Genomic DNA, 53,874 nt, shown 5'->3' with positions numbered 1-53,874 from the left:
CGCTCGTGTCCGCCGGCGCCTGCGTCGTCGTATGCCGCTCGACTACGTGCCAGTCGTCGTCATCGGCGCGAATCGAATTCGCGCCGATGACGACGACGCCCGCGAGCATCGCGAATGCCGCCAGCGCCATCGTCCGATGCCGGCGCGCGAGCGCCGCCGCTGTCGTTTCGATTGACTCCCTCAATTCGTTACAGCACCGCGCGACGACGACGATACCGACTGCGCGTACTTGGCCATCACGCCGCTCTTATAATGAGGCTCCGGCGCTTTCCAATCCTTCAGCCGCGCCTTGATCTCCGCATCGGTAAGATCGACGTCGAGTCTGCGCTTGGCGATGTCGAAGGTGATTACGTCGCCGTCGCGAATCGCCGCGATCGGTCCGCCGACCGCCGCTTCCGGCGCGACGTGTCCCGCCATCAGGCCGTGCGTCGCGCCTGAAAAACGCCCGTCCGTCAGCAGTCCGACCGATTCTCCCAGGCCCTGCCCCGACAGCGCCGCCGTGACGCCCAGCATCTCGGGCATCCCGGGCGCGCCGCGGGGTCCCTCGTAGCGGATCACGACGACGTCGCCGGCTTTGATCTGCTGCTTCGACACCGCCTTGAACGCATCGTCTTCGCAGTCGAAGACGCGCGCGGGCCCGCGATGCGTCATGCGTTCATGGCCCGCGACTTTCACCACGCATCCTTCCGGCGCGAGGTTGCCCTTGAGGATCACGAGCCCGCCGGTTTGCTTGATTGGCTTCGAGATTGAATGCACGACTTCCTGCCCCGGCGTCTCGCGCGCCGCGTCGGCTTCGACCCCGATCGTTTTGCCCGTCACGGTGAGTTCGCCTTCGTGGAGCAGCCCGGCTTCCTTCAGGCGTTTGGCGATCAGCGGAATCCCGCCCGCCTTGTACATGTCGGTGGCTAGGAAACGGCCGCCCGGCTTCAAGTCGGCGAGGATAGGAGTGCGCGAGCTGATCCGGTCGAAGTCGTCGATGTCGAGCGCGATTCCCGCTTCGTGCGCGATCGCGAGCAAGTGCAGCACCGCGTTGGTCGATCCGCCCGTCATCGCGACCGCCGCGATCGCATTCTCGAGCGCCTTCCTGGTGATTATCCGGCTCGGCCGAAGGTTGCGCTTGAGCAAATCGACGACGAGCCGCCCAGCCTGGAAAGCGCTCTCGGGCTTTTTCGGATCGGTCGCAGGAATGCTGTTCGAGCCCATCGGCGAGATGCCCAAAAGCTCGGTCGCCGTGGCCATCGTGTTGGCGGTGAACTGGCCGCCGCATGCGCCGACCCCGGGACACGCGACATCCTCGAGCCGCTTGAGGTCTTCGAGCTTCATCTTGCCCGCCGAATGCGCCCCGACCGCCTCGAACACGTCTTGAATCGAAACCTGCTGATCGCCGAAGCGCCCGGGCTGGATCGATCCGCCGTAAATCATCAGCGAGGGCAGGTCGAGCCGCTGCAACGCCATCACCGTCGCCGGGATCGTCTTGTCGCATCCCGACATCGCCACCACGGCGTCGAACAGATGCCCGCGCACGGTGAGCTCGATCGAGTCGGCTATCACTTCGCGGCTTATGAGCGACGCGCGCATCCCAGCCGTGCCCATCGAGATTCCGTCGCACACGGCGATCGTGTTGAATTCGATCGGCGTCGCGCCGGCGGCGCGAATACCCCGCTTCACGTGCTCGGCGAGATCCCGCAGATGAGCGTTGCACGGCATGATTTCGATCCAGGTATGCGCGACCGCGATCAGCGGCTTGCTCAGGTCTTCGTCGGTAAAGCCGACCGCCTTGAGCATCGCGCGCGCCGGCGCGCGCGAGGGACCATCGACCAGGACGCTGCTGTTGGATCGTAGAGAATTTTTGTTGTCGTTGTCTGCCATGTGTCCTTTGTTTTCCTGCCGCGACCGGATCGGCGGCGCTGAACTAATCAAAAGCCGATTAATGATTTGTATAACAGCGCGCGCCCCCGCGAAATCCCAAGTCAGGGCGCCGCGGCGCGTGCGGGCTGCATAGCGGGCGGGGCGCTCGACGCGGAAGCGAAGCAGGAGTACGAGGCGGTCGGCTGGCGTCAAAGCTGCGCATTTGACTTTGGACTGCGCCTTATACGATGAACTCAGTGAGGGCACTACTTTCATGCCGTGTTGCGCATTCGCAGCGTTCATCGTCAGCCAGGTCGTGCTCGGCTTCGGCGTCATCAAACGATTTATGCTGAGGTCGGGCGATACGCTCGATGATGCGCCGAGTAATCCCGCGACTGAGTGGCGATTGATCAGCGCCGCGCCCGCGTTCACGGCGCCGCAGTCGAGTCGCCGCCTGGGACTGCGCACACTCGCGATTGCCGCATCGATAGAGATTCTGCTCGCGATCGGCGCCGCATACGGCTACCAGCTGCACACTCATCATCACCACGATCTCGCCAGGGTCGCGAGCGTGCCGGTTCCCGTTTGCATCAGATAAGGAATCGAGGAGAACAGCCGTGGTCGTTATACCAGGCGATATCGCTCAGGCATTCATTCGAAGAGAAGCGGCCGTCGGGCCGGTGACCTCGGCGCGTCATCGCCGGACTGCGATGATCTACGCCGCGATGTGCGTGCTCGGCCTGCTGCCGACGATCCTCGGCATGTCGCCGTCGCTGCAGGCCGCGGGGCTGGGCCTGTGGATTCCCGGCGGCGGATTCCTCGCGGTCGGGGGATGGGCGGTCGTGCTGTTTGTGCTGACCCTGGCGCTGTTCGCGCTTGCGGTGTTCGCATGGTTCGGCGCCGGGATGGTGATTGCGCCCGTCATCGTATGGCTCGGGTCGGCGCTGCTGGCCGGTAAGATGGCAGGCGAGCAAAGCTGGTTTCTCGCGCCATATTTCGTCGCCGCGATCGTCGCGGGGATCGGCATCTATTCATATCGGCGGCAGCAGGCGCGCAAGACCGCCGAGCTTGCGAAGCTCGAGGCGCGCAAGCGCAGCATCGGGACGGCGATCGCCGAGGCGATCGAAGTTGCGGCGCCAGTGCCGGCAATGGCCGAGCGCGAACTCACGCCCGACGACCTCGCGTCGTCGCGCTACGGGCTCGATCGCGCGCTCCAGCCGGTCGGTCAGATGAACGGCTACGACAAGGTCGATCAGTTCCAGACGGCGGCGCTGCGCTATCAGATCAATCACCTGGGTTACGGCCTGGGCATGCTGCAATGCATGTACACGCCGAGCTTTCATGGCTATCTCTCGCAGGCGCAGCGCAACCTGATCGAGCTGTATCTCGATCGCCGAATCTGGGGCTACTGGCTATGGGAGTCGGCGTGGGGAAATTTGAATCTAAGCGATCCGGATCCCGCGGCCAGGGACAACATCATGCTCACCGGATGGTTCGGCATCCAGCTCTGCATGTACATCTCGAACACCGGAGACCGCCGCTACGCCGAGCCCGGCAGCCTGCTGTTTCGGCGCAACCTGCATCGCGTGTTCCATCACGACGCGCACACCATCGCGCAATCGGTGGCCAAGAATTTCCTCGATTCGGAATTCTGCCTCTATCCGTGCGAGCCGAACTGGGTCTATCCGATTTGCAATCACTACGGGATGACGTCGCTCAAGATTTACGATCGCGTGTTCGGCACAAAATACGTTCCGAGCGTGCTCGATCGATGGCTCAAGAATCTCGACACCGAATTCACCGACTACAGCGGCAGCATCATCGGGCTGCGCTCCTCGCTGACGGGAATTCGTTTTCCATTTCCGGCGGCAGATGCGGGCTTCGCGGGATTCGAGAATTGCTTCGCGCCCGATCGCGCGCAGCGGATGTGGGCCACGGCGCGACAGGATTTGAAATACATCATCAAGTCCGATGAGACCGGCGCGAAACGGCTTTCGATCCCGGGAAAGGGATTCGATTTTGGCAATTACAAATCGGGCTATGCCGGCGTGTACGCGATGCTGATGGACACCGCGCGCGAGTTCGGCGATTACGAAATTGCCGATGCAGCCCTGCGCGCGCTCGATCGGGATTGTGGCCGCGCCGATGACGGCGGCGTACTGCGATATTCGAAGGGCTCGAATCTCTCGAACGCGATGGCGATGCGCGCGCGCATCCATCGCCGCGACGACTTTCGCAGGACCATCGCGGAGGGCCCGCCCGAGCCATCCTTGCGCGGACCGATTCTCACCGATGCGAAGTATCCCGACGTGTTGGTGGCGCGCGCATTCAGCAACAGCGACGATCTCGACCTTGTGCTCTATCCGGGCGCGAAGCCTGGTCCGCACGAGATTCGCATCGAGCGGCTGCGGCCGGGCGCCAAATACGCGATGCGCCACGGCTCGGAGCACGCCTTTACGGCTGACCACAACGGCACGGCATCGCTATCCGTCGAGCTGCACGGCCGCACGCCGATCCATATCGTTCCGGCAAACTGATTGGAGGAACGAAGAGCTACGGCAGCGGCGGGGCAGTCACCGACCCCGAGGCGCTCCGCTGCCAAGGGATTTGCGGGCGGCGCGCTTCCGTAGCCGCGGCAAATCGGACTCTTCGATTTGGAGTCTGCGTCAGTTGCCTTTTCGAGGTGGGTAAGCCGAGACGTTCAGACCCGGACCGTCTGGAAGAACCTGCGAGACTGACGGGAACTCGACTCCGCAAAACGATCCAGCCGGGAAAAATCGCGCGCCGCCTGCACCGACTGCGGTTCCATGGCGCGAGAGCGCCGATGCGAGATGCACCGCGGTGCTCATGCCAACCGCGCTCTCGATAGAATCTGTGACCACGACTTTGATTCCGGCGGTCGCCGCCAGTCTCGCAATCTCGACGCATCGCGTCGGGCCTCCGAGCCGCGCTGCCTTCAAGACGAGGTAGTCGGCGCCGTCGTGTTCGATAAACGCGCTCAGCGCGGCCGCGCCGCTGAGTGATTCATCGAGAGCAAGCGCAACGCCGGTGGCATCGCGGAGCCGGCGCATGTCGCCCGGTTGCGGCGAGCGCAAAGGCTCTTCGAGGAACTCTATGCCGTATGGCTGGAACGCATGCAGCGCAACCTCAGCCTGATCCAGCGTCCACGCGCGGTTCGCATCGAGACGGATTGAAAAATCGCTTCCGATCGCCATTCGTAACGATGCAACTTTGTTCGCGTCTACCGCGATCGGGCTCGCCCCAACCTTGAGCTTGAAGGACGTGTGCCCCTGGCCGACAGCAATGCGCGCTTGGCGAGTCACCTCCTCGGGCGTCTGGCCTGCCAGCAGCGCGCAGACCGGCACGGGGCCGATCGATTCGCATTCGATCCCGAGCAGGGAAGCCATCGGAACTCCGCGCAAACGCGCGCTGAGATCGAGCAGCGCGGTGTCGAGCGCGCATGTTGCGGCGGGTGTAAGCGGAGAGCCGCCGCAACTATTCTCCTCAATCAGGCGGCGCAGCTGGTCGGGACCGCGATGGCGATCGACACTTTGAACGATCGATTCGAGCGCGCGGCGCGTTTCTCCTATTTGCTCACCGCCGAGCCAATACGCGGGGCTGGCCTCACCCATTCCCCGCTCACCGGAGTCGGATTCTACCGTCAACACGAATCCGTCGCGCGATCCGATTCGTCCGCGCGCAGTCGAGAGCGGCCGCACGAGGCGCACGCGAAACGGAGTGATAGATGCGGCCGCGATCTTCAAAGGATGAGCGCCAGGGTCAGCAGCAGGCCGTAGGTCAGATGAAGCGCGGCGGTTCGCGCGAGGCTCTGATTCAACTCCGTCCCGGTGCGCCGGCAAATCGCGCGTATTTCCCCAAACGCGAGCGGCGCGGCTGCGATTGGCAACAACAACATCGCGCCGCCGAGCCAGGCGAGCACCGGCGTCATCAGGAACGCAATCGCAACCAGCCCGGCGTACTCGGCCCGTGCGAAACCTTGCCCGAACTGCACCGCAAGCGTGCGCTTCCCGGCGCGGGCGTCGGTGTCGACGTCGCGTAAATTGTTCACGACCAGAATTGCGGTGACCAGGCATGCAATCGGAATCGAGGCTGCGATCGAAAGCGAGGTCGCGGCGCCGGTCTGAAGAAACACCGTCCCGTTCACCGCCGCGAGACCAAAAAATACAAACACGAACGCATCGCCCAAGCCGTTGTACGCGAGCGGCCAGGGTCCGGCGGTGTATGCGATCGCCGCCGCCAGTGACACGATCCCGATGCTCAGAATCGGCCATCCACCGACCGATACGAGGTAGCATCCGACGAGCGCCGCAAGACCGAGCACGCCGAGCGCCGCGTTCCTGACCGTCGAAGGCTCGACCAGGCCTGCCTGCGTGACGCGAAGCGGTCCGAGCCGCGCGGCGGTGTCGGCTCCCGCGACGAAGTCGAAATAATCATTGGCGAGGTTGGTGCCGATCTGAATCAGCAATGCCGCGAGCAGGGTCATCAGGCCGAGCATCGCTCTTAGGTGGCCGGTGCGCTGGGCCAAAGCCAAACCCACCATCACGGGCGCCGCGGCAGCGGTTAAAGTCCGCGGTCGAGCAGCGGCAAGCCAAACCGAAAAGCCCGGCGGATCCAAATTTTCGATCGCTTGACCGCTCACGGCACGCGCTTGAACCTCGAGAAGTCGGGCTTGCGCTTCTGGTTGTAGGCGTTGCGGCCCTCCTGCGCCTCTTCGGTCATGTAGTAGAGCAAGGTGGTATTTCCAGCCAGTTCCTGGATTCCCGCCAAGCCATCCATCTCGGCATTGAATGCCGACTTGAGGCATCGCAGCGCCATCGGGCTTTGAGCGAGAATCTCGCGGCACCACTGGAGGGTCGTCTCTTCTAATTGCGCCAGTGGCACAACCACGTTGACCAGTCCCATATCGAGCGCTTCGGCCGCGCTATAGCGCCGGCACAGGTACCAAATCTCGCGAGCTTTTTTCTGACCGACGAGCCGCGCGAGTTGCGACGCGCCGAGGCCGCCGTCGAAACTTCCGACCCTGGGACCGGTCTGGCCGAAGACCGCGTTGTCGGCTGCAATAGTCAGATCGCATACTACGTGCAGCACATGACCGCCGCCGATCGCGAAGCCGGCCACCATCGCGATGACAGGTTTCGGGATGCTGCGAATCAGCTTCTGCAGGTCGAGCACGTTGAGGCGCGGAACGCCGTCGGCGCCGACGTAACCCTGCTCGCCGCGGATGCGCTGATCGCCACCGCTGCAAAAGGCCTCAGTGCCCTCACCGGTCAGGATGATCACGCCAATCTCGCCGTCTTCGCGCGCGCGCCCGAAGGCGTCGAGCAACTCCGTGACCGTGAGCGGACGAAATGCGTTGCGAACCTCGGGGCGGTTGATCGAAATTCGCGCTATTCCTTCGGCCTTTTGAAATTTGATGTCTTTGTAATTGTGCACGTCATGCCATTCGATTTGCACTGCGGTTCTCCTTAAAGTGTTGGATTAAGTTTTTATTTTTTACGGTTTGCGGCCAAGAAAATCAGCGACGACGCGGTTGAATTCGTGGGGACGTTCGAGATGCGGTGCGTGACCCGCGCCGCCGATCGCTTCAAAGCGCGCATCACTGGCCAGAGCGGCGATTTGCTCGCCGATGGCGGTGAACTTGAAGTCCAGCGCGCCCGCGATCGCGAGGATCGGCATGCGCAGTGCCGGTAATTCGCCGCCGAGCCATGGCTGCGCACCAGTTCCCATGCCGCGGAGACTTCGCGCAAGCTCTTCGATGCGGCAGCCAAGCCGCTCACGTCGCAAACGATCGATCCTTTCGGCCGGCATCCGCGCCATCGACTCAAACAGCGGTATCGACTCCCATCGTTTGACGAACGCTTCGATTCCGGCGCTCTCGGCGAACGCCGCCAGCTCCGCGTCGGCGTGTCTCCGAGCTGCCCGATCGCCGCAGTCCGCGATACCGGGAGAAGCGCTTTCCAGCACCAGCCGGTTGATATGAGCGCCGTAATTGAGCGCGATAAACAGCGCGAGCCTGCCGCCCATCGAGTAACCGAGGATCGAGAAGCGCGGGACTGCGAGAACCTCCGTGAGCAAGCGAATCACCATCGCCGCCGCGTGCTCGATCGAATAATTTTCAACGTCGATTCCGACTCGAGTGCCTCCGTGTCCGGGCAAATCGATGCTGACGACGCGCCGGTCCGGCCGGAGTTGCTCGCGCAGTTCGCGCCAACTTTCCTTGCTGCCGGTAAAACCGTGCAGCAGGACGACGGGATCGCGCGCCGCCATCTCCGGCGACAAGGCGGATGGACCTTCGTCGCTGAATTCGACGGTCGCAGTGCCGATCGCAACTCGACGATTCATCGGATTGTTCCCTGACCGGGCGCGGCGCGAACCCGGCTGAGCGCCGTCACGATCAGCCGGCGATGCATCGCGAGGTTGCGGGCTCGATCGCCTCGAACCTCGAGCAAGTGCAAGCCGCGATGATCGAGAGCGTGTCCGACCGCGGCGTTGAATTCGCTCCACGAGCCAGCGCGCGCGTATCGTGCCCGGCCCAGCGCGGCAGCATCCTCGAAATCAAGTCCGTGCGGGGTAGCGAAGAAGGTTTCGAAGCTGTCGCCGAGCGAGGCCTGGGGCAGAAATGAGAAAATTCCTCCGCCGTCATTGTTAATCACGATCACGAGCAGATGGACGGGGTAGCGCGCCGCGATTTGCAGGGCGCCGATATCGTGGAGAAGGCTCAGGTCGCCCAGCACGAGAATGGTCGGTGCTTTTCTCGCGGCGGCCGCACCCAAGGCAGTTGCGAGTACTCCGTCGATGCCATTGGCGCCGCGATTGCAAAACAGAGCAGTGTCGCGGTCCGACTGTCCGACGAAGGTATCGAAGTCGCGCACCGGCATACTGTTGCCGGTATGCACGGCGCAACCGTCCGGCGCCAATCGCATCAGCTCGGCGACGACCTTGCCCTCGAACATCGTAGTTTCATCGGCGAGCATCGCGTCGAGCGCCGCGCGCGATCGCGCCGATGCCGCAAGCCACGAATCGAGCCACGGCGACATCTTCGGCGCGTCGTCGAGCGAGTCGCACAGCGAGTCGCACAGTTCAACTGTCCCGACTTGCGCCACGTCGGAGGCTATTTGAAGCGGATCGGGCCAGGTTCCCGGCTCCGCGACCATCAGGTGGGATCGGCGCGATCGCGAGGCGAGAAATTGTCCGAGGCACTTCGAGACGGGAGGATCGCCGAACTGGATCACGGCGTCGGGCTGATTAGCCTCGCAAAACGCCGGGTCGCGGAGCAGAACGTCGTAGGCATCGACGATCCTCGATCGGTCGTGACGGCCGGCGCGAAGACCCGACAATGGATCGGCGAGGATCGGCCAGTTGAGCCGCCCGGCGAGCCGCACAATCGAGCAGGCCGCATCGGGCGATGGCGCGGCAGGGCCGCATACTATCAGACCTCGATCGCAGCCGCGCAGCTTGTCGGCGAGCGCGCCAATCGAATCAGGCGGCAGACTCGGGCGCGCGGGATAAACCCGCGCGTACGGCGAGCGCGATTTATCCGCCGCGGATTCGCTTTCACTGATGCGTGCAAGCCGTTCGCGCTCCTCGCTCACGTCGATCAGCGGCTCTCGCATCGGCAGGTTCAGATGCACCGGTCCGGCCGGCATTTCCGTTGCGGTGGCGAACGCGCGGCAAGCGATCGTCCGGTAATAGTTGTCGAGATCGAGGCCCGCGGCGGGAGTGGCGAGATCGACGCTCCATCGCGCGTGACTACCGAACATCCTGACCTGATCGATGGTCTGTGCGGAGCGGCAATCGCGCGCCTCGGGCGGACGGTCGGCGGTGATGACGATCAGCGGAATCTTCGACAGGGAAGCCTCGACGACTGCGGGCATGTAGTTGGCGGCGGCGGTGCCCGAGGTGCATACGAGGATGACGGGGCAACCGGTCTCACGCGCCATCCCGAGCGCAAAGAATCCGGCGCTGCGTTCGTCGAGGATGACCCATGGCCGGACTGCGGGCGCGCGGAGCAGGCCGGTGACGATCGCGGTGGAGCGGGAGCCCGGTGAAATACAGGCGTGGGCGACGCCGCATCGGGCGAACTCCTGCATCATGAGGGCGGCGGCGCGGCTATTGGGATTACGCGATGGTTCCAAGGGCGGTGGTGTCCTATTTGAAATTCTTCGCTCGCCCGGCATATCCGCGCTCAGGAATGCGAGATATGACGGCTTCCGTTCGAGTACCACACCGACGTTTCGCGGTGATGACGTCATTTCTGGATGTCTTCGTGGCACTCTGGTTTCCCAGGGGGGACAGCTACCCGCTGGCCATTCTTCTCTGCGTTCGCATAGAAATTGCGCACATAATCAGCTCCCGCTTTTTCGCACTCGGCTTTCGTCTTAAATCCGGAAGCGCCAATCGCGCGAGCTTCCAAGTGACAGCACAGTTGGCACAGTCTTTCGGGACCGTCTTCCCGGCTTCGGGAATGACGAGCGACCAGCTCACAAGCGAGAGCGCGGCAGCGTGGCGCAGTTTCATTGTCGATGGGCTCCTTCTCTCTCTGACGGGGAGAGCTTTGCATAAGCTCGGCGCACGAGTTCCGGAAAGAGGCAGAATCGTGAATCGCGCGCAGAATAGCGCGCTGTATAAGGACCCTCACCTTCATCCTCTCCCTAACAGGGAGAGGAAAAAGAGACTCGACCAGGTTATGCAAAGCTCTCCTAACAGGGAGAGGAAATGATGCGTCGATCAGGTTACGCAAAGTTCTCCTGCCAGGGAATCTTGCCTGAATCAGGGTATTACCCAAGGGTGGTGCTCCCGATGAGCGCGGTCAGCTTATTTTCAGTCTCCGCAAACTCCGCTTCGGAGTCGGAACCTGCGACGATCCCGGCGCCCCCGAAGAGATACATCGCGCTGCCGTCGATAACCCCTGCGCGCAGCGCGACTGCGAACTCACCCTGGCCTTTGGCGTCAATCCAACCAACGGCGCCGGTGTACCAGCCGCGCTCGGGTTCCTCGCGCTCGATGATTGCGCGGGCCGCTTGGCGCGGCACACCGCATACGGCGGGGGTCGGGTGAAGCAGTCCTGCCAGTTCGATGACGCTGCGAGGTTCACGCAAGCGGCCCTCGATCCGGGTGAACAGATGCTGCGCCTCGGGCAAGAGCATCAGGCGCGGCCGCGCGGAAACGTTCAACGGCGAAGCCACGGATTCCAGCGCTGACGCGAGCGCATTGACGACATATTGGTGCTCCTCGAGGTTTTTCTCCGAACTGAGCAGCGAATCGCCGAGCGCGCGATCTGCTGGAGGGTTGTCGCCGCGCGGCACGGAACCCGCCAGCGCACTTGAGGTGACAGTTTCTCCGTCGAGCTCGACCAGCCGTTCAGGCGTGGAGCCGACGAACGAGGTAGTCCGGGGGCTGACGAAGAAGTTGACGCACGAGGGGCGCGCGGCACGCGCTGAATCGATGAAACGTGCAGGATCGATTGGCGAAGCGGTTTCGATCGCCAGGCGCCGGGACAGCACGACCTTTTTCAGCGCGCCGCAAAGAATTTGCGAGCGGACGCGTTCGACGCGCTCGCGCCAATCATTGCGCTCCAGCGGCGTTGCCGCTGAAGGCCGGATATCCAAAAGTGGCGGCGGATTTGCGGACCGATGGCAAGGGTGCGGGGGCTGGAGCGCTCGTGCGAGGATACGATCGACTGAGTCCCTGTCGTCCTTTGCCCAAGTCATAGTCAGGGTGCATCGCGCGCCACGGCGGACCCACAAAAGCCTGGGTAGGAAGATCCATGCGGGTGGGAACTCGCGCCATTCGTGCGCCTGGCAGGCGCGATCGGAAAAGCCAAAGCCCCCGACCATCAAGGGGCCCTCGCCCGGATCACTGTAGCGACCTGGATTTAACGAGCAGAGAAGCTCGCGGGCGCGCTCGGAGGCATCGCGGAATCGGCCGGCGCCCGATGCTCGAAACTCCGCAACCGCACCGGCCGCGGCGATAGTCACTCCGTGGTCGGGCCGTTCCCAATAGAAGAGCGGAGCCGCGCCGGAGCGGCGGATCGCGCGGAGCAAATCGAGAGGTTCATCGACTGCGACTGTCTGGGAAAAAATCGAATCCGAATGATTCATCGCTACACAAATTTCCAGCGGTTATCGGTGTCCGGTGATGAGCTGCACGGCGCCGCCGAGAAGGCGGCGCTTATTGAGGTCGCGAAAGCCCGCATCGGTGAGCATCGCCAGCAAATGCGCCTCGTCGGGCAGGTAACTGACGGAGGACGGCAGCCAGGCGTATGCGTCGCGATCGACGAGCCGGCCCACGAGCGGCACGAACTTGTGAAAGTAGATGCGATGCCCGGCGCGGAGGATGGGCGAGGCGGGCGTGTCCACCTCGAGCAGCGCGATCTTGCCGCCGGTCTTCAGGATGCGGAAGCATTCGCGGAACGGGTCTTCCAAATTGGCGAAATTGCGCAGGGAAAAGCCCGATACGACCGCGTCGAAGGAGCCAGCACGCAGGGGCAAGCGGAGTGCGTCGGCGCGGATCAAGGTGGAACACACGGAGGGGCGGTTCACTCGCGCCACACGCAGCATCTCGTGGGAGAAATCCAGGCCCACGACGCGGACGCCGATCCTTGCGAGATCGGCACAGAAGTCCCCGCTGCCACAGGCCAAATCGAGCGCGCGAGAATCCCGCGGCAGCGCCAGCGCCTCGACCGCGTCGCGTCGCCAGCGCCGGTCCATGCCGAAGGTCATGAGGCGATTCATCAGGTCGTAGCGCGGGGCGATCCGATCGAACATCGCCTCGACCATAGCCGCCTTGGCGTTCGCTTCGGGCATATTCATCGATTCGCGAGCCGAAGCCTGACTTCTCCAGCCGTGCGCTGCGCGACCCGAAAAGCCTTCTTGTCGCCGCTATCCTTGATCCGCGCCAACGCGCGTCCGACCAGCAAGCGATGGAAGTGTTGCGCGACCAGCGAAACAACGATCGGCAGCATCTCGCGGAATGCGTCGGCGACCGCCTCGACGTCGTCACCGTCCCTGCGGCGGCCACGGACATAGGCGTTGAAAAGATCGATTGCCTCGTCCACCGTCTGGGCGGTCGCACGATGGTGCTTGACGGCGATCTCGAGCAGGCGGGTGATGGGCAAGCCGTGTTCTAGCAAACGCATGACACCGCGCGCGGCCTCGAGGTCGATGTCGGAGTAAAAGTTGTCGCCGGTTTCGCCGGCAACCGCTTCGCGCAGTTCGGATCTGTCCACCAGATCGAGCAGTCCCTTTGGAATCCCGAGCCGATCCGCGAATTGGGTGCTGGTGTAACGCGCCTCGCCGGCCTTTTCCTTGACGGCAGCGACCAGCGCTCGATCGACGACATCCTTCTTGGGGCTGTTGATGAGGGTCTTGACCACCTTGAGCGGAAGTCCGCGCGCGGACATCGAGCGGATCAGGCGCAGGCGCTTGAGATGCGAATCGCTATAGACGGCGGTGCGGCCGCGACGGCGGGGACCGTCGAGCAGGCCGAGGCTCTGATAATAGCGGATGGTATCCACGGGCAAGGCAGAAGCCCTCACCAGCTCGGGCAGGCTGTACGACTTCATGAGCATCAACTCTTAGAGTAATTGCTCACGGAGTCAAGCGAGAAAGATTCGGTCAGGCGGCGGCGAAACGCGCGGGCGCGAGCACGGACGCGTCGAATCTGTCCGTGGCGCCGGCAACGATCAGGTCGGCGGCGATTTGGCCAATGGCGGGACTGCTCTCGATGCCGAAGCCAGCCTGACCCGCGAGCCAGAAAAATCCCGAGACGCGAGGGTCGGCGCCAACTACGGGGACCGAGTCGGGCGAAAAAGTGCGAAGCCCAGCCCATTTGCGCTTCAAAGTACGCGGCACAATCGCGGGCGCGAGCGCGCGCAGACGCTCAAGCGCGGCGGCAATCACCTCGTCGTCAGGCTGAGCGTCGGATGGAAGGGTCGGTTCCTGATCCATCGGGCTCAGCAGCAAGCCGCCCGACTCGGGGGTGAAGTAGAGCTGATCGCTTTCGCTGATGACGAACGGCCATCCACTCACGTCGGGGCCGGGCGGGGCAGCAAAGGTGACGATAGTGCGGCGCCGGGGCTCGAGCCGTATCGGCGTCGCACCGGCGAGGCTGGCGACCGGGCCGGCCCATGCGCCGGCGGCGTTGACAACGCATCGCGCGCGAAGGGTACCCGCGTCGGTCACGACCGCGCGGCAACGGCCGTTTTCAACCACGATCGCGCGCGCTTCGCTCCCGGTGCGAACGAGCGCGCCGCGGCGGCGGGCGTGACGGAGATAGCTGGTGAGAAGTTCGTGCACGTCGATTCGGCCGCCGGCGGTAAGTATCAGCGCGCGCTCCGGTTGGTCGAGGAGGAGGGCGGGCACACGAGCCTTCGCAGCCGCGCAACTCAGCGACTCGAATGCCACGCGGTCGCGCCGGAGTCCGGCGGCAGCGCCGTCGAAATCGCGCAAGTTGGGCGCGCGAAACAGAATCATCACCGGGGTCGGAATCAGGATGGGATTATCGGCGAAGCCGGCCGGAGGATTTCGCAGGAATTCCCCGCCCATTGCTTTGAGGCGCTGCACGGCGGGGAGCGGATCGAACTCGACCAGGCTTGCGGCGCTGCGGCCGGTGGAGTGATAGCCGTGCTGGCTCTCTCGCTCCAGGAGCGCAACGTTGGTCACTCCGCGCTCGGTCAGAAAGTACGCGAGCGAAGCGCCGGCGATGCCGCCTCCGATGATGACCACGTCGAATTCGGTTGTGTTTGGCATTGATACCAGCGGGGCCGCCGAGCCGGTCTATCCGGCCTGCGTCAGATCAATCAGCTTTGAAGCGCAAGCGAGCTGATCCGCATTGAGAGCCGCACTTGCCAGCGCATCGGCATCGCGGCGGCCGAGAATCGGAGCGGTAAGCGTCATGAATTTGCGGGTCAGATTCTCGCGCTGCACAACCAGGTCGGATGCCGGCTGGCCCGAGTCCGATTCAGCCTCGAAAATCCGTCCGTTGCTTTTGACGACGACCGTCGCGCGCGTGGATGGAGTCTTTTCGGCGCCCACGACACGGACCCGATCGCGCAAGGACACCACCCGCGCTTGCGTCACCTTCGCATCGGTGAAGGTCTGGAGATCGCCGGTATCTTCCCCGAGCAGCGCCATCGCGATCGTCACGCGCAAGCTGAATTTGCCCTCGAGGCCGGTCTTCGGCTGCTGGATATTGCAGACGCCGAAGAGCGCGGGATGAACGCGCACCTCCACTTCATCGATGGACTGGGGATCGACGCGATGCTCGGTGCGAATCTGCGCAGCCGCATTAATCGGCGCGTGGGTGAGATAGCAGGAGGCGTGGTACTTGAACAGCGTCTCGCGAATCAGGAAGCGTCCGGCAAATCGATCGAGCACTTCGCGCGATGGTTTGGCGCCGGCGTGGGTAGCGGCGAATCCCTGCGCGGTCTCGATGATTTCGGGATTGGAAGTGTAGCCGCCGCGCGCGGCGAGTGCGCTGAACAATCCATTGGATGCGGCGCGCCCCGCATGCAGCGGCTTCGCCATCGTTCCGAAACCCGACTTGAGGCCGGCAGCTTGCGTACCCGCAAGCCCCAGTGCGCGCAGCCATCCATCCTCGTCGAGGCGCAACATATGCGCGCATGCGGCCGCGGCGCCGAAAGTTCCAAGGGTGCCGGTGGAGTGAAATCCGATCGCGTAATGCTGCGGGCCGATCATTGCGCCGAGCCGGCACTCGAGTTCGATGCCGATGAGCAGCGCTTCGAGCACCTCGCGCCCGCCGAGTCCGGCGCTGTCGGCCAGCGCGAGCACCGCCGGGATCACCGGGACGGACGGATGACCGCCCATCGCCGTGTGAGTGTCATCGAAATCGAGCGCATGGGCCGCGGCTCCATTTACCAGCGCCGCCGACATCCGCGACGCGCGCCGCTTGATGCCGATGAGTCCGGCTTCGGACGATCCTTCGGGCTTGGCGATCTCGCTTACGAGGATCTGCGTCAGCGGTTCACGCGATCCGGCAACTGCGACGCCGAGGAAATCGAGGATGCAGTGGCGTGCGACCTCGCGCGCATCTTCCGGCGCCTGCTCCCATCGCATGGCGCGAACCGCGCGGACCAAGCCGAGTGTGGCAGCGAAATTTTCCGGCGTTGCTGAAGTACTCATGCGGCTGAACTCCGTCGAATCGCCCAGGCGTTGGACTTTTTCATACCTGCAAAATCTACCACACATTTTACGGCTTGCCCGGTGCCGGATGGGTGGGTTATCGTCCACCCCAAGCGGGCATAGCCCGCCTATCATTAAGGAGATCATTCACATGCGTGAAGTTTCGATAGTCGGCGCCGGTATGGTGAAGTTCGGAAAGTACCTCGACACCAGCATGAAGGTTCTCGCGCGCGATGCGGTAAACGGCGCGCTTTCGAGCGCCGGGCTGGAGCAAAAACAGATCGAGGCGGCGGTAGTCGGAAACGCAGCCGCCGGGCTCATCACCGGCCAGGAATGCATCCGCGGACAAGTCGTGCTGCGCGAGATGGGCATCGGCGGCATCCCGATCGTCAACTGCGAAAACGCCTGCGCCAGCTCCTCGACGGCGTTTCATCTGGCGGCGCTGTATGTCGCCTCGGGCATGTACGACGTGGTGCTCGCGCTGGGCATGGAGAAGCTTTACCACGCGGATAAGAAGCGCACGTTCGCGGGATTCAGCGGCGCCGTCGATGTGGAATTGGTGCAGCAACTGCTTGCCGACATGAACGCGCAACAGGCCCGGCTCCAGGCCGAGCGCGAAGCTCGCGGCGAGGCGCCCAGCAAGGCGGGGGGCGCGGGAGAATCGCGCTCGATGTTCATGGACTTTTACGCGGCGGGCGCCCGCGCGCACATGATGCGCTACGGCACTACCCGCGAGCAGTTCGGACGCATCGCGGTGAAGAACCATCGCAACGGCAGTCTGAATCCGCACGCGCAGTATCAAGAGGTCTACAGCCTCGAGGACATTTTGAGCTCGCCGATGGTGGCCGACCCGCTCACGCGGCTGATGTGCTCGCCCATCGGTGACGGCGCCGCCGCGACGATTCTGTGCGCTTCCTCGATCGCCCATCGTTTTACGAACAAGCCGGTCAAGGTTCTCGCGTCGCTGCTGTCGTCGGGAAGCGATCATGGCGCCGACCAGCCGGGCGTGGTGCCGCGGGTCGCGAAGCAGGCCTACGAGAAGGCGGGGGTCGGACCCGAAGATCTTAACGTGATCGAATTGCATGATGCGTCGGCGCCGGCCGAGTTGATGACCTACGAGGAACTCGGCCTGTGCAAGCCCGGCGAGGGCGGGAAGATGATCGACGAGGGCGTCACTGAAATTTCCGGCCGCATACCGGTGAATACGTCGGGCGGGCTGCTCGCCAAAGGTCATCCGGTAGGCGCGACGGGAGTGGCGCAAATCTGCGAGATCTTCTGGCAGTTGCGCGGCGAAGCCGGGAAGCGGCAAGTCTCGAATCCGAAGGTGGGGCTAACCGAGAATGGAGGCGGCATGGTTCGCGGCGAAGCGGCGGCGGTGTCGATTCACGTTCTGGGGATCTGAGCTGGGCAAAATCCGCTTGCAGGGAGGGCCATGAACGCTGCAATTGCTGTGGTCTTCTCACTGGTCCTTGCGCTAGTTTCACGCCCCTCGCGCTGCCGCTGGCGATCACCGGTGGCGAAATCGATTTTCTGGTGAACTTTTTCGAGGATATCTTTGGCGGCAGCAGCGAGCCTCCGACGCCGCGCCAGTTGATGCACGGCCGCCACCCGCTGTATCCCGTGATACTGGGTTTCCCGAACGGCCTGATCCCGACCGAAGAGTCCGCGGGGACAAAGATATGTGGGGACCCGCATCCCGACACCACGCCGCCTCTGCAGAGCGAATACAACGGCGATCTATGGAACGGATTTACGCAACAGGACAACAGATGTACTGTTCCATCTCTTCTTGGTGGCAATGCGATGAACAACAACCCTTGCATCTTAGGTTGCTGCAAAGTTCACGACAATTGTTACAAGCAGCATCAGTGCAACTGGTCGTCATGGATTTGCACAGACGGCGGAATTCCGCCCATTCTGCCCTGCTGGGCGTGCAACGATACAGTTGTGAATTGCATCACGGGTTGTTTGAAAAAGTAAGATATGCGGATCCATAGAACATCGACGATGAGATTAACGGCGTTGGTTAGCGGTGCGTTGTTCGTGACCATCTGTCTAAGAATGCCAGGAGCAAGCGGCGGAGGACCGCTTCGATTTTTCCTGCTTTCTCTTGTGGTATTGCTTCCAGTTACGTTGGCGCTGGTCAGGTATTCTCGACGAGATTCCTGGCTCATCGCTCCTCTAGTTGTGATTGGAGTCGTTGTTGGAATAATGATCGACGTTGCTCTAGACACAAAAGAAGACAGAAATCTATTTCCAATTGAAATAGTTGTGGCGTGTGCGCTAGCTACACCGCCTGTAGTAACTGGGGCAGCGCTGGGCTGGTTTCTGAAGAAGCAGGTTGCTAATGCCGGACCAGCAGAAAATCGCGAGAATCCTCTTCAGGACGGGCAACGCCAATAATTAGAAAATGCGCATTGAGATTACTGGCGGCGGTCGGCGGCCAGTTTAGACGGCCAACCTCGATCTCTTTGGTGGCGGCAGCAGCGAGCCTCCGACGCCGCGCCAGTTGATGCACGCCCGCCACCCGCTGTATCCCGTCATCTTGGGCGTCTCCGACGGTCTGATTCCGAGCGAAGGTTCCGAGGGACTAAAGGTTTGCGGAGACCCGTATCCCTCCAAGCAGCGCCCGCTCAGCGGAGAACCGCAATACCAGAAGCCCGGCTCGAGCGCGGGAGGAGGATTGACACCGGAGCAATACGACCGGTTCGCTGGAAACATTGAGAGTCTCACGGTCGGAGGGGCCCTGGCTGGCTGCGCGTGCGGCGCAGCCGCCGGATCATTTTTCGCTGCTGTGGGCGCGGGCCCGGGCTGCATTGCCGGGATGCCGGTCGGGGCCGGCGTATTTGTGTATATGGGCTATCGCGGGGCCTCGCGCGGCACGCTGCCCCAGCCGCAGGAAGACTTGCCACTCGGGCAGTCCGGGCTTCCTTGACGATAGTGCCGCGTGTAAGAGGGTTGCACAACGCGCGACGGTGAAGTTATGGCTAAGTGGGCTGAATTCATTCTCGGAAAGCCTTATGAGTCGGAACTTAATGACCCGGCGGCCTTGGTCTTTGCGCTTGTCGGCGGGGTCACAGGTATTGTTGCTGTGTGGCCCTTCGCAGGGGCGTGGGTGGCCGAGACACTCCTGCGTTTAGGGTTCACCCTATGGGCGTTGGTTCCCGGTTCGCTGGCAGCTGTAATCGGCGGGCTTTTGGGTTTAGCCGTTGGTAAAGTCGTGGACCGAAGGGCGTCGGAACGGACGCGGTTTCTTATCCTGCGCTGTCGACAGGTTTCCTTCCTTATGGCCTGCGCCGTAGGCCTTGTTTATTCCTTGGTTTACCTGCGCTCAAATTCAATTATTTTCTTTGTGGCGTGCGTTTCAATGGTTCTGGCTGCCTTTGGCCAGACACGGTGGCGTCCGCGACCGCGCGTGCGCGGGTAAGCCATGGAAACCTGGCGGCGATATACTGACTCGGGCTATTCATCTTCCCGCTTCATCGATCGTGGGCGACCATGTTACCGCAATGCCTGCGCGTGACCATCAATTTAGCGCGCGTTCGGAACTCGGACCCGATCGAAATCGAGCACCTATGACCCGGCGGGGAATCCGGCGGTAGGTGGCACGGCGGACGATTAGCGCCATGATCGCGCGGGCAGGTTTCACTACGGCGTGGCGAAACGGTACTTCCCATCCTTGAACTCGATCCATCGCCCGCGGTCCGTGACCTGGCCGCCTACGTCGATTTGCGTGCGCAAGATCATGAGTTCCTCTTCGGTCGGCACTTCGAGAATCTCGAGCTTGGGCGCGATCGCGGGCTTGAAACTCATTTCCTCGAGCACCTGTTCGAGCGTGACGAAGGGCGCGATTGCCTGGATCATGAGCTGGCAGTCGGCTCCGTACCCGAACATCGCCCACGGCGTGTAAACCCTCCATGGGCCGGTGCCGGGTGGAAGGCCGTGGCGCTCACGGGCGCCGGGGCCGTCGAGAAAACCCGGCGACGAAATGAAGTCCACGCGATCGACGAACTTGCGCTTTTGCTGATCGGTGACCAGGATTGTGCGCCATGCGAGCGCCGCGATGCTGTCGGCGCCGCCGGGGCCGCCGAAGCGCCGGCCCTCGCCGCCTTCATATTTGCCGACCACGGTGGAATTGACGTTGCCGTAGCGATCGACCTGAAGCGTCGCGAGGATGCCGTAATCGACGTAGCCGAGTTGCGCGAGGTCGGCCGCGTAATTCATCGTGCCCCACTGAAGCGCGCGATAATTGGCGGGCGAGCTGATCATCGTCATCAGCGGATCGAACGGCACCCGAGCCTCGGGCCCGACGCAGCCATCCTCAGTCAGGTACTGGAGGTTGGGCGCGCTCATTCGCTTGGCGAGCAGCACCGAGTTCATCGGCTCGCCGCCGCCGCCAACCCAGTAGATGTACTTGTCGTCAACCAGGCGCGAGATCTGACAGATGACGAATTCGCGCTCATTGAAGTCGGTAGCTGGGGTGCTCACGAGGCATAGCCCTCCCGGATGGTTTCGCGGCGGCGGATCTCGGCCAGTTTTTCGGTTCCCACCACTTTCTGCAGGTACTCATCGTGCGAAGCCACCGAGTACACGTGCTTCTTGAGGTACTCGGTAAAATCGCCGCGGAACATCGCGCCCATCGCTTCGATGACTCCCATCGGATCCGACGCGTAGTATCCCTGCACGGTTCCCGGGTAGGCGCCGAATGGGGCGTGCACGACCGCGTCCACGGTGAAGTGAGCGATCGAGGTGCGAGCCGGATCGCGCCGGAATTCGTCGGTCGCGACGATCTCTTCGGCGGACACGATCACCCGCTTCGACGCAAGCGCGCATTCCGCGTGCGCGATGCCGGTTCCGAAGACGCGCGCGTTGCCGAACTCGTCGGCCTGATGAACGTGGATGATCGAGACATCGGGGTTGAGCGCCGGGAGCAGCAGAACCGGTTTTCCGGTGAAGGGGTCCTCGACGGTTTTGCAGCCCGAATGCTGAAATCCGTCGGTCCCGCCGAAACTGCGCGTGGGCATGAAAGGTATCCCCATCGCGCCGGCCTTGAGGCGCAGCGTCATCAGCGCGTTGGAGTACTCGTAGATGGTGCACTTCTTTTCGCGCACCGCGCGCGCGATCCACGGGCCGAAGCCGATGAAGCCGATGTCGATCCGATCGGCGCATCCTGCTTCAACCAGCAGCGCGCATGCGACGTAGGTGAATTTGCCGCACAGCCATAGATTTTTTTTGCGCTGGCGGATGATCTCGCGAATCAGCGACGACGGTCCCCGCTGAAAGTAGTTGCAGTCGTAGGCGAGGTAGTCGCCGTCGCGTACGAAGCGCTCGACCGCCTCTTTGTGCGTCATCAACTTCGAGACCATCTGATGCGGTTTATGGTCCCGCACGCTCGCCCGATAACCGTCGGGGTCGACTTTCAGATAGTCGGTTTTGCCTTCTTCCAGAATCCGCATGTGCTCAATTCTCCCGAACCTCTCGAGTTGCCGGCAGCGCTGCGATTCAGATTTGGATCCCGGACTGCAGCAGGATGCCGTTGTGAATCAGGAAACTTCGGATGGTGTTGCCACGCTTGGCCTGTTCCCGACCTTCGGCGCCGCCTTTCGCCTGAAAATCGGTTATGCGTTCCGCCATCGAGCGCCTGCCCTTGATGCTGATCTTGGTTTCCTTGCCCTCTTTGCGCAAAAGGCAGGCGGCGACGATCGCGTCGGGGTCGAGTTCGAGCGTGGCGCAAAACTCGGCAAGCAGTTCGAGCCTCGATTTATCCTCGGTGGGCTCGACGCCCGATTGCTCGCGCAGTCCCTGGTACCAGATCTTGACCGAGTCGTACTCTTCGAGCGGTTTATCTATTGACGCCATCGTTATTTTCGAGTTGCGCGTGATTCTATCGGTCGATTGCGCGGTTCGATGCAGCTTACTCGGGAAGACCGAACATCCGCGCGAGCGCTTTGATTTCCTCTTTTCGCCACGGCAGCGGCGCCGGCGCCTGGATCATCTTTGCCGCCTTCATCTGCTCGGTCACTTTGGGATCGGCCTTGAAGGGCTTTCCATATTCGCCCTCGAAGAAGATCTCTTCCAGCGGCGGACGCGGACGCTGTCCGCCTGCTTCCCACGACTCCGCCGGATAACCGACCAGCAGCACAAATAGCGGAATCCATTCCTTGGGCGCCTTCACCAGCTTGTTGATCGCGTCGTGCTGAAAGGCGGTCAGGCAGACGCCAAGTCCCTCGTCAACGCCGGCGAGCATAGCCTGGCAAATCGCGATGCCCGCGTCCGATGCGGCGGATGCCGCCACCGATGCCAGGTTCGGGTTGTCGGCCAGCGGCTTGAGAATGTTCGGCCAAACGAATTCATCGACGAACTTATGGCTCCAGCCGTGGGTGGCGTTCAACGCGCCGACATCGACCAGCTTCTTCAGCCGCGCCTGCGCCCCCTTGTACGCCGCCATATCGACGTAAGTGTAGATGTGCACCGGGGCGAGCTCGATGGTGAGTGCGGAGACCGGGGTCTTGAGCGCGTCGAGGGTTTCACGGGGGATATTGTCCCGAATCACGACGATCGCTTTCAGAAAGGTCGCGTTGACCGCGCATGACGCCAGCCGCGCCGCCTCCAGCATGATCTGGATCTTTTCGCGTTCGACTTTGCGCCACGATTGAAAGTAACGGATCGATCGGCGCCGCCCTACCACTTCTTTGAATTCCATCGACTATTCCTCCAGCTAAATAGGGCCGCCACGGGATGGGAGACCCACCGCACTAGGTTTGGTTTGCCGCAGTTTCACTCGCCCGATGGCGCTGCCCGGCGGAAGCTTACGCCGACCGCAGTCGCGCCGACAAGCGCAACGATCTCGATCAGTTGATGAAAAGCGGAGGCGGCCGGCAGCATTGCTCTCCCGGCGCTTCGTCCATTTGCAAAGGTCGGCGGATAGATGAGACAAAACGATTCAACTCGGGAAAGCCTGATTCGACAAGTGGAGCCGGCGGAAAATGAAACAACTGATTGATCTGCATGGAAGGCGTGCGCTGGTAACGGGCGGCGGCCGCGGGATTGGCCGCTCGATGGCGCTTGCGCTGGCCGACGCGGGCGCCGAGGTCGCGGTCGCCTCTCGCTCGCAGGGCGAACTGGACGCGGTCGCCACCGAGATAAAGGAGCGCGGGCCGCGCGGCTTCGCGGTCATCATCGACGTGATGAGCCGCGAGCAGATTACCGCCGGCGTCGATGAGGCTGCGCGCAAACTCGGCGGTCTCGACATTCTGATCAACAACGCGGGCGGCGTGATCGCGGAGAACCCGCTGCACCTCGATCCGCTCAATCATGACCCGCGCGCGTTCGAGGACAACCTGTTCATGAACCTGACCCAGGCATTCTATGCGACTCACGCCGCGCTCCCCTACATGATCAAGCAGAAGTGGGGCCGCATCATCAGCATCGGTTCCGGCTATGCGAAAAACGGCGGCGGCCCGCTGGCCTACTCGGCCGCCAAGCACGGCCTGATCGGTTTCACGCGGTCGCTTGCTTATGCCGCCGCCCCGCACGGCGTCAATGTGAACGTGCTATGTCCCGGATGGACCAACACCAGGATGGTGGACTGGAACATCCTGGGCGCGATGATGGGGGTGAGTGCGGCCGAGGCCAAACGATTCGCCGAGAGCCAGAACATCCAGAAGCGAATCGTCGAGCCTGATGAATTGGGCGCGATGGCGGCGCTGCTCGCATCCGACGCCGCCAGCGCGGTGACCGGACAGGTCATCAGCGTTGACGGCGGATTCATGATTTAGCCGGGTTGGATAGTCGCGCTCTATTCGAGATGATCGATCACCTTTCCGAAGCCGAGCGTCATGTCGCTAAGCATGTAGCTCGCCCCAATCACCCGCTTGACCGGCAGCCGGTTCCACGGGTCCAGGCGCGAGCTTTCGGCGAAAGCGATCGAGCCGACGCCGGTCCATGCCTCGATTACTCTGACTTCGGTGTGCGTCTCGATGATCTCGGCGCATGACGGACGTCCGTTCTCTTCGGGCGAAGGAATCAGGCGCATGCTGACCGGCGGCGGCGCGGCGGAATGGCCATTGCCGGCCGGCCGCTCCGGGCGAACGATCGCGCTGGCGAGGCGGATGCCTGGCGGACGTTCGAGCGTTCCATAGATCATGTCGCGATCGTTTTTGAATTCAATTTGCGCGAGCTTCTTCGGAAAACCCCAGATTTCGCGCCCGGCCAGCATCGGCGGCTCGGTGGTCACCGCGATGTGCATGACGTAGTTCATCGGGCGGCCCTTGTGCTCGGCCAGGAGCGAAAGAATCGCTTCGTTGTAAGGACCCAAAGTGGTCCACGGATATTCGTAGAACGAAAGTATCGCAGTGGCCGGCTCGCTCAGCGCCAGCGGCGCCGGCAATGCTTCCAACGCGGCTTCGAGGTCGGTTTCGAACGCGACCGCGATCGAGCGAGTGTTGCGATAGTAGAACGGCGGGCGCTGATACGCGGCGGCGTCCGCCGGCATCGAGTATCCTGCATTGCTGAGGTTGAGACGTCCGTGTTTGGCCATAGTGCGATCCTCCTCGGGCGGGATTTTCATACTTGTGGCACTGGTTCGGATAGCGAACAAGCGCGCGAACTAGCGGCGCCACAGGATGTGAGCATCTTCGAGCGGAATACTCACTCCGGAATGCGATGGAACGATGCGAGGTGTGTAGTCCGATGCCGGGCGCGAAGCGGGGACATCGGCGGCATAGATGCGCCATCCTGCAGAAGGCTCGGCGCTGTCACCGTGCGTCATTTCCGATAGAAACGGGGGCTCGGCGTCGAGCGGATCCGCATAAAGTTGTACGCGCACCCAGTCGGCACGCAGCTCTCCGAGATGCACCTCAACCCGCAGCGAGTGCTTTTGTGGACAGCTCTCGACGCGAAGCTCACCGAACTTCAGCGACGCCCAGTGCTCGGCCAACTCTTGTTTCCATTGGAGCAGGGATCCGCCGTAGGCGCCTTGGTCGCTTGCCCGCTCACGATATGCCGCAGCAGCAGGGAGATAATATTTCTCCGTGTACTCGCGCACCGCCCGATTGGCCGAAAAGAGCGGGGTCAAGCGTGACATGCTTTCACGCATTCGCGCGACCCACTCGGTGGCGATGCCATTGTTGCCGCGGTTGTAGAACGCCGGAATGACCTTCTTCTCCAGAGTATCGTAGAGTTCTTCGGCTTCGGCCGCGTCCCAGCCCGGGTCATCGCCATGCTCCTTGCCATCGCCCAATGCCCAGCCGACCTGGGGCGAGTACGCTTCGGCCCACCAACCATCCAGTTCCGACAGATTGAGGCCGCCGTTGACGAGCACTTTCATTCCGCTGGTGCCGCATGCCTCCCAAGGCCGGCGAGGAGTGTTGATCCATAGATCGGCGCCCTGTACCAGCCGCTCGGCCAGCACCAAGTCGTAGTCGCTGAGAAAGACAGCGTGGCGGCGCACGTCGATCCGCTGGACGAAATCAACCCAGGCCTTGACCAGCGCCTGGCCGGCGATGTCTTGCGGATGGGCCTTGCCGGCCATCACCAGCTGAACCGGACGTTGAGGATTGGTCAGAATGGAAACGAGGCGTTGGGGGTCATACAGGAGCAGATTGGGGCGCTTGTAGGTTGCAAAGCGGCGGGCGAAGCCCAGCGTCAGAGTGTCTGGATCGAAAATGCTCTCGGCGGTTTTTGGATCTCCGCCGCGAGTGGCAAACTCGCTGGCGAGCCGCTCTCGCACGAAGCGAACCAATTCGAGACGGTGCTTTGCGCGAAGTTCCCACAGCGCGCTGTCCGGGGCGCGGCGTATATCATCTCCGACAGTTTCCATGGTCCCGCGCCAACGCTCGCGGCCACAGGTCTGCGTCCATAGCGCATCGGCAGCCGCGGAATCCCAAGTCGGTGTGTGGACTCCGTTGGTGACATGTCCGACCGGGACCTCTAGCTCGGGCCAGGAAGGAAAGAGAGGCTGGAAGATTCGCCGGCTCACGGCGCCATGCAGGCGGCTGACAGCGTTGATTGCTCCGCTGCCACGAATGGCGAGATAGGCCATGTTGAATGGCTCATCCTGACGGTCCGGATGCAGGCGGCCCAGGGCCAGGAGACGCGGAAGATCCAGGTGAAGCCGGTCTTCGGCGTAGCGCGAGAGGAAGCGGGTTATCAAAGCGGGAGCGAAGCGATCGAAGCCGGCCTCAACCGGCGTGTGGGTTGTAAAAAGATTGCCGGCGCGCGATATGGCCAGCGCAATTTCGAAGGATTGACCGTTGTCGTCCATAAAGCTTCGTGCGCGCTCGAGCACCGCGAATGCCGCATGGCCTTCGTTCAGATGGCAAACGTCCGGTTTGATCCCGAGGGCGCGCAACAGCCGCCAGCCGCCGATCCCGAGCACCAGTTCTTGTGTCAACCGGAGTTCAGGTCCGCCGCCGTAGAGTTCGCTGGTGATGCCGCGATAAACCGGCGCGTTCGCCGGGTCGTTGCTATCGAGCAGATAAAGTCTCAGGCGGCCGACCTGTACCTGCCAGGCGCGTAGCCAGAGTTTTTGACCCGGCAAGATGACGCTCAACCTGAGCCACTCGCCGTCCTTGTCGCGCACCGGGGTTACAGGTATCTGGCCGGGGTCGTTGTAGGGGTATGATGCGCGTTGGCTGCCGTCGGCGTCGATGATCTGGCGAAAATAGCCTTGGCTATAGAGCAGCCCGACCGCGACGAGCGGAACGCCAAGGTCACTGGCGGCCTTTAACTGATCTCCGGCGACATTGCCTAGTCCGCCTGAGTAGATGGGGAGTGCTTCGCTGAGCCCGAACTCCATGCTGAAGTAGGCGACGCAATTTAATTGCGGGCTACCATGAGCGCGCTGAAACCATGCAGGACTTTTGAGAGTGCGGCGCTGTCTTTCCAGGCGCTCCTTAAGCTGATCCCGGAATTCCGGATCGTCGCGGAGCGACTCAAGTCTGGTCCGGGAGGAGGTTTGCAGAACGACCCACGGATTATGGGTGAGTGCCCAGAGTTCCGGGTCGATCTTGTTCCACAGCGGATCGGTCGAGTGGTTCCAGCAATTTCGCAGGTCCAAAGCCAGCTCGACCAACGCGCCGAGATCTTCGGATTCTAAGTTCCACAGAGTCTGATGCAGCTCCGGCATTCGTGCCCCTTGACTCTAAGCAGGCGGGTGCAGGCGCACGCGTCCGCGGTTAATCGACAAGTGCACTTCCAGCACCAGGTTTCTCAGCGCGTCATTTACCCCGCCGCGAAGCGGCCGCGCAGCCTCGCAGGCGAGATCGTCCAGCGATAACAACCCGACCAATGCTCCGTCCTGATTGACGACCGGGAGCCGGCGCGTGCGTTTCTGCCGCATCAACTGCGCTGCGGAGCCCAGTTCGTCCTCGGTGGTGCAGGACACGAGCATGCGGGACATGGCTGTCTCGACCCGTATCTCTTCCAGCGGTCTGCCCTGGGTATAGGCGGCCATACAAATGTCGCGGTCGGTCAGAAAGCCGATCGGTCGGCGTTGGTCGTCAACTACCGGAACCGCCCCGCAAGGCTCTTCCCACATTATTTGCGCCGCCTTGGCCAGCGAATCTTGGGGACGGCAGGTTTTGACGTCACGATTCATGATCTGCTCAACTTTCATCGGCGTCTCTCCAGCGCTTAAGCTCCGAAGAATTCTGATCGGAAGACCAAAGGATACAATTGTCCTCCAATTTCTTGTATTCCGCTGCGGCAGCCTCGGATCGCGAACACGAATCAGGCGGGGATACTCATCGGTACAAACTCTACTTTGGCTTAGGTTCAGTTAAAACTGTTTCCGAAGGACACAGTCGCGATTCAGTGGCGGGGCCGCAGATTTTTCAGCGGTCGGGTGTTGAGGACGTCTTGCTTTTCGATCCAGCCGCGCCGCGCCTGATTGACGCCGTAATCGAGCAGCGCGAAATCGCGAGTCGAATGCGAGTCGCTCGATATGACCAGCTTGACGCCGGCCTGTTTGGCGGCAATGCAGGCGGTGTCGCTCAGGTCCGATCGGGCAGGCTGGGAGTTGATTTCCAGGGCACAGCCCTCCTCGCGGGCGACCCGGAGGATTTCGCTGAAATCGAACTTGCTGGGCTCGCGATGCCCGAGCAAGCGGCCACTTGGATGGCCAATCACGTCAACGTTGGGATTGCGAATCGCCTTGATCATTCTGCGGGTCATCTGGGCGGAACTTTGTTCGAGCTTGTAATGGACTGAGGCGACTACCCAGTCGAGCTCGCTGAGCGCATCGGCGGGCAAATCCAAGCTGCCATCGTCCAGGATGTCGACCTCGATGCCCTGAAGGATTGAGATGCCGGAGAGTTTTTTCCTGACCCGCTCGATCTCCCGCCTTTGCTCGTGCAAGCGCTCAGGATCGAGGCCATGGGCCATCGCCAGGCGACGAGAGTGATCGGTAATTGCAACATATTCGAGACCGCTCTGGCGAGCTTGACGCGCCATTTCCTCGATCGATGCGTGTCCGTCGGTGTACAGAGAATGGGTGTGAAGATCGCCGCGAAGGTTTTTACGCTCAATCAATTTGGGCAGTTTGCCGGACGCGGCTGCTTGTATTTCGCCGCGGTCCTCGCGCAACTCCGGCGGCACCCATGACAGCCCCAGCGCGCGGTAAATCTCTTCTTCGGTCCTGCCCGCGATGACCGCATCGCCGCGAAAGAGACCGTACTCGTTGAGCAAGAGTCCGCGCGACTGGGCGATGCGCCGCAGATGCACGTTGTGGGACTTGGATCCGGTGAAATAGGTAAGCGCCGCGCCGAAACTCTTTGGCGCGACTACGCGCAGGTCCACCTGCAGACCGCCTTTGAGTACGACGCTGGTCTTGGTCTGGCCCGAGCCGATTACCTGGGTGATGCCCGGGAAGGCGGTGAAATGCTTCATGACCGCGGCGCAGTCGGCCGCGGCGGCTACAGCGTCGAGATCGCCGATGGTCTCGCGCCGACGCCGAAAGCTGCCGGCCAGCTCGAACTGGCGGATTGCCGCGCATTTTCGCAAGTGGGCTTCGATCTGCGCGGCGATCCGCGTCGCCTCGGCATAGAGCATTCGCTTTCCCTGGCCGGTCTCGGGCCGCAGCAATGATTCGCGGATTCGATCCTCTATCTTCGGACCAAAGCCGCGGATTTTCCGGATCGCCCCGGACTTGACGGCTCGTTCGAGATCGCCGCGGTCGCGAATCTGCAGGAAGTCGATCAGAAGTTTTAACCGCTTGGGACCCAGGCCTGGAATATCTTTCAGTTCGAGGAGCTGGGGCGGGAACTTTGCGGCCAGCTCGTGGTGCAACGGCAGGTCGCCGGTCTTGACGATCGTCGTTATTTTTCCCGCCAGATCGGCCCCGATACCGGGAATTTCATCGATCTGTTCTTCGGTTAGACCGGCGACTTGCGCCGGTTGATCGCGAATCGCCCGAGCGGCGTTGCGGTAGGCGCGTACGCGAAAGAAATTCTCGCCCGCCAGCTCCAGCATATCGGCGGTCTGGTCGAGGACGTTGGCGACATCGTCGTTTTCCATCGTTACTGTATCTTGCCGCGATGGCGGAGCTCTTGCACGGTAACGATGCGGACTCCATTGGCAGACAACTCACGGCGAAGCAGATCGTCGCGCCGCGGCTCGAGCGAGCGACAAAGGTCCCAGATCACGTTGACCTGAAAACCTTCCTGGAGAGCGTCTTCGGCGGTCCACCTGACGCAAAAGTCGCGAGCGAGGCCGCAGATAAAAATTTGCCGGGCTCCGCGATTCTTCAAATACCCTGCCAGTCCGGTCGGCGGCCGATTGCCTTTTGGGTCCCAATTGTTGCGAAGCGCGCTATACGAATCGATCGCCGCGTTGGTCGCCTTTCTAATGATCGCAACCGCCCGCGCCCATGGCATCCCAGGGTGCAGGCTGGCGCCGGCAGTCCCTTGCACGCAGTGATCGGGCCAAAGGATTTGTTCATGGCCGTACAGTTCGATCTTCTCAAACGGTCTGCGCCCCGGGTGGTTGCTTGCAAATGAGACGTGTTCAGGCGGATGCCAATCCTGAGCTGCGACAATCAGCTCGAAGAGCCCGGCTTCCATCAAATCTGCAATAGGCGAGACGATCTCATCCCCACCTCCAACAGGTAATGCACCGCCTGGCAGGAAGTCCGACTGGAGGTCGACTACCAGCAAAGCCGATCGCTCCTTGTCCAGGGTTATCGCCATGTCAGTAGTGGACGGCAAGGACCTTGAAGCCGCGCTCCTTCAACGCGTGTGCCGTGCGTTGCGCGCTGGTCGAAGGAACCAGCACGTATAGAATCTCACGTTGCGTACCTCGCCGGTACGTCCCGACACCGAGGAGAGGACAAATCGAGCGGACGAGGCTGGTTGCGGCCGCTATCTCTCCGGAGCCACTCAGATCGAGATCAATTCTGGAACTGCCCTCGGCAGCAGCTCCGAGCACGGCCTCCAGCACCCGCAGCATATCGGTGGCGGTTATGATGCCGACCAGCTTGCCCTCCTCGACCACCGGGAGACCGCCGATCTTGTTGGTCATAAGCAGGTGAGCGGCTTTCTCGACCGGCGTGGAAGGATGGACCGAAAATGGATGGGCGCTCATGGCCGCATCGACGCGCGTGTAAGCCAACTGTCCGATGTGCAGGCGTGTGTCACGGTCGGTCAGAATACCGACCAGTCTTTCCTTATCCACCACCGGAACCTGTCGGAACCGGCCGGCTTCCATCTTCTCGTGCGCTGCTTCCAGCGTGTCACTCGGCGCGACAGTCACAGGCTTCGGGGTCATCAGCTCGGCAACTATCATTGGCGCTCCTTTGAGCGAGGTGCCGGCGGCCAGAGCGGCAGAGTCAGATCGGCACTGGGTTGCGATCCAGGATCCGGAGTGCGCCGGTCAAGCTCAGGACATCGTTGGTGCCGTCCTCGATCAGCGACGCGCGCGCGTCGCGGAAGATCTTCTCGATGGGGTACTCGCGGCTGAGCCCGTTGCCGCCGAAGATTTGCAGCGCGTCGGAAGCGACCTCGAACGAGGCCTGGGTGCAGAAGGTCTTGGCCGCGATTGCATACTCGAGATCGATTGCGGGCGGAGGATCGTTGTGCACCATCACGGCGCGCGACAGCGCGCGGCATGCCTCGACCCGGGTGAACATGTCGAACAGGCGCTTTTGGACGAGTTGATGCTCGCAGATCGGCTTGCCGCCCTGGATGCGATCCTTTGAGTAGTCCAGCGCGGCCTCGAAGGCGGCGCGCGCAACGCCGGTGAACACTGCCGCCATTGTGCTGTTCGCGTTGGTCAGCGTAATCGCCGCCACCATCGGGAAGGCCTCGGGCGTGGCGAGCACGTAGCGGTCCGGGATGCGCACGTTGTCGAAAAAGATCTCGCCCTGGTTGAGCGCCCGCTGGCCGATCTTGTTGAGCGGTTTTCCCTTGGAGACGCCCGGCAGATTGAAGGGAATGAACACGACCATGCCACCGGCCGGCTGTCCATTGGCCGCCGGCGCCATCAGGTACACGATTCCGTGGGTCGAGATCGTGCCGTTGGAAACCCACGCCGCCTTCTGGCCGTTGATCACGTAGGAGTCGCCGTCGCGCCGGATGGTCGCGCGTCCGGCGGGGCTGGCTTCACCTTCGCTCGCAAGGAACATCGCCCAATCCGAACCGTGATTCGGCTCGGTCACGGGCCATGACCCGATAAAGCGGGCGTCGCGGTCGGCGATATAGGGCTTGACGAAAGCGTCGATAAGTTCGGGATTTCCGGCCATCGCCAGCGCACCAAACGGAGCGCCCGCGACGCCGAGGCTGATCGCGAGGTCGGCGCCGCCCCATCCGAGCTCCTCCAGAAAGATCTGAACCCCAAGCCCGTGCAGGCCCAGGCCACCGATTGCTTCAGGGAAGGAGGCGGTGTGATAGCCAAGCGCATACGCCCGGCGCATGAAGGTCCACAGCGAAGAGCCGGGCGCGATGACATCGCGCGGGTCGGGCAGGCGGTCGAGTTCCATTGCGGTCGGCCGCAGCACCTCTTTGGCAAAGCGGTGGACGTTGTCCCTGAGCGCGCAAAGGTCCGCGGGCAGATTGCGGTCCATTTCCATGTAAGCGTCCATCGCCAACCTCCCGCAGCCGGCTACCGGCTACGAACTGCCACCGGCAGGGATGAAGCTCGTCGGTATGTCCAGCGCCTTATGGACGAATTCGAGTTCCTGCTGGCGCCATGGCAGCGGAGCGGGCGCCTGGATCATCTTGTCGCGCTTAAGTTCCTCGACCACCTTGGGATCGCGCTCGAATGGCTTGCCGTGCCCGTTGACGAAGAACAGTTGTTCGAAGGGCAGCTTGGGCCGCTGGCCGCCCGCTTCACGGCTCTCGAGCGGGTAGCCGACGCTCATCACGACAATCAGATGGGCGGTTTCGGGAAGATTGAACACCTTGCGCATCTTGCGCTCGCGCACGCCGCCGAGCTCTCCGGTGCCGATGCAGCAGGTGCCGAGGCCCTCCTCGTAGGCGACCAGGGTGGCTTGGCCGATCGCCTGTCCGCAATCCATCTCGGTGAGTCCGGATTTGAGCATATCCTCGGCGTTCATGCGGAAGTAGGGAATCAACAACTGATCGAGCGCCTTGTGCTCGGCGGCTTCGTCAACGCCCATCACGCGCGCCGCGACCAGTTCATGGAGCCGCTCGCCCTGGGTCAGGTGGCCGCTCTTGCGGTCGAAGATCGCCTCTTCCACCCAGTACCAGAGGATTACGGCCGGGCAGTGCTTTAACTGGCTGGTTCCGAGCGGGGCGACGAGCGCCGCCCAATTTTCCGGCGGGGAGGAATCGCGGAACATCACGACCGCGCGCAGCGCCTGCACGTTGCCCCAAAACGAGGCGAGCCGCGCGGCCTCGAGCATCTTCTGGATCTTGGCGCGCTCGACCGGCCGGTACGGATTGTAGAAGCGGATGGTGCGTCTGATGCCGATTGCTTCCTTGAGTTCCATGCGTGTTTTACTCAGCTCCTCAATGTGTTGTGTTCGCTGTCCACCAAGGCGTCCTTGTCGCGGTCCCGGGTGGCAGGGGTAATGCCGTGTTGCTTTAGTTGCGCCTTCTGAATCCGGTGGGTTTCGGTCTTGGGCAGGCTTTCGCGGAAGTCGAAATAGCGCGGCGCCATGAAGCTCGCCATCCGCTCCTCGCAAAGGAGGCAGACCTTGCTGCCTTGCTCTTTTGCGCGCTCGGACAACAGCGAAGCTGGAGAATTAAATCTGGGCCGGGCCGTTTCCATCTGAGTGAAAGCTCGCTTGCCGCCGATCGCCTTTTCGCCGCGCCGCGCTCGGGCCGCTTGGGTCCCGCGTCCGCTCTGCTCAGCCATCGTGCGTCCTTCCAGCGCCTTGCGGTGCGCATTCACCATAAAGACATGACCATAGATTTGAAAACATACGCAAGAGTATGCGTTCGTTCGGTAGCAGGAGCCAACCGGCGCACCTTTCACAGGATGTTTGAGGCCGCCTTTTTTTGCTGTCCTTCCCGCGCGTGGCTGCCGCGCGAGGAATCCCTAAATCCGCTCCTGAGCGAGCCAGATCATTCGTCCACGTCCGAGAGAAACGCCGCCACCGCGGCGCACGTTCCTACTACAAGTGTGGCCTCACGCCTGCTCGGCGTCTTCCCTTCCTTCCCATGCCGCGCGGAATCGGATGCATAGCCCCAGAGTTTGTCTACAGCTATATTCAGTGGCACCCGCAGACCGAGCTTTGGAATCAATTTTCCCAGCGTAGCCCTTCGGTTCCCGGCCCGCTCGCGGGCGGCGGACTCCAACGACGCCATGGCGTGCTGTATTGCGCCTGTCGCATCGGCTGTCGGCCGACGCGACAGATCGTTCAGCGCCTCGCGCATTTCAGAATGCGCAACTGACAAACCCCGCGCTTCCAGATTATCGAGTGCAGATTGAAATGATTTTTCGAAGCCTTCGTCGCCGCGGATCTGGAGTTGCCCCTCAACCAATTTCCAGCCAACCCCATTCTCCTCAAGAGCGTTGTTGACTTGTTCTTCAAATTGTTTGGCCCGCTGCGCAAAGCCTTCAACGGATTGTCGGTCCGTAAGAAACTGGGAAGTGGTCTCTACGCAGTCGTAAAATCTGAACCACTGACACTCCATAACCTCCTTATCAAATTTACCAAAAATCAAGCTGGATGAGCTTCGCTTTAGAATAGGCTCAAGCCGGTCGCACAGTTTCGATAGATCGCGTTCGTAGGAATAACCGCACAGTACGTGGATGGCAAAGAGAACGTCTGATCGCAATTGCTTGGGAGCCGATTCACGCGCGATAATCTTTTGGCGCGTATATCCGTGTCTTTTTGAAAACGGCGCACTCACGATCAAGTTCCGGATAAAATTCCCTGACAAATTGGCGAAAAGGCTACTTTACCGCTTCTTCCTCGTTCGCGGCTTCATTCCGGCCAGTGGCAGCGTCTCGGAGACCCTCTCCTCCGTGGGCGCCGCCTGCAACGTCACGTCGCGCCCCGGATAATCGACGCGCTTGCCCTTGAATGCTTCCTCGATCGTGATCAACTGAATCCTCGGGTAGTCACGGCCCCATGAATCCGAATGCCAAAGGCCCGCCTTCGCGGCCTCCGAACGCATCTCGGCGCTAGGCTCGTACATCGAGAGCAGCACGCCGATGGGCGCGTTTTCGCGCTCGACGGTGCCGCGCAAGTCGCGAACCATCCACGGGCTGAGGTTCTTCCCCGCCTTTACCGATACGACAATCCGATTGCTGCGCTGTGCGGCGGGATTGTCGATGAACCTGATCACCCCGTCCACACCGCGGTCCATCCCCTTCTTTCCCTTTTTCTGGTCCGGTTCCCCGTTGGCGATCGGACGCGCGCCAATCAATGGCAGCGCCCACCATTGAAAGTCGTAAGGATCAGTTCCGGCCAGTACGCGCGCCCCCTCGGCGTCAGCGGGCACGCCGTGAACTTGGTACTCAATTCCGGGGAAGGCGGTGTCGAGACGATTGCGGATGAGGCCAATCGCAAGGTGCGTGATGTCGATCCCAATCCAGCGCCGATTCAGCCGTTGCGCGGCGTGCAGCGCGGTGCCGCATCCGCAGAAGGGATCGAGGACGACGTCGCCCTCGTTTGACGAAGCATTGATCATGCGTTCGAGCAGCGCAACGGGCTTTTGCGTCGGATAGCCAAGCCGCTCAGCTGCTTGCGCAGCGACTGGATTCAGGTCAGTCCAGACATCTTGAAGCGGCACGCCGGGCATCTCATCGAGGTATCGTTTGTAGGCTGGTACCACACCGGGACCTGTTTGAATGACACGGCCCTGTTGAATCAGCTCCTGCATTTTTTCTTTGCTGTAGCGCCAGTATCGAGTTACTCCCATAACTTCATAGCGAGGGTTACCCTTTGCCGCTCCACCTGGCCCGGTTAGATCGCCCAGTCGGTATCGTCGGCCAGTCTCCGGCTCTACAAACTTGTAGAAGCCCTCAACGTATTCGGGATCGTAAGGCGTGTACTGTGGGTTCCACGTCCATTCACCGCTCTTCGTGTAGAACAACAGCAAATCGTGAATCCGGCCGTACTGCCGGCGGCCTTGCTTCGTGTCGCTGTGCGCGCTGCTCCGCTTCCAGACAATTTCGTTTTTGAAAATGGTCGGGCCAAACACCGAGTCCAAAATGAGCTTCAAATAGTGGCTCGCGGTTGGGTCGCAATGCAGGTACAGCGATCCCGTCGGCTTCAGCACCCGCCTGAGTTCCGCCAGCCGGATCGCCATCATCACCAGGTACGCCATCATGTCGCTCTGGCCCAAAAACTGGCGCATCGACTCCATCAGCGTAACCAGCCGCCCAGGGACACCGCGTTTTTCGGCGTCGGTGTTGGTCAATTCGGCGTAGGTCTTCTCCGCCGTGATGTCCCAATGCCAGTAGTCCTCGAAGGCGCGAATTTGCGCTTCGGACTCGGTGCCGTGCTCCTTGAAGAGCACGTTGTAATCGCGTTCTGAGTTGAACGGCGGATCGAGATAGACGAGGTCGATCGATTCGCTCGCGAGGTTCTCGCGCAGGACGCTCAGATTGTCGCCGTAAAAAAGAAGGTTCCCCGCCATGGGAAAAAAAGCTTATCCGTTTCTTGTCCGCACCGGGAGTGGGTACTGCGGGCGGGACGGGGAAAAAAGCGGGATTCTTCGCCCGGCAGCCACACGCGGGGATGATAACCCCAAAGAGCGCGGACGGAAAAATCCTGTCTTGGGTCAAGGGGCTGGCCCCTTGACCTGCCTGATGTGCCGCCGCGCCGTGCTAGCGGTGGCTGCGCTGGCAGGTTCCCATCAGCGTTGCCTGCTCGACGATGTGTCCTTGCATCGCCGCTTCCAGTTGCGCTTTGGTGGGCCGCTTAAGATCCGGCATGAGGCTATCCAATGCGTAGAGCTTGAAGAAGTATCGATGGCGTCCGATCGGAGGGCAGGGGCCGCCATATCCGGTCCTTCCCCAATCATTGCGCCCCTCGCAGGTCCCCGCCGGCAAGTGCTCGGGCTTGACGGCCTGCGGCAGCCCTGCGGCCGAGGGCGGGAGGTTGTACAGCACCCAGTGGACCCACACCATCTGCGGCGCGGCGGGATCGGGCGCGTCAGGGTCGTCCATAATCAGCGCAAGGCTGCGCGCAGCGCTTGGCGCGCCCGACCACGCAATGGCGGGCGAGACGTCTTTGCCATCGCAGGTATGGACGGCGGGAATCTCCTTTCCGTTGTCGAAGGCAGCCGATGTAAGCGCCAAGGGCATCAAAGTACCTTACTGCCGTTTATCACTATGGCGTCAACCCTGGAAGGCGGCCTTTTCGATGTCGATGCTGGTGTGGCGATCCTCCTGAGCGGGCGACCAGTTCCACAGCATGTACTGATAGTGGCGGTAGCCGCCGGCGAAGTGCAGGCCCTTGACGGGCCCGGGCAGAATTCCGTCGTAGGGCATCCAGTTCGGATACTGATACGGCTCCCAGGCGTGGTAGATGACCAGTTGGTCGGGGCGTACGCACTCGGTCAGCTTGGCTCTCACCACGGAATCGCCGTAATCGTTGAACACCCGGATGTAGTCGTGGTCGGTGATTCCCCTGGCCGTGGCGACGGCAGCGCAGTATTAAGCCGTTGGCAGGGGCCGCGCCCGCCAACGGCGGGCGGCCTTAATACTGGGTGCAGGGGTCACCCCTGGTCACCCCTGCCGTGCGTGGGTGACATCGCGCGCATGAGGGGTTAGCTTCTGATCATGCGGCTTGGCGCGATCGATGTCGGATCCAATTCGGTGCACATGATCGTCGCCGATGTCGGCCGCGATGGCCACGTCGAGGTGGTCGATCGGGTCAAGGAGACGGTGCGGCTGGGCCGGCGCGCATTCATGACCGGACATCTGATGCCCGAGGCGATGGATCTGGCGGTGCGGGCGCTGGTCAACTTCAATCGCATCCTGCGCCTGCGCAAGGTGGCCAAGGTGCGCGCGGTGGCGACCAGCGCGGTGCGCGAGTCGAAAAACCGCGCCTCCTTCATCCGGCGCATCCGGCGCGAGACCGGTCTCAACGTGCAGATCATTTCCGGCACCGAGGAGGCGCGGCTGATCTTTCTGGCCGCGCGCCACGCGCTCGGACTCGACGGCGGACCGCATTTGTTGATCGACGTCGGCGGCGGCAGCGTCGAGCTGGTGCTGGTTCGCGACGGCCGGCCGCTGTGGATGAAGAGCGTGAAGCTGGGCGCGGCGCGTCTGGCCGAGCGCTACCTTACCGACGACCCGCCCAGCCGCGCGCAGCTCAAGCGGCTCGAACGCCATCTCAACGACGAGATCGGCGCGCTGCTGAAGACGGCGCGCAAGGCGGGCGTGGTGCGCGCAATCGGAACCTCGGGCACTATCAACACCCTGGTCGCGATGGCGCGCGCCGCGCGCGGCGACGAACTGGAGCGGATGCACGGCGCGAGTGCGACGGCCGCGGAGGTAAGCAAGCTCGCGGGCCAGCTGGTCTCGGCAAATTCGGCGCTGCGCTCGGAGCTGCCTGGCATCGACGCGAAGCGGGTTGACCTGATGCCGGCCGCGGGCGCGCTGGTGGACTTTGTGCTCAAGCGCTCGGCGGCGCCGGTGCTGGTCGCATGCACGTGGGCGCTGCGCGAGGGCCTGCTTCTGAGCCTGGCGAGCGCGACCATTCGCGGCGGCGGCGAGCACGCGCGCCGGCTCTCGGTAAATGCGCTTGCGACCCGCTTCGCCGGCGTGAACAAGCACGGACATCAGGTCGCGAAGCTGGCGCTGAAGCTGTTCGATGCGACCGCGCCGGTGCTCGCGCTGCCCAAGAGCTCGCGCGAGTTGCTGGAATACGCGGCGTTGCTCCACGACATCGGCCACGCGATCGATCACGACCGCCACAATCGCCACTCGTACTATCTAATCAAGAACGCGGAGCTGTTCGGTTTCGATCCGGGCGAAGTCGAGGTGATCGCGCAGGCGGCGCGCGGCCACCGCAAGCAGGCGCCGAAGCTGGACTCGCCCGAAATGGACGGCCTGGCGCCCTCGAAACGGCGTGTGGTCCGCGGTCTCGCCGCCATCTTGCGCGTCGCCGACGCGCTGGACCGAAGCCATTTCAGTGTGGTCAAGAATATCGAAGTTCGCTACTCTCCCGGTAGGCTCATCATCGCAGTCGATTCCAACAACGAGAAGGCCGACCTCGAATTGTGGACATGCGAGAGGAGGACGGACCTGCTCTCGAGGCTGCTCGACCGGCAGGTGACGCTGGAGCGTTAGCCGCGGCCGCGGCGCGCGCCAACGCGAGGGAAGCCAATGGGCAAAATGGCTAATCGGCGCGTAGTGGTGGTGGGAGCGGGTATCGCGGGACTCAGCGCCGCGCTGCGCCTGCGCCAGGCGGGCGCCGAGGTCACAGTATTCGAATCGAGCGATCGCGTCGGCGGCCGCACGAGTTCAGAGACCCACGACGGCTACCTGTACGAGCGCTGGACACAATTTTTCACGACCACCTATCGCAACGCCTTGGGGCTCATCAAGGAGATGGGACTCCAGGCCGAGCTGAGAACGACCAGTCCGTGGATAGCGGTGTTCAAAGATGGGCGGCCGCATCGGATGCCGGCTGGAATGCGGTTTGCCGTGTATGCGGTGAGGAGCGGACTGCTAAGCGTGCGGGACCTCGTCCGATTCACCTGGCATACCACCAGCTTGCGATGGCCGGCGCTCGATAACTACTCGGCATGGGCAAAGTACGACGACCAGGATGCCGCGAGTTGGAGCGCGCCGCGCCTGGGGCGCGGGGCGGAGTTCCTGCTCGAGCCGGTACTCGCGGGCGGCGTGATGCAGCGGATCGAGGAAACCTCGCGCGCATGCGCGCTGGCAGTGCTGGCGGTAACCGCCAACGGCCGGAGCAAAGACATGACGCTCGCGCGGGGCAACGACTCGCTGCTGCGCGCGATGGCGGCGCGGGTCGACGTCAAACTCGAGGCTCCCGTCCAGGCGGTCGAAGCCTCGCCCAACGGCGTGACGGTGCGACTGTCAGGAGAGACGGTTCACGCCGACGCGGTGGTGCTGGCAACTACGGCTTCGGCGGCGGCCGGAATTTACCGCGCTGGAGACAGGATCGAACGCGAGCTCATGGCGACCCCCTATGGTTCGGTGATCAAGGTCGGTCTGGCGACCAAGCGCAACTGGTCGAACGATCCGGGGCTCGGCAATGTGTGGGCGATGATGATACCGCGCGGCGAGCGCCGGCAAATTGTTTCCGTCACGATCGAATCAGCCAAGGACCCTGAGCGGGTGCTTAAGGGCGGCGAAATGCTCAACCTGTTCGTTGCCCCGGATAACGCCGAGCGAATGATGGAGTGGCCCGATGAACAGGTGGTGAGCGCGGTTGCCGACGACGTCGAGCGGCTGTTCCCCGGCGCGTTTGCCGCGCAGCAGTTCACGCGGGTAGTTCGCTGGCGCGAGGGGATGCCGAAATCGCCGGTCGGGCGCGCACGGGCGCTTGCCGAATACCGCCGCACACGGCCGCGCGACGCCACGGTGTGGTTGGCGGGCGACTACATGGGGATGCCGTATCTCGAATCGGCGATCGAAACCGGCACTTGGGCGGCGCACCGCATCGTGGAAGGCTGAGCGCAAGACCAGCGGCGCGTCGCCGGCTGCCGACGATCCTCGCCTCAAACCAAATCAGGCAAATCGATAAAAAAAGGCACGCCAAGGCTTCACCATGAGGGCATATGGCCATGCGTGCCTTCGGCTACTTGGGGGAGGCGTAGCCGACGATCTGGAGCTTAGTAATTATGCGCGGTTGATGCCACCGGCGATGCGTCACGAATGGAACCATTTTGAACGTTTGCATCGCTCACCGCATATTGAGCCGGCACCTTTGCGGCCTCATCGGCTCGCGCAAGATTTGTCTCTGCGCCAGGTGATGCCCCCGATAGCGACGGTGCAGGCGGCGAACTACATGCCCAGGATCCAGTTCAGGAAAAGCCCGAGTACGAACAGCGCGCCGGCGCGCCGTGTATGCACGAAGGCCGCCGACACATACCACAGCGGCCATACCGGATATCCTGGCGGCGGCGAAGCCGGCTTGGGATTCGAATAGACCTCGAGCGTCCGCCAGAGCACCGGCAGGCCGCCGAGCACGACCAGGGCGCCGAACCCGAGCGTACCCGTCAGGACCATCGCTACGACAACCACGTAAAACGAAATCATCAGCGCCTGGTTGAGCCGGATCGCCCCCTTCTCGCCGAGGATTACCGGCAACGTGTGCACGCCCTTCCCGGAATCGTAAGGAAGTTTGTCGATGTGTTTGCCTATCAGTACGCTCGTCACGAGGATCGCGTAGGGAAGCGACGCAACCCAGACCCAGGCGGGCACTTCGCCGGTCGTGACGAAATACGTGCCACCGACCATCAGCGGGCCCCATACGATGAACACGCCGGGCTCGCCCAGTCCGAGATGCTTTAGACGCACGGGTGGTGCAACGTAAAACACGCTGATGAACAGTCCCGCCAATGCGAACAGGACCACCGCCCATCCGCGCACCGCGAAGAGGAAAACCATAATTGCCGCGTCGATCAGGTTGAGCACGACGATGGCGCGTATGAGCTCTGCCCTGGTAACCCAGCCCGCGAGCACGGGATGGGGCGCATACAATGCCCGCGGCGCTTCCGACGTGTCGATGCCGCCGGTCAGATCGAAGTAGTCGTTGATGAGATTGTTGGATGCGTGCGCGACGCCCAGCCCGATCAGGCTCACCAGGAAATATAACCAGTTCGGATTGGTTGCGCGCATCGCGAGCAAACCGCCGATAAGTCCGGAGGTCAGCGTCATCGGGATGACGCCTGCGCGGGTGATGATGAGCCATCGCGAGACGCCGTCCATGCGCTCGTCGGGCAGGTTCATCGTGAGCAGCGCCTCGCGCCAGTTCTTGAGCCGCTCAGTCCAGTTGACGGGATGGGGTTTTACCAACTCTGCCATGATTCAGTTTTTTGCTTGGGCACACCGGCGTCCGTCGTGGCGCCGGGCAAAATAGCCTGCTGGATCGGCTACGGCATCACTGAACGTAGTAAGCGCCTGTACCGGACCACCGGTATGGCGTGTTCTTATCCGGAGGCGTATAGGTCCCCTGCGCGGCGGCGTTGTTATGCCCGGTAGTCGTGGTCGTGCTTGAATTCGTGGCCGGCGCCAACACACCCGGATTCGTAGTGCTGGATTCGCTGGTCGTCGCGGTTTCCGTGCCATGAGTCATCGTCGCACAGCCGGCCAACCACACCATCGCAATACCAACACAAATAGCCACTGCGGAATTAGTTGTGTATTTCATTGTTCAGGCCCATGTTTATTCTGTTCTCGACAAAAAGCGATAGTAAACAAAAGTCTGGTCCGAGACTACGCGCTTCGCGCGCCGCCGGCAAAGGCCGTGGAACGAAACCGGCCTGGAACCTTGCACAGGGAAGCCGTCGGGTCTATAGCGGACTGGGAATCGGAGACTCAAAACGCAAATTCCGGTTGACTGCGCGCGCGACGGCGGGCGGCGTTCTGGCAAAGGCTGCGATTCGCATCCGACAGATAAGCACGAGAGCGCACCAACGAGGGCATCCATAGATGGAAACCGCCGCGCATGTGTACGAAGCCTTCGAGTACGATCTGAGCCTGACCGCCGAGCAGCTGCAAATCCGCGATACCGCTCGCCGTTTCGCCGCCGAGGTACTGCGTCCCGCCGGCATTGCGATCGACCGGATGACGCCGGAGGCGGCGATCGCGCCGGGCTCGCCGCTTTACAGGGTTCTGGCCCAGGCGGGTGAGCTGGGCTTTACCAAACTGAGCGCACCCGCGGCGCTTGGCGGGCTTGAGGCGTCGCCCGCAACCGCGCACATGGTGCTCGAGGAATTGTCGTGGGGGAATGTCGGGCTGGCCGGCGTTATTTTTCTCGCCTCCTATCCCGCAGGGGCCGCGCTGGCGACCGGCAATGGCGAGTTAATCGCCGAGTTCTCAGCGCCATACTTCAGCCAGGCGGGCGCCTCGATTATCGGATGCTGGGCGATCACGGAGCCGGATCACGGCTCCGATCAGCTTGGCGTGATGCGGCCCGACCTCAAAGTAAAAGGCCGCGGCAACCTGATCGCACGGCGCGACGGAGACTCGTGGGTCCTGAGCGGGCAGAAGTCCGCCTGGGTGTCCAACGCACCTATCGCAACCGTGGCCGTGGTGAACGTGCAGCTCGGCTCGAGCGACGCACTGGACAACGGCGGCGTATGCTTCGTGCCGCTCAATCTTCCCGGAATATCGCGCGGGCGTCCGCTCGACAAGCATGCATTCCGCGCTTTGCCGCAAGGCGAGATTTTCTTCGACGAGGTCCGCATCCCGCGCCGCTACATGATCGCCGAGGGCGCCAACTATACCGCCCATGTCGAGGCCACTCTCACCGCCTTCAACGCGGCGGTCGGGGCAATGGCGACCGGGATCGCGCGCGCCGCCTTCGATTGCGCGCTCGCCTACACCAAATCGCGCATCCAGGGCGGACGGCCCATCTTCGAGCATCAATCGGTGCGCGCCAGACTGTTCCGCATGGCATCATTGGTTCGAGCCTCGCACGCGCTCTCGCGCGACGTTTACGTTTACAACCTCACCCGGCTTTCGCGCGGCGAGCCCGCCCGCCTCGATCAGTCGATCACCTCGAAGGTCTTTTGCTCCGACGCGGCGTTCGAGGTCGCGACCATGGCGGTGCAGCTCCACGGCGGTAACGGAATGACCCGCGAGTACGCGGCCGAGATGTTCCTGCGCGACGCCACTGCGTGCACGATCGCGGACGGCGAGAATAATTACCTGGGCCTGATCGCGGCCTCGATGCTGTAGCGAAGGCCGCCCGCCGCCATCCGGACCAAACGGGAGGGGAAAACGTTGGATACCACGGACTCGAGCATCGAACAACGACTGCGGATTCTCGAGGATCGCGAGCAGATTCGCGAACTCGCGGCCACTTACTGCTTTCTGGTGGACGACGGGCGTTTCGACGAACTCGTTGAACGCTGCTTCACGGAGGACGCGTGCTGCGACTTTCGCGGCGCCGGCGGCGGGATGACGCCGGCGGTCTCGCGCGGTCGCGCCGAGCTGCGAAATTTCTTCACCGCCGTGGTGCCGGCTGCGCTGCGCGACATGGCGCACACGGTCCACAATCATCGCGTCTCGATCGACGGCGACCGCGCGTCAGGCGACTGCTATTTCGAGCTTACCGCCATCGATCGGATCTCCGGCGAAGCAGTCGTCGGCGCCGGCCGCTACATCGATCGCTACCGGCGCGACGCAGGCGCGTGGCGCTTCGAGATGCGCAACGCCGCGATTTTCTTCATCGCACCGCTTCGTGAAGGATGGGCGAAGCAACGATTTCTGAGCACACTGGCGCAATCATCGCGCTGAGCGCCGCCCCGCGCAGTCCGCTTGGTCCGCGCCGCGCATCGGCGTAACTTTCTCAATTGTCCGGGTGCCCCCTTAGCTCAGATGGATAGAGCACAGGATTCCTAATCCTGGGGCCGTGGGTTCGAATCCCTCAGGGGGCACCAAATTCTCTTTAGAATCGCTAACGTTTTCTCCATCGTTCACGGCGATACGGCCGGCCTCGTCGCTCGAAGTGTCCACCATGTGTCCACTGGTTTCGAGCAATGCCTTCGCCAGGGTGTCAATCGAGCTGGTTTTGAGGGTCCGGAACCAGTGGGAGTACACCTTCAGCGTCGTTTGCGCGCTGGAATGGCCCAGGAGTCCCTGAACCTCGGTGATCGGGGTGCCGGCGGCAATCAGGATCGAGGCAAAGGAATGACGCAGCGAATGCATATCGACGCGCCGGAGCTTCGCGCGGGTAAGGGCAGGGTAGAGCCCGCGCTTGAGCACGTTGCTGCGATGCGCCGGCGCGCCGGTCGGCGAAGTCGGCGAAGGAAATACCAGTTCATCCTTGCCCTTCGGGCATTGGAGCTTCCACCGTTTCAGAGCGCTGGTGAGTTCCGCCGACAACGGAATGATGCGCCGGCTCGTCGCGGTCTTCGGTTCAAAGAATCGCGGCTGCGAGAGTTCCGGCGGCTGGCCCTCTGAATCTCGCACCCGAGCCCAGCTCAGAGAACGGCGAACGTGGATGCGATTTTCGTGAAGTCCAACGTCGGACCATCTGAGTCCGAGCAGCTCGCCCGAACGCATGCCGGTCAGCGCTGCAGTCATGAACAGCGTGCGATAGTAGCCAGCCTCCGCGGCGTCGAGCAGACGACGGATCTCGTCTAGGTTAAGCACTTCGTCCTCGCGCACGGGACGATTCGCGTCACGGGATTGATGCTCGCCCTCGATCACCTGATTCGGCGCGATCCGCGCGCGTTCGACCGACGCGGCCGGATTCCTGATGCACCAATTGTGGCGTACTGCACGATCGAGGACTGCGGCGGCCGTCGTCAGTACTTTGTTGACGGTCTGTGCGGCAAGCCCTTTCCGCTCCGGCGTCTCCTCGGTTGCGTCCTTCTCGGAGACATCTTTGAGCAAAGCATCGCGGACGGTTTCGACCTTGCCGATCGTAATCTGATTCACTCGCAGGCCGTGTAGCGGCAAAAGATGGACATCGATGTGCACGCGCCAAGCATCCAACGTGCTCGGCTTGCAGCCAGCTTTCCCTTTCAACCAGTCCGCAGCGACCTCCTTGAAGGTCGGAACGGTCTTCGGCGCAATGTAGATGCCCTCGTTGCGATTGTCCCTGGCCTTGGTAAGGGCCGCGTCTGCCAGCTTCTTCGTATCAAAGCTCTCGCGATGGCGGTCCGGAGCCGGGAACCGCACCTGCCACCGGCCGTTCGGGAGCTTTCGCGGGTTAGGCATCGATCACCGTTTCACCTTTCGGTCATCCGCGATTCTCTGAATTAGCCGCGTGGCTGGCTCGCTGATCGCCATCTCGCCCCTCTCCCATCGCGCGACCGAATTGCGCGCTAGGCCCACCTGGTGCGCCAGTTCTTGCAGGGTCCAGCCGAGCTTTCGTCTGATTCTCCGTAGTTGTTCCGGTTTCGTCTTGATAGGTCGCATATGCGTGGCACGTGCCGGATAGCGGACTCCCTAGCGACATGCAACCCTGCGCTGCGAGAGAGCACGCTCAACCTCAGAGGCGTCAAAGCGCACGTATCGTCCGACCATCCTCTTTGGGATTCGATCGGCACGAGCCTCGGACCGAACCCAGCTTTCGGGCACCTTGAGATACTCGGCCATTTGCTTCGCGGTCAGGAGTCCCGCCGCCGGCGCCGGCATGCTCGCTCGGACCTGGGCCGTCTCAGTGGCCGCCGCCAGAGCCTCGGCCGCGAGCGCGGCTTGAACAATGGCCGCCCGGCTCTGCAGCGCTGCCAGCGTGCGGGGCGGCAAACCGCCGGCGCATCCCGGATCGCGGGCGATGTCGTCCAAGGTCGGCACGGACGCGATGCGCTGCTCGGTTGCCGGGTCCATCACCGCTTCATTCCTCGGTGCAGCACGTCGAGGCGACGGCGGCCGTGATGCTGACGTCCCCGACCTTTGCGAGGATTATGTTAGGCATGGCACTCATGCCCAGAATCCAACTCCACTTGCCGTATCGCGCGGTTTTATGCCAAAAGCCAAGCCGGTATCCATCCGCTGACGTTTCATGAAGCTCTCAAAGCCGTTGTGAGCGTTGACCCAGATAGCGTTAGTATTACTTCCAGACCACGCCGCAAACGAAATCGAAGGAACAAAAGACTACCAGGAGACCGAAAAATATGATCGATGAGAAACAACGGCCAATCGAAAGGAAGGAACCGGATCGCCGGTCCGAAGAACAACCGCCCCAGCCTCAGCCAGCTCCTCATAATTGGCCGCCCAGCGGGATTCCGAAGGACCTCGACCCAATTAAGAAGAGCGATAACTAATCGTTGCTTCATCGACTGGCGAAGAGCGCGACCGTAACCGCAATCACCGCGGAAAGAAGGGTCCATTGTGCGAGAAACACGAGGTTGCCTTTACGTAGATTCAGCGATCTAAGGTCCTGATTAACCTCGAAAATAGCTTCAAAATAATTAAGTTGCAGTGTGAAAGCTTTGGCGATCTTTCGGTCAGGAAGCCAAGTGTTATCGCTGAGCCAATAAGACCTGTGGATGCGCCCTGCCCAAAAAGCGAGCGTCAACGCCACAAGTGCACACGCAGCTCCTACGATAGTTGCCCACCATACTAAAGAGTTTGTCGTCGCTGGCTGAGTCAGCAGAAAGGCAATAAGTGCGCCGCTGTAGCCGACCACTATAGTTGCCTTGGATTCTAGTTGGCCCGTGCGCTGAATGCCTTCGTCCAAGAGAAGCTTACCGAATGAATAAAGTTCTCCAGTAGTAGCTTCAAGGTCGTAATCAGCCAGCCGTCGCGCGGCCTCATCCCTCGGCATCAACCGCGCTCTGGTCCAGAGCCAATCTCTAAACGCGATAAGATAGTTCCTCATAATACCCTCCGAATAGGAGAATGATGTTCAGACAGACCGTTGGATGTCACGTCTAAAATAGTCCCCGAGCGAAGCGGGCGGATGTGCAGACGTCTGCAAAATTTCATGTCCTCAACCAGCTCCGCTGGCCTCCTGGTCTGGTTCGATAACATCCGCGATGGTCGCTTTTTGGCCGGTCAGTTTTTCCCATCGCGAGACCGCGACGTCGACGAAGCGGGGTTCCAGCTCGATCGCGTAGCAGCGGCGCCCGAGCTGCTCGGCAGCGATGAGTTGCGATCCGCTCCCGCTGAAAGGCTCGTAACAGAGGTCGCCCGGGCGCGTGTGAAGCTCCATTGGAATGGCAAAAAGACGGTTAGGCTTACTTGTAGGATGGTCGCTGCTCTCCACCTCGGCGTTCGGAACCTCCCAGACGGTGCCTGGGTTGCCATAGCTGTGATCGACGAGCGGCTTCTGGCCCCGAACCCAGCCGAAAAGACAGGGTTCGTGGGCCCACATGAGAACGCTGTAGGTTAGGACGGGCCGACTCTTGAACCAGATGACTTGCTGATGGTGAAACGCGCCGACTTCGTTCCAGACGCCCTCAAGCATCGATTGCCTCGTGGACGCGTGCCAACAGTACCAGGCTGCGTTAGGCGCGATCGCGCGTTCGATCGCGACTTTGTAAAAGGCGAGATAGAACGCGCGCCCGCTATCGCCGCCGGCGTCCTCGTTCTCGAACGCGGTTCGGCCAGCTTCGTGGTAGACCTTCGACCAGTCCTTGTCGCGGTTGGCTTTGGCCCGGTTCGCCCTCGTGGCCGGATGCGAGCCGCCAGAGTACCCGATCGCATACGGCGGGTCAGTCGCGAACAAAATCGCCCTTTCATCGCCCATCAGGCGTGAAACGTATTCCGGGCGCGTAGAGTCGCCGCAAAGGAGCCGATGCTTACCCAGTTGCCAGATTTGGCCCAAACGCGCCACAGGGCTAGCCGGTGGCGCGGGAATGGGGTCCTGTGCGGCGTCCTCGGCCAAGCCCAGGCGCCCCATTTCCTTGGGGTCGAGCCCGGTCAGCTCTGCGAGCACACCTAATTCACTGATTTCGAGCTTTAGTAATTTATCGTCCCAGCGGGCTTCTTCGCCGGCGCGATTGTCTGCGATGCGATAGGCGCGGCATTGCGCCTCGGTCAAATCGGCGGCAACGTGCACCGGGACCTCGAGCAAGCCGAGCTTGTGTGCGGCGAGCAATCGGGTGTGGCCGACCACGACAACGCCGGCGGCATCGACGACGATCGGCTGGCGCCAGCCAAATTCCTTGATGCTCGCGGCAACCTTGTCGATCGCGGACTGCGGAATCTTCCGCGGGTTCTTCGAGTAAGGAACCGGGCGGTCGATCGGCCAAAGTTCAATCTCCATCACGAGCCGGCCTCCTCCTCATCATCAAGCAGGGCATCGAACAAACTTCTCTGGGCGGGATTGAGCGACTTAACTTTTGTGCGCGAGGCCGGGCTTAGGCCGAATTCGATCTCGATCTGATGCATCGCCTTCGAGCACATCGAGATCACGGACATGTAGGGGTTAATGTACGGGTTACCGACGCCGCCAGCTTTGATCACCAGGCCGCTTTTATTGACCGCGCGCGAGGCGATGTCGCGCTTGGAATACCAAATGCACCAGGTGCCGAACATAGTCAGGTCGAGCGCGGTCAGAAGTCCGGCTTTGATCAGGCGCCGGCCTTCGAGAGACCATGCTCGCTTGCCCTCGTCGTCAAGAAAGCCCGGCGCTGGCGGCATCCGCTTAAGCAGCGGACTCGACGGCTCGTCGCGGTTCAGTGGGCGCCGACCAGGGTTGCCGCGCATGATCTTGAGCGTCGTCGGCGTTGGTGTTTTTCCTCTCATGCAAGTTCCTTCATTTCAGAACCGCTCCTCGCCCGCAGCACCCCCCACCCCTATCTCCAACGCGCCGATTTACGCTGAGGTGCGCAACGGTCAACGCGCGCCGACTCCCAGAGATTTGATCCCCCTATCCCCCTCGCCGCACGGTAGGCGAGCCGTGGCATTCGCCCATTCGTTCCCTTCGCGCTAATTCGCGACCCTCTACGCGCGAGTCGAGGTTTCCTCCGGACCGTATCTACAGACATCCGACGGAAGCCCCGAGCAGCCCTTGTGGTGACACACATGCTCGCAACCTCCCTCGCGGCAGCTAAATCGATCTCCTTGGTTCGGTTCGGCCGTCGCGATTGTAGCCACTGGCCCGAACTTGTCGGCCTTGCGTATCCATCCCATGAATGCCCGCCGGTAGTCTGCGTATTCTTTCCCCGTCGCGAGACAGTGGTCATGGAAAGCCGCGAATTCTGCCTCGGCATCGCAACCAGCCCCGGCGGCAAACGATCTCAACTCCGCATCGAGCGCGAAATCTTTAGGCCAGGGTCCAAGTTTTCTGTTGCTAATGTTGTTGGAACTTTTGCGCTCTCGCGCCGGCGTGCGCGCGCGCCCCTCCCTCTCTTGTTCGGTCACGTGTAAAGGAGTCGGTAAAGGATCAGGATTTGGAGAAGGAGACGGAGCTGGATCAGGATCAGGGGCATTGCGCTCGGCAGTGCTAATTGAATGCTCGCCGTTTGCTCGCGGCATCCCCGCAGAATCGCTCGTCGCGGCGTCGTCAATAGTCTCGCCATATTTGCCCTTCCAGCGGGCTGCTGCCGCTTTGTGCGCGTGCTGGTGCCGATCGTCAGCATGCGCGAGATACGGCTGGTGCTCTTTCCAGTCGTGTACCCTTGATTTGCCAGGACCGCCGTCGAGAAGCTTCAACTCTCGAAGGGCGGGCGCAAACACTCCAGAATCTCCAATCCACCGGGCCAGTTCCTCGATATCCTCATCGTCGAGTCCCCTAAGATCGCCACTTGATGGTCGATTATTCGCGGTCCACCCAAGCAAACGTATCCAGCACCGAAAGGCGCCCTCTCCAGCCCGTTTGACCAGTTTGATGACCTTTGGGTGATCGCAGCATCCTGCGTCCAGGCGGAGATCAGTGCTCATTTTTCCCCCGCTGATTTATGGTTCGAGTGCCGCAGCCGTAACTGAGCCGACGTGGATCAGCCAACAGCGAATAGCCCCTGCCTTCCGGGGCTGCTTCGATAAGCGCCCGGTCCGCAAGCTCCTGTAAGGCGGACTCGACCTCGGCGGCCGACCTCTCGGTCATCTGCGAAAGCACTTTGTAGAGGTCGACGACCGGAACGGTAACGTCGCATTTTGAATTCGTGAAGTCAGCGAGCGCGAGAAGGACGAGCCTCGGCAGCAGACCCAACCCGCGCCGCTCCCACGCCCAAACGATCGCCGCCGCGCTCATAGCATCAGCTCCTCGGCAATCCTGTTTTATGTGCTGCCGTTATCAGCGGCAGGTAATACAGCCCCAGCGCGTCCGCGCCCGGAGCTGAGATTAAGTACGGCGCTACGACGTGGAGCTCGGGACCCAGTCGGCGGATCCGTTTGCCGGTGGCACCTGTCCAAAGGCCCGGCCTCAATTGCGCGAACTGTCTCATTTGAGCCGCTCCGGAGGCCGAGTCTCTTCAGCCTGCTCGTTAGCCCCTGAAGTGACCTCAGCAAGCATTTTTTCGAACGCCACCTTCGGCACGAGAAGTCTCCGGCCGATCTTGATGATTGGAATTTCTCCGCGATGAGCAGCGGCGAAAGCCGAGTTGCGGCCGATTCCGAGCGCTCGCGCAGCCTCATCGATCGTCAATGTCAAACGCTCTGCCACCGTATGATTTCTGGCACCTTGCATTCAGGACATATTTCGCGCACATTATTTATGTCCGTGCTAGATGCAGACTTTGCGCGGACAAGCGAGAAGGTTGATGGCTCGATCTTTGATGACCGCGAAATGGTGGCGATTCTCCGAATACGAGCTATTTCAGGACGCTCGTAGGTTCACCTACGTCAGGCCCAAGCCCGGCGTACGATGCGAGGAATACGATCCCTGGAGTGCGTGGGAGAAGGCACGGCCGCTTCACCAAGATCGCCCAACGCCCTACCAAGAACTGCTGAATCTGGTCTACGAGATCGGGTGGACTGATCCGCGTTCCAGGCCGCCCCGCGATCAAGCCGCTATCAGCGAAATTGCCACGCGTCATAGCGAAAGGATTTTGGGTTGGTGCCGCAAATTCGGGCTGTTAGGTGTTCTGCCACATCAGGCATTCTTCATAGCGCTGACGCCGCGCCAGAAGCGCGACAAAGAGGCGGCTGAGTTTTGGCGAAGGATAATTCATCGCACCTTCGGCGAACCTGCCCCTGCCCCGCAGCAACTCGTCACGCAGGTGCTGTATTCCCGAACCGGCGCGCCTCCACGGTACTGGGACACTGCCGAAACGCTGGTTAACGATGATGCCTTTCCCCCTGGCGTGTTGATGAAAACTGCAACCGGAACTTTCGCATCTGCTTCCCTGGAATTTGTTGCAGACTTTTTCCCCGAGCTTCCGCAAGCAAGAGATTCGGAAGGGCGGCTAGTCTTGGAATGCCCATTTCCGCTGTCCGATGAGTTCTGGCGCGCTTATGCAGAACCTGTGAGTACGTTCTTGTGGGAAGCGGTCAGCCTCAATCGGGCCGTCGCCGCAATGCGAATCAAGAGATACAAAGCCGGAAGCGACAAGTTGATGCAGGTATATAGGGGCCTCGATCCGCTCATCGGACTTCTTGCGCCGGTAAGGGCGGTGCCGTACCTGCAGGAGGGTCGCGGGCTTAGACAGGGCTGGTCGTCATCTTCCCTTCTTGGAGCTCTCGCCATGATGGCCCTGTCTGACCTGCCTGAGGGCAAGGCACGCGAATGCGCAGAATGCCACAAACCGTTTGTCTCGAGTGGCCGGCCGCAGTCCCTTTACTGTTCCAAGAAATGCCGATGGCGAGCTCAAAAACGTGCGCAGCGCGGAGGCTAGTCAATCCGATGAAAGGCTATATCAAGAAGCGCGGCAAGGACTCGTGGACGCTCATTTTCGACCTCGGGCCCGACCCGAAGACCGGCCGTCGGCGGCAGCGCTGGGAAACGATTCCGGATTGCGGCAAGCGCGAGGCGCAGCGCATCCTCAATTCACGGTTGACAAATGTCGAAGAGGGAAACTACGTCGCACCGAGCGATATCCTCGTCGAGGAATATCTCTCTCGATGGCTCGAAGCTTGGGCCAAACAGCATACCTCACCGAGGACTTTTGAACGTTATGAGGAGATTGTTAAAAAGCATCTCTCGCCTGCTCTCGGAAAAGTGGAACTCGTGAAGCTGTCCGCTCTGGAGATTCAGGCCTACTACTCGAAAGCGCGGCAAACTGGCCGGCGCAAGGGAGGCAGCCTTTCGCCGCGCACCGTCCTGCATCATCACCGCGTACTACGCCAAGCGCTCTCTCGGGCGGTCAAATGGGACCTCCTGACCCGCAATCCCACCGATAAGGTCGAGCCGCCAAAGGCGCCGCGCCTCGAGATGCGCGCGCTCAATGAGAAACAGTCTCTTGCCTTGCTTGCGCTCGTCGAGGGCAATCGCACTCTTGCGCTCCCGGTCACACTCGCCCTCACGACCGGACTGCGGCGCGGCGAGATCCTGGGACTGAAATGGAGCGACATCAACCTCGAGACGGCAACCATGTCAATTTGCCGTACGCTTGATGAATCGAAGGCCGGTCTTGAATTCCGAGAACCAAAAACCGAGCGGTCTCGCCGGGCCGTCGCTTTACCGGCGGTTGCGGTCCAGGCACTCCGAAAGCACCGCGCTGAGCAGGCGCGTCTGAGACTCAAGCTCGGCGCTCGGTACAACGCTGGCGACCTTGTCTGCTGCCGCATCGACGGTCGCCCGCTTCATCCGCGAACGGTGACTCACCAATTCATCGATGCGATCTGCGACCCAAAGTCGAAGTTGCCGCGCGTGCGATTCCACGATCTGCGGCATACGCATGCGACTATTCTGCTCGCGCGCGGCGTGCATCCAAAAATTGTTTCAGAGCGGCTCGGCCACTCGACCATAGGCATCACGCTCGACACCTACTCTCACGTTTTGCCGGGAATGCAGGAGAAGGCCGCAGCCGAGATCGACGCGGCACTCGCTCTTCCGGGCTAACGTTAGCCGCGATCGCGGGCCAGATCGCGAACGGTCGCCGTTTGCCTACACAAAACGGCAGTATCGTCGGTGCGCGCAAATTTCGTTTCGCCCAATATGCCAACGCGAGGCAGAACTGGCCTCTTGCAGCGGCCGTGAAAAGCCCCTTGGACTCAACCCGAGGCCGAACTTCGCGTTTGTAAATCGCCTGGTGTTGGTGTGAGTTTGAATCAGGATAATAGCGCGCTTCTACAACAAGCGCGGCACGGTGGGGCAGTGGATTAAAGAGGGCAAGCAATCGAAGCGGCGCGATGTCGGGGGTACCGTTTCCCATTCTCTTAGCTCCACAGGTGAAAGAACCGCCCAATTACGAAGGCGAGTAAAAAAAGCAAGATGCAATCCACGCTGATCATTAACCCCTTCATTTGGAAATCGATGCGCGCCAGATGCTCGCGGATCGCGCGCAATTCCTTGAGCATTGGTTCTTGATCGTCCATCAGGGTTTCCGTTTGCGGATGGCCTTCGCAAGATCGGTCTCGAATTGCTTGTGCGTCGGAACGGGAATTATCGCGCCTCTTCTCGTCGTTTGAGTTTCGGAATCGAGAACGACCGCTGCCGCATCAAAGGCGGCGGTAGATTTTTTCTTGGGCGGTTTGGCGACACGATCCGAACGGTCCTCTTGTACGTCGTCACGCATAAGTAGCTCCACGATGTAATCCGCAGGGGTCACCATTGCAATCCCCGCGTTCACTTTCACTTGAGTTTTGACGCTGGTGCCTAGCGTCGTTATTGAGCTTCGCGTAATATAGTGACATTGCTGTGATTTTCTGTTAGGCTACAGGGCATGGGATTTCCAGCAGGGGTAGTCAGGGACTTCGACAGATTGGAACGGCGGCGGATGCGCGCGGCGAGTTTACTTGCGAAGGG

General features: G+C 61.8%; 52 protein-coding genes, 1 tRNA gene and 3 pseudogenes. 12 read left to right on the top strand and 44 right to left on the bottom strand.

Features of this window, described 5'->3' with window-relative positions; translation table 11 throughout:
- Together VIO10_RS13690 and ilvD are read right to left on the bottom strand one after the other, a co-directional pair.
- On the bottom strand, nucleotides 1-184 hold a 184-nt coding region (locus VIO10_RS13690), incomplete at its 3' end, for a hypothetical protein (protein WP_331965228.1).
- Nucleotides 181-1,869 (bottom strand): dihydroxy-acid dehydratase, encoded by a 1,689-nt coding sequence (gene ilvD / locus VIO10_RS13685; RefSeq protein WP_331965225.1) that lies wholly within the window; start codon nucleotides 1,867-1,869, stop codon nucleotides 181-183. The genes ilvD and VIO10_RS13690, both read right to left, overlap by 4 nt.
- 253 nt (nucleotides 1,870-2,122) lie before the next feature.
- On the opposite strand from ilvD, the gene VIO10_RS13680 reads away from it, so the two are divergent.
- On the top strand, nucleotides 2,123-2,446 hold the full coding sequence (locus VIO10_RS13680; protein ID WP_331965222.1) for a hypothetical protein: 324 nt from the start codon (nucleotides 2,123-2,125) through the stop codon (nucleotides 2,444-2,446).
- A gap of 19 nt (nucleotides 2,447-2,465) precedes the next feature.
- The gene (locus tag VIO10_RS13675) at nucleotides 2,466-4,385 is read left to right on the top strand and encodes a hypothetical protein (RefSeq protein ID WP_331965219.1); all 1,920 of its coding nucleotides are present in this window, start codon (nucleotides 2,466-2,468) and stop codon (nucleotides 4,383-4,385) included.
- Between the two features lie 129 nt (nucleotides 4,386-4,514).
- Here the strand turns inward: VIO10_RS13675 and menC are convergent, their stop codons facing one another.
- From menC to VIO10_RS13625, 10 genes are all read right to left on the bottom strand, one after another.
- Nucleotides 4,515-5,612 (bottom strand): o-succinylbenzoate synthase, encoded by a 1,098-nt coding sequence (gene menC, locus VIO10_RS13670; RefSeq protein ID WP_331965216.1) that lies wholly within the window; start codon nucleotides 5,610-5,612, stop codon nucleotides 4,515-4,517.
- Nucleotides 5,609-6,508: a 1,4-dihydroxy-2-naphthoate polyprenyltransferase gene (locus tag VIO10_RS13665; protein ID WP_331965213.1), complete on the bottom strand. Its 900-nt coding sequence runs from the start codon at nucleotides 6,506-6,508 to the stop codon at nucleotides 5,609-5,611. Before VIO10_RS13665 ends, menC begins: the two co-directional genes overlap by 4 nt.
- Complete coding sequence (menB, locus tag VIO10_RS13660) at nucleotides 6,505-7,323, bottom strand: 1,4-dihydroxy-2-naphthoyl-CoA synthase (protein ID WP_331965210.1); 819 nt, start codon at nucleotides 7,321-7,323, stop codon at nucleotides 6,505-6,507. The genes VIO10_RS13665 and menB overlap by 4 nt, the downstream gene beginning before the upstream one ends.
- Nucleotides 7,324-7,362: 39 nt before the next feature.
- Entirely contained in the window at nucleotides 7,363-8,211 is an 849-nt protein-coding gene (gene menH, locus VIO10_RS13655; protein ID WP_331965207.1) for a 2-succinyl-6-hydroxy-2,4-cyclohexadiene-1-carboxylate synthase, read from the bottom strand.
- On the bottom strand, nucleotides 8,208-10,004 hold the full coding sequence (gene menD, locus VIO10_RS13650; protein ID WP_331965204.1) for a 2-succinyl-5-enolpyruvyl-6-hydroxy-3-cyclohexene-1-carboxylic-acid synthase: 1,797 nt from the start codon (nucleotides 10,002-10,004) through the stop codon (nucleotides 8,208-8,210). Before menD ends, menH begins: the two co-directional genes overlap by 4 nt.
- Before the next feature lie 642 nt (nucleotides 10,005-10,646).
- On the bottom strand, nucleotides 10,647-11,705 hold the full coding sequence (locus VIO10_RS13645) for an isochorismate synthase (RefSeq protein ID WP_331965231.1): 1,059 nt from the start codon (nucleotides 11,703-11,705) through the stop codon (nucleotides 10,647-10,649).
- A 285-nt stretch (nucleotides 11,706-11,990) separates the two neighbouring features.
- Nucleotides 11,991-12,674, bottom strand: coding sequence for a ubiquinone/menaquinone biosynthesis methyltransferase (locus VIO10_RS13640; RefSeq protein ID WP_331965201.1), 684 nt, complete (start codon nucleotides 12,672-12,674; stop codon nucleotides 11,991-11,993).
- Nucleotides 12,675-12,676: 2 nt separating this feature from the next.
- Nucleotides 12,677-13,432 carry a MerR family transcriptional regulator gene (locus VIO10_RS13635; protein WP_331965198.1) on the bottom strand — a complete coding sequence of 252 codons (756 nt, stop codon included), beginning with the start codon at nucleotides 13,430-13,432 and terminating at the stop codon, nucleotides 12,677-12,679.
- Between the two features lie 52 nt (nucleotides 13,433-13,484).
- On the bottom strand, nucleotides 13,485-14,618 hold the full coding sequence (locus tag VIO10_RS13630) for an FAD-binding oxidoreductase (protein WP_331965195.1): 1,134 nt from the start codon (nucleotides 14,616-14,618) through the stop codon (nucleotides 13,485-13,487).
- A gap of 27 nt (nucleotides 14,619-14,645) precedes the next feature.
- Nucleotides 14,646-16,010, bottom strand: a complete 1,365-nt coding sequence (locus tag VIO10_RS13625; protein WP_331965192.1) for an MmgE/PrpD family protein — start codon at nucleotides 16,008-16,010, stop codon at nucleotides 14,646-14,648.
- 151 nt (nucleotides 16,011-16,161) lie between these two features.
- On the opposite strand from VIO10_RS13625, the gene VIO10_RS13620 reads away from it, so the two are divergent.
- Nucleotides 16,162-17,412: a thiolase family protein gene (locus VIO10_RS13620; RefSeq protein WP_331965188.1), complete on the top strand. Its 1,251-nt coding sequence runs from the start codon at nucleotides 16,162-16,164 to the stop codon at nucleotides 17,410-17,412.
- 463 nt (nucleotides 17,413-17,875) lie between these two features.
- On the opposite strand, the gene VIO10_RS13615 is transcribed toward VIO10_RS13620, so the two are convergent.
- The 6 genes from VIO10_RS13615 to VIO10_RS13590 all read right to left on the bottom strand — a co-directional run bounded on the left by VIO10_RS13615 (nucleotide 17,876) and on the right by VIO10_RS13590 (nucleotide 22,713).
- A complete protein-coding gene (locus VIO10_RS13615; protein WP_331965185.1) occupies nucleotides 17,876-18,184 on the bottom strand; it encodes a hypothetical protein in 309 nt (102 codons plus the stop codon).
- 170 nt (nucleotides 18,185-18,354) lie between these two features.
- The gene (locus tag VIO10_RS13610; protein ID WP_331965182.1) at nucleotides 18,355-18,537 is read right to left on the bottom strand and encodes a hypothetical protein; all 183 of its coding nucleotides are present in this window, start codon (nucleotides 18,535-18,537) and stop codon (nucleotides 18,355-18,357) included.
- A 1,121-nt stretch (nucleotides 18,538-19,658) separates the two neighbouring features.
- Nucleotides 19,659-20,498, bottom strand: a complete 840-nt coding sequence (locus VIO10_RS13605) for a CoA-transferase (protein ID WP_331965179.1) — start codon at nucleotides 20,496-20,498, stop codon at nucleotides 19,659-19,661.
- Nucleotides 20,495-21,466, bottom strand: coding sequence for a CoA transferase subunit A (locus VIO10_RS13600; protein ID WP_331965176.1), 972 nt, complete (start codon nucleotides 21,464-21,466; stop codon nucleotides 20,495-20,497). Before VIO10_RS13600 ends, VIO10_RS13605 begins: the two co-directional genes overlap by 4 nt.
- 46 nt (nucleotides 21,467-21,512) lie before the next feature.
- Entirely contained in the window at nucleotides 21,513-21,869 is a 357-nt protein-coding gene (locus tag VIO10_RS13595; RefSeq protein ID WP_331965173.1) for a hypothetical protein, read from the bottom strand.
- 55 nt (nucleotides 21,870-21,924) lie between these two features.
- Nucleotides 21,925-22,713: a nitroreductase family protein gene (locus tag VIO10_RS13590; protein ID WP_331965170.1), complete on the bottom strand. Its 789-nt coding sequence runs from the start codon at nucleotides 22,711-22,713 to the stop codon at nucleotides 21,925-21,927.
- Between the two features lie 283 nt (nucleotides 22,714-22,996).
- Between VIO10_RS13590 and VIO10_RS13585 the strand changes: the two genes are divergently transcribed.
- Nucleotides 22,997-23,788, top strand: a complete 792-nt coding sequence (locus VIO10_RS13585; RefSeq protein WP_331965167.1) for an SDR family oxidoreductase — start codon at nucleotides 22,997-22,999, stop codon at nucleotides 23,786-23,788.
- Between the two features lie 20 nt (nucleotides 23,789-23,808).
- Here VIO10_RS13585 and VIO10_RS13580 read toward each other — a convergent pair whose 3' ends face one another.
- The 13 genes and pseudogenes from VIO10_RS13580 to VIO10_RS13520 form a co-directional block, all read right to left on the bottom strand.
- Nucleotides 23,809-24,549, bottom strand: coding sequence for an acetoacetate decarboxylase family protein (locus VIO10_RS13580; RefSeq protein WP_331965164.1), 741 nt, complete (start codon nucleotides 24,547-24,549; stop codon nucleotides 23,809-23,811).
- A 69-nt stretch (nucleotides 24,550-24,618) separates the two neighbouring features.
- Entirely contained in the window at nucleotides 24,619-27,138 is a 2,520-nt protein-coding gene (gene glgP / locus VIO10_RS13575) for an alpha-glucan family phosphorylase (RefSeq protein WP_331965161.1), read from the bottom strand.
- Between the two features lie 15 nt (nucleotides 27,139-27,153).
- The gene (locus VIO10_RS13570; protein WP_331965159.1) at nucleotides 27,154-27,627 is read right to left on the bottom strand and encodes a CBS domain-containing protein; all 474 of its coding nucleotides are present in this window, start codon (nucleotides 27,625-27,627) and stop codon (nucleotides 27,154-27,156) included.
- A 194-nt stretch (nucleotides 27,628-27,821) separates the two neighbouring features.
- Entirely contained in the window at nucleotides 27,822-29,525 is a 1,704-nt protein-coding gene (gene polX, locus VIO10_RS13565) for a DNA polymerase/3'-5' exonuclease PolX (RefSeq protein ID WP_331965156.1), read from the bottom strand.
- A gap of 2 nt (nucleotides 29,526-29,527) precedes the next feature.
- Nucleotides 29,528-30,196, bottom strand: coding sequence for a bifunctional nicotinamidase/pyrazinamidase (gene pncA, locus VIO10_RS13560; protein WP_331965154.1), 669 nt, complete (start codon nucleotides 30,194-30,196; stop codon nucleotides 29,528-29,530).
- 1 nt (nucleotide 30,197) lies between these two features.
- Nucleotides 30,198-30,791: a CBS domain-containing protein gene (locus tag VIO10_RS13555; RefSeq protein WP_331965152.1), complete on the bottom strand. Its 594-nt coding sequence runs from the start codon at nucleotides 30,789-30,791 to the stop codon at nucleotides 30,198-30,200.
- Between the two features lie 43 nt (nucleotides 30,792-30,834).
- Complete coding sequence (locus tag VIO10_RS13550; protein WP_331965150.1) at nucleotides 30,835-32,085, bottom strand: acyl-CoA dehydrogenase family protein; 1,251 nt, start codon at nucleotides 32,083-32,085, stop codon at nucleotides 30,835-30,837.
- Between the two features lie 27 nt (nucleotides 32,086-32,112).
- On the bottom strand, nucleotides 32,113-32,955 hold the full coding sequence (locus VIO10_RS13545; protein WP_331965147.1) for a nitroreductase family protein: 843 nt from the start codon (nucleotides 32,953-32,955) through the stop codon (nucleotides 32,113-32,115).
- Nucleotides 32,956-32,966: 11 nt separating this feature from the next.
- Nucleotides 32,967-33,323 carry a hypothetical protein gene (locus VIO10_RS13540; RefSeq protein ID WP_331965144.1) on the bottom strand — a complete coding sequence of 119 codons (357 nt, stop codon included), beginning with the start codon at nucleotides 33,321-33,323 and terminating at the stop codon, nucleotides 32,967-32,969.
- A gap of 209 nt (nucleotides 33,324-33,532) precedes the next feature.
- Entirely contained in the window at nucleotides 33,533-34,324 is a 792-nt protein-coding gene (locus VIO10_RS13535; protein ID WP_331965141.1) for an AbiJ-NTD4 domain-containing protein, read from the bottom strand.
- Nucleotides 34,325-34,372: 48 nt separating this feature from the next.
- Nucleotides 34,373-36,058 carry a DNA methyltransferase gene (locus VIO10_RS13530; RefSeq protein ID WP_331965138.1) on the bottom strand — a complete coding sequence of 562 codons (1,686 nt, stop codon included), beginning with the start codon at nucleotides 36,056-36,058 and terminating at the stop codon, nucleotides 34,373-34,375.
- A 190-nt stretch (nucleotides 36,059-36,248) separates the two neighbouring features.
- Nucleotides 36,249-36,728, bottom strand: a complete 480-nt coding sequence (locus VIO10_RS13525) for a YbhB/YbcL family Raf kinase inhibitor-like protein (RefSeq protein WP_349259250.1) — start codon at nucleotides 36,726-36,728, stop codon at nucleotides 36,249-36,251.
- 33 nt (nucleotides 36,729-36,761) lie between these two features.
- Nucleotides 36,762-37,052: pseudogene (locus VIO10_RS13520) on the bottom strand (molybdopterin dinucleotide binding domain-containing protein); the annotation flags it as partial.
- Between the two features lie 153 nt (nucleotides 37,053-37,205).
- Here VIO10_RS13520 and VIO10_RS13515 point away from each other — a divergent pair.
- Nucleotides 37,206-38,720 (top strand): Ppx/GppA phosphatase family protein, encoded by a 1,515-nt coding sequence (locus tag VIO10_RS13515; protein ID WP_331965132.1) that lies wholly within the window; start codon nucleotides 37,206-37,208, stop codon nucleotides 38,718-38,720.
- A 30-nt stretch (nucleotides 38,721-38,750) separates the two neighbouring features.
- A pseudogene (locus VIO10_RS13510) lies at nucleotides 38,751-40,076 on the top strand (protoporphyrinogen/coproporphyrinogen oxidase); the annotation flags it as partial.
- Nucleotides 40,077-40,406: 330 nt separating this feature from the next.
- On the opposite strand, the gene VIO10_RS13505 reads toward VIO10_RS13510, so the two are convergent.
- A complete protein-coding gene (locus tag VIO10_RS13505) occupies nucleotides 40,407-41,429 on the bottom strand; it encodes a prenyltransferase (RefSeq protein WP_331965129.1) in 1,023 nt (340 codons plus the stop codon).
- A gap of 76 nt (nucleotides 41,430-41,505) precedes the next feature.
- Entirely contained in the window at nucleotides 41,506-41,751 is a 246-nt protein-coding gene (locus tag VIO10_RS13500) for a hypothetical protein (RefSeq protein ID WP_331965126.1), read from the bottom strand.
- A 305-nt stretch (nucleotides 41,752-42,056) separates the two neighbouring features.
- On the opposite strand from VIO10_RS13500, the gene VIO10_RS13495 reads away from it, so the two are divergent.
- The 3 genes from VIO10_RS13495 (at nucleotide 42,057) to VIO10_RS13485 (ending at nucleotide 44,011) form a co-directional block, all read left to right on the top strand.
- Complete coding sequence (locus VIO10_RS13495; protein ID WP_331965123.1) at nucleotides 42,057-43,307, top strand: acyl-CoA dehydrogenase family protein; 1,251 nt, start codon at nucleotides 42,057-42,059, stop codon at nucleotides 43,305-43,307.
- A gap of 45 nt (nucleotides 43,308-43,352) precedes the next feature.
- Nucleotides 43,353-43,868, top strand: coding sequence for a nuclear transport factor 2 family protein (locus VIO10_RS13490; protein ID WP_331965120.1), 516 nt, complete (start codon nucleotides 43,353-43,355; stop codon nucleotides 43,866-43,868).
- 66 nt (nucleotides 43,869-43,934) lie between these two features.
- Nucleotides 43,935-44,011 (top strand) — tRNA-Arg (locus VIO10_RS13485).
- 160 nt (nucleotides 44,012-44,171) lie between these two features.
- Here the strand turns inward: VIO10_RS13485 and VIO10_RS16340 are convergent.
- A pseudogene (locus tag VIO10_RS16340) lies at nucleotides 44,172-44,726 on the bottom strand (site-specific integrase); the annotation flags it as partial.
- 39 nt (nucleotides 44,727-44,765) lie between these two features.
- On the opposite strand from VIO10_RS16340, the gene VIO10_RS13480 reads away from it, so the two are divergent.
- Complete coding sequence (locus tag VIO10_RS13480; protein ID WP_331965117.1) at nucleotides 44,766-45,029, top strand: hypothetical protein; 264 nt, start codon at nucleotides 44,766-44,768, stop codon at nucleotides 45,027-45,029.
- A 270-nt stretch (nucleotides 45,030-45,299) separates the two neighbouring features.
- Here VIO10_RS13480 and VIO10_RS16335 read toward each other — a convergent pair whose 3' ends face one another.
- From VIO10_RS16335 to VIO10_RS16240, 8 genes are all read right to left on the bottom strand, one after another.
- Nucleotides 45,300-45,497 (bottom strand): helix-turn-helix domain-containing protein, encoded by a 198-nt coding sequence (locus VIO10_RS16335; RefSeq protein ID WP_414645330.1) that lies wholly within the window; start codon nucleotides 45,495-45,497, stop codon nucleotides 45,300-45,302.
- 30 nt (nucleotides 45,498-45,527) lie between these two features.
- The gene (locus VIO10_RS13475) at nucleotides 45,528-45,908 is read right to left on the bottom strand and encodes a helix-turn-helix domain-containing protein (RefSeq protein ID WP_331965114.1); all 381 of its coding nucleotides are present in this window, start codon (nucleotides 45,906-45,908) and stop codon (nucleotides 45,528-45,530) included.
- Nucleotides 45,909-46,353: 445 nt separating this feature from the next.
- Nucleotides 46,354-46,902, bottom strand: coding sequence for a hypothetical protein (locus VIO10_RS13470; RefSeq protein WP_331965111.1), 549 nt, complete (start codon nucleotides 46,900-46,902; stop codon nucleotides 46,354-46,356).
- Nucleotides 46,903-47,013: 111 nt separating this feature from the next.
- A complete protein-coding gene (locus VIO10_RS13465; protein WP_331965108.1) occupies nucleotides 47,014-48,291 on the bottom strand; it encodes a DNA modification methylase in 1,278 nt (425 codons plus the stop codon).
- Nucleotides 48,291-48,773 (bottom strand): phage terminase small subunit P27 family, encoded by a 483-nt coding sequence (locus VIO10_RS13460; RefSeq protein ID WP_331965105.1) that lies wholly within the window; start codon nucleotides 48,771-48,773, stop codon nucleotides 48,291-48,293. The genes VIO10_RS13465 and VIO10_RS13460 overlap by 1 nt, the downstream gene beginning before the upstream one ends.
- Nucleotides 48,774-48,971: 198 nt before the next feature.
- Nucleotides 48,972-49,910, bottom strand: coding sequence for a hypothetical protein (locus VIO10_RS13455; protein WP_331965103.1), 939 nt, complete (start codon nucleotides 49,908-49,910; stop codon nucleotides 48,972-48,974).
- Nucleotides 49,900-50,220 carry a hypothetical protein gene (locus tag VIO10_RS13450; RefSeq protein ID WP_331965100.1) on the bottom strand — a complete coding sequence of 107 codons (321 nt, stop codon included), beginning with the start codon at nucleotides 50,218-50,220 and terminating at the stop codon, nucleotides 49,900-49,902. Before VIO10_RS13450 ends, VIO10_RS13455 begins: the two co-directional genes overlap by 11 nt.
- A 189-nt stretch (nucleotides 50,221-50,409) precedes the next feature.
- A complete protein-coding gene (locus VIO10_RS16240; protein WP_349259249.1) occupies nucleotides 50,410-50,655 on the bottom strand; it encodes a helix-turn-helix domain-containing protein in 246 nt (81 codons plus the stop codon).
- 73 nt (nucleotides 50,656-50,728) lie between these two features.
- On the opposite strand from VIO10_RS16240, the gene VIO10_RS13445 reads away from it, so the two are divergent.
- Together VIO10_RS13445 and VIO10_RS13440 are read left to right on the top strand one after the other, a co-directional pair.
- Nucleotides 50,729-51,802, top strand: a complete 1,074-nt coding sequence (locus VIO10_RS13445; RefSeq protein ID WP_331965097.1) for a hypothetical protein — start codon at nucleotides 50,729-50,731, stop codon at nucleotides 51,800-51,802.
- 8 nt (nucleotides 51,803-51,810) lie between these two features.
- Nucleotides 51,811-52,968: a tyrosine-type recombinase/integrase gene (locus tag VIO10_RS13440; protein WP_331965094.1), complete on the top strand. Its 1,158-nt coding sequence runs from the start codon at nucleotides 51,811-51,813 to the stop codon at nucleotides 52,966-52,968.
- Nucleotides 52,969-53,285: 317 nt separating this feature from the next.
- Here VIO10_RS13440 and VIO10_RS13435 read toward each other — a convergent pair whose 3' ends face one another.
- Both VIO10_RS13435 and VIO10_RS13430 read right to left on the bottom strand, forming a co-directional pair.
- On the bottom strand, nucleotides 53,286-53,444 hold the full coding sequence (locus VIO10_RS13435) for a hypothetical protein (protein ID WP_331965091.1): 159 nt from the start codon (nucleotides 53,442-53,444) through the stop codon (nucleotides 53,286-53,288).
- Complete coding sequence (locus VIO10_RS13430; protein WP_331965088.1) at nucleotides 53,444-53,698, bottom strand: hypothetical protein; 255 nt, start codon at nucleotides 53,696-53,698, stop codon at nucleotides 53,444-53,446. Before VIO10_RS13430 ends, VIO10_RS13435 begins: the two co-directional genes overlap by 1 nt.
- Nucleotides 53,699-53,874: the final 176 nt, after the last annotated feature.

This window comes from Candidatus Binatus sp. (assembly GCF_036567905.1).
Taxonomy (GTDB): Bacteria; Desulfobacterota; Binatia; order Binatales; family Binataceae; genus Binatus.
The sequence above is the reverse complement of the archived record's forward strand: the minus strand, read 5'-3'. Positions and strand labels throughout refer to the sequence as shown.

What these genes read in the sequence shown, in the direction of transcription:
- ilvD (WP_331965225.1), bottom strand. Translation starts at nt 1,869, where the DNA reads ATGGCAGACAACGACAACAAAAATTCTCTACGATCCAACAGCAGCGTC.
- VIO10_RS13680 (WP_331965222.1), top strand. Translation starts at nt 2,123, where the DNA reads ATGCCGTGTTGCGCATTCGCAGCGTTCATCGTCAGCCAGGTCGTGCTC.
- menH (WP_331965207.1), bottom strand. Translation starts at nt 8,211, where the DNA reads ATGAATCGTCGAGTTGCGATCGGCACTGCGACCGTCGAATTCAGCGAC.
- VIO10_RS13645 (WP_331965231.1), bottom strand. Translation starts at nt 11,705, where the DNA reads ATGGTCGGGGGCTTTGGCTTTTCCGATCGCGCCTGCCAGGCGCACGAA.
- VIO10_RS13640 (WP_331965201.1), bottom strand. Translation starts at nt 12,674, where the DNA reads ATGCCCGAAGCGAACGCCAAGGCGGCTATGGTCGAGGCGATGTTCGAT.
- VIO10_RS13635 (WP_331965198.1), bottom strand. Translation starts at nt 13,432, where the DNA reads ATGAAGTCGTACAGCCTGCCCGAGCTGGTGAGGGCTTCTGCCTTGCCC.
- VIO10_RS13630 (WP_331965195.1), bottom strand. Translation starts at nt 14,618, where the DNA reads ATGCCAAACACAACCGAATTCGACGTGGTCATCATCGGAGGCGGCATC.
- VIO10_RS13625 (WP_331965192.1), bottom strand. Translation starts at nt 16,010, where the DNA reads ATGAGTACTTCAGCAACGCCGGAAAATTTCGCTGCCACACTCGGCTTG.
- VIO10_RS13620 (WP_331965188.1), top strand. Translation starts at nt 16,162, where the DNA reads ATGCGTGAAGTTTCGATAGTCGGCGCCGGTATGGTGAAGTTCGGAAAG.
- VIO10_RS13615 (WP_331965185.1), bottom strand. Translation starts at nt 18,184, where the DNA reads ATGAGCCAGGAATCTCGTCGAGAATACCTGACCAGCGCCAACGTAACT.
- VIO10_RS13600 (WP_331965176.1), bottom strand. Translation starts at nt 21,466, where the DNA reads ATGCGGATTCTGGAAGAAGGCAAAACCGACTATCTGAAAGTCGACCCC.
- VIO10_RS13595 (WP_331965173.1), bottom strand. Translation starts at nt 21,869, where the DNA reads ATGGCGTCAATAGATAAACCGCTCGAAGAGTACGACTCGGTCAAGATC.
- VIO10_RS13590 (WP_331965170.1), bottom strand. Translation starts at nt 22,713, where the DNA reads ATGGAATTCAAAGAAGTGGTAGGGCGGCGCCGATCGATCCGTTACTTT.
- VIO10_RS13585 (WP_331965167.1), top strand. Translation starts at nt 22,997, where the DNA reads ATGAAACAACTGATTGATCTGCATGGAAGGCGTGCGCTGGTAACGGGC.
- VIO10_RS13580 (WP_331965164.1), bottom strand. Translation starts at nt 24,549, where the DNA reads ATGGCCAAACACGGACGTCTCAACCTCAGCAATGCAGGATACTCGATG.
- glgP (WP_331965161.1), bottom strand. Translation starts at nt 27,138, where the DNA reads ATGCCGGAGCTGCATCAGACTCTGTGGAACTTAGAATCCGAAGATCTC.
- VIO10_RS13570 (WP_331965159.1), bottom strand. Translation starts at nt 27,627, where the DNA reads ATGAAAGTTGAGCAGATCATGAATCGTGACGTCAAAACCTGCCGTCCC.
- polX (WP_331965156.1), bottom strand. Translation starts at nt 29,525, where the DNA reads ATGGAAAACGACGATGTCGCCAACGTCCTCGACCAGACCGCCGATATG.
- pncA (WP_331965154.1), bottom strand. Translation starts at nt 30,196, where the DNA reads ATGGCGATAACCCTGGACAAGGAGCGATCGGCTTTGCTGGTAGTCGAC.
- VIO10_RS13555 (WP_331965152.1), bottom strand. Translation starts at nt 30,791, where the DNA reads ATGATAGTTGCCGAGCTGATGACCCCGAAGCCTGTGACTGTCGCGCCG.
- VIO10_RS13550 (WP_331965150.1), bottom strand. Translation starts at nt 32,085, where the DNA reads ATGGACGCTTACATGGAAATGGACCGCAATCTGCCCGCGGACCTTTGC.
- VIO10_RS13545 (WP_331965147.1), bottom strand. Translation starts at nt 32,955, where the DNA reads ATGGAACTCAAGGAAGCAATCGGCATCAGACGCACCATCCGCTTCTAC.
- VIO10_RS13540 (WP_331965144.1), bottom strand. Translation starts at nt 33,323, where the DNA reads ATGGCTGAGCAGAGCGGACGCGGGACCCAAGCGGCCCGAGCGCGGCGC.
- VIO10_RS13530 (WP_331965138.1), bottom strand. Translation starts at nt 36,058, where the DNA reads ATGGCGGGGAACCTTCTTTTTTACGGCGACAATCTGAGCGTCCTGCGC.
- VIO10_RS13525 (WP_349259250.1), bottom strand. Translation starts at nt 36,728, where the DNA reads ATGCCCTTGGCGCTTACATCGGCTGCCTTCGACAACGGAAAGGAGATT.
- VIO10_RS13515 (WP_331965132.1), top strand. Translation starts at nt 37,206, where the DNA reads ATGCGGCTTGGCGCGATCGATGTCGGATCCAATTCGGTGCACATGATC.
- VIO10_RS13505 (WP_331965129.1), bottom strand. Translation starts at nt 41,429, where the DNA reads ATGGCAGAGTTGGTAAAACCCCATCCCGTCAACTGGACTGAGCGGCTC.
- VIO10_RS13495 (WP_331965123.1), top strand. Translation starts at nt 42,057, where the DNA reads ATGGAAACCGCCGCGCATGTGTACGAAGCCTTCGAGTACGATCTGAGC.
- VIO10_RS13480 (WP_331965117.1), top strand. Translation starts at nt 44,766, where the DNA reads ATGCTCGCCCTCGATCACCTGATTCGGCGCGATCCGCGCGCGTTCGAC.
- VIO10_RS16335 (WP_414645330.1), bottom strand. Translation starts at nt 45,497, where the DNA reads ATGCGACCTATCAAGACGAAACCGGAACAACTACGGAGAATCAGACGA.
- VIO10_RS13475 (WP_331965114.1), bottom strand. Translation starts at nt 45,908, where the DNA reads ATGGACCCGGCAACCGAGCAGCGCATCGCGTCCGTGCCGACCTTGGAC.
- VIO10_RS13470 (WP_331965111.1), bottom strand. Translation starts at nt 46,902, where the DNA reads ATGAGGAACTATCTTATCGCGTTTAGAGATTGGCTCTGGACCAGAGCG.
- VIO10_RS13465 (WP_331965108.1), bottom strand. Translation starts at nt 48,291, where the DNA reads ATGGAGATTGAACTTTGGCCGATCGACCGCCCGGTTCCTTACTCGAAG.
- VIO10_RS13460 (WP_331965105.1), bottom strand. Translation starts at nt 48,773, where the DNA reads ATGAGAGGAAAAACACCAACGCCGACGACGCTCAAGATCATGCGCGGC.
- VIO10_RS13455 (WP_331965103.1), bottom strand. Translation starts at nt 49,910, where the DNA reads ATGAGCACTGATCTCCGCCTGGACGCAGGATGCTGCGATCACCCAAAG.
- VIO10_RS13450 (WP_331965100.1), bottom strand. Translation starts at nt 50,220, where the DNA reads ATGAGCGCGGCGGCGATCGTTTGGGCGTGGGAGCGGCGCGGGTTGGGT.
- VIO10_RS16240 (WP_349259249.1), bottom strand. Translation starts at nt 50,655, where the DNA reads ATGCAAGGTGCCAGAAATCATACGGTGGCAGAGCGTTTGACATTGACG.
- VIO10_RS13445 (WP_331965097.1), top strand. Translation starts at nt 50,729, where the DNA reads ATGGCTCGATCTTTGATGACCGCGAAATGGTGGCGATTCTCCGAATAC.
- VIO10_RS13440 (WP_331965094.1), top strand. Translation starts at nt 51,811, where the DNA reads ATGAAAGGCTATATCAAGAAGCGCGGCAAGGACTCGTGGACGCTCATT.
- VIO10_RS13435 (WP_331965091.1), bottom strand. Translation starts at nt 53,444, where the DNA reads ATGGACGATCAAGAACCAATGCTCAAGGAATTGCGCGCGATCCGCGAG.